This window comes from Nocardioides sp. P4_G10 (genome assembly GCF_056401175.1).
The window spans coordinates 56,264-113,934 of sequence record NZ_JBFUJV010000011.1; the positions used below are offsets into that span (position 1 = coordinate 56,264).

The window sequence follows — 57,671 nt, forward strand, 5'->3', positions numbered from 1 at the left end:
GCCGAGCTCGACCGGCTTGCCACCCGGGCAGCGCAGGTGCCGCAGGCCCTGGCCGACCTCGAGCCCCGGCTCGCCTCGGCCCGCGAGGCGGTGGTCCAGGTCGCCGCCCTCGACCGCGACCTCGTGGTCATCCGGTCGCGGGTGCTCGCCGCACGCTCGGCCGACGAGCTCGCGACCGAGCTCGCCGCGGCCCAGCACGACCTCGCGGTGGCGACGCAGACCCGGCTGCTCGCCCGCGAGTCGCTCGTGGAGATCCGCGAGCAGCGCCTCGACGGCATGGCCGCCGAGATCGCGCGCAAGCTGGCAGTCGGCGCCTGTTGCCCGGTGTGCGGCTCGGCCGACCACCCCTCCCCCGCGTCTCCTGCGTCCGGCGCACCGGACGAGGCCACCGAGCGAAAGGCCGGCCGCGAGGTCGACGACCTCGAGGTCGTCGTCGAGGCACACGCCCAGCAGGTGCGTGGCCTCGAGCCCCGGCTGGCCGCTGCCGTCGCCGAGGCCGGCGAGGCGCTCGACACGCTCCTCGCCGCCGAGGCCGACACGCTGGCCCGCCTCGGTGGTGCCCGGGCCGCTGCGGCCACCGTCGACCCGCTGGCGGCGCGGCTCGACGCCCTGCTCGGTGAGCAGGACGACCTCGTCCGGCAGCGTGACGAACTCACGGCGACCGCCTCCCGGCTCGACACCGAGGCTGCTGTCCTCGACACGCGCCTCGACGCGCTGCGTGAGCAGGTCAGCGCGGTCCTGCCCGACGGGGYCGACCTCGACGACCTGACCGCGCACCACCAGCAGGTCGCCGCCGTCGCCCGCCGCTGCACCGACACCGCCGTCGACCTCGCCCGCGCTCGCGAGTCCGCGGCCAGCACCCAGCGGGCCGCCGACGGTGCGGCGTCCGCGGCGGGGTTCCCGTCGTCGGAGGCCGCGGCGGGCGCCTGGCTCCCCGAGGCCGAGCTCACCGCGCTCGTCGCGACGGTCGAGCGGCACGAGCGCGAGCTCGCCCGCACCGATGAGCTGCTCGCCGACGCCGACCTCGTCGTGGCCGCTTCAGCGGAGCCGCCCGACCTCGACCTGCTCGCCGAGGCCCACCGCCGCGCCCAGGAGGAGGCTGCGACGACGCGCCACCGCGACCTGGTCCTGCGCGAGCGCGTGGGCCGGCTCCGCGCCCTGACCGGCGACGTCCGGACCGCCCTTTCCGCGTGGGCCCCGGTGCGGGCCGACCTCGACCTGGTCGCCGACCTCGCCGCCCTCGTCGAGGGCAAGCACCCCGACAACCGACACCAGATGCGCCTGTCGGCCTACGTCCTGGCCCACCGTCTCGGCCAGGTCGTCGATGCCGCCAACCTGCGGCTGTCCACGATGAGCGACCGGCGCTACTCCCTGGTCCACACCGGGCAGCGCGGCGCCGGGGAGACCCGGGGCGGCCTCAGCCTGCTCGTCCGCGACGACTGGACCGGCGACAGCCGCGACCCGGCCACGCTCTCGGGCGGCGAGACCTTCGTCGTGTCCCTCGCGCTGGCCCTCGGCCTCGCCGACGTGATCACCCAGGAGGCGGGCGGCGCCGACCTCGACACCCTCTTCGTCGACGAGGGGTTCGGTTCGCTCGACGCCGAGACCCTCGAGGACGTGATGGACACCCTCGACACGCTCCGTGACGGAGGGCGGGTGGTCGGCGTGGTCAGCCACGTGCCCGAGCTGCAGACGCGCATCCCCACCCAGCTCCGGGTCCACCGCGGCCGCCACGGCAGCCGCACTAGCCTCGTCCTCGCGTAGGGGTGTGCCGCCGCAGCACTCGACGGCCTCACTCAGCTGACTGACCCACCGGACCGACGGGACACCGACATGACCACGCCTGAGGACTCACCCACTCCTTCGACCGGCGTGCTGGACGCCGAGGTCCCCGCGTTCGGGGTCCCGATGGCGGAGCGGGCGCTCGCTGACGTCTACGGCGTCGCCGGTCACGTGACGTCGCTGCGCAGCGAGCGCGACCGCAACTTCTTCGTCACCGCCGACGACCAGCGGTGGGTCCTGAAGGTGTCTGGCGTCGTGGAGACCGACGCGACGCTCGACATGGAGAACCAGGCCATGGCGTGGTTCGCCCGCCAGACCGAGGACCTCCGGGTGCCGGCGCTGCACCCCACCGTCGACGGTCAGCCCGTGACCGAGGTCGTCGGGACTGACGGCCGCACCCACCAGGCGCGGCTCATCACCGTGGTGGCCGGCAGCGCGTCCGACGAGGTCGAGCTGCTCGACGGGTTCGACGAGGAATTCGGCCGCGCGTGCGCGCGGGCCGCCCGGGCGATGTATGGCTTCGCGCACCCGGCCGCCATCCGCGACCTCGAGTGGGACCCCCGGCGCGTCCACACGCTCGCCGGCCGGCTCGACCGACTGGCCCCCGACCTCCGGGCCCTGGTCGCAGCGGTGCTCGACGGGCTCGGCGACCTGCCCGCGCGCGCCGCGGGGCTGCCTGCCGGCACCTTCCACGGCGACATCACCCTCAGCAACGTCATGACCGTCGACGGGCGCACCGTCGAAGGCGTCATCGACTTCGGCGACCTGCACCACACCGCCCGTGTCGCCGACCTCGCCATCGCCCTCACCTCCCTCCTCCGCGTCCGCGAGGACCCCTACGCCGCGACCATCGAGTTCCTCCGCGGCTACCAGCGCGTCCAGCCCCTCGAGGAGGGAGAGGTCGAAGTCCTGGGCGACCTGGTGCTCGCGCGGCTGGCTGCCTCCCTGCTCATCACCGCCACCCTCGTCAGCGGCGATGCCGATCACGCGGCCACCGCCGCGGCGATGGCCGACGGCAGCGTCCGCGCCCTCACCCGCCTGTGGTCCGAACGGGACCGCTACGACGTCGCCATCGCCCGGGCCACTGGCCTGGCCCGCGGCCGCTCCACCACCGAGCCGGCGCACGACCTGCACGAGCGGCGGCAACGCTCGATGGGCGGCACCCTGTCCCCGCTGTTCTACGACCGGCCACTCCACATCGTCCGTGGCGAGGGCGTGTGGCTCTACGACGCCGACGGCACCGCGTACCTCGACAGCTACAACAACGTGCCCGTGCTCGGCCACGCCCACCCGGCCGTCGCCCGCGCCATCGCCACCCAGCAGGAGCGACTCAACGTCAACTCCCGCTACCTGCACGCGAACACCGTCGAGCTGGCCGAACGCCTCGTCGCCACCATGCCGCCCGGGCTCGACACCGTCGTCTTCATGAGCTCCGGCAGCGAGGCCAACGACCTCGCCTGGCGCCTGGCCACCCACTACACCGGCCGCACCGGGGCTCTCGTCAGCGACTCCAGCTACCACGGCGTCTCCACCGTCACCGCCCGCCAGTCCTCCAACACCTGGCGCAACGGCTACCGGCCCGACGGCATCGCCACCTACCCCGCTCCGGCGCCCATCCCTGCCAGCGATGGAATGCTCCGGCGCCCGGGACGCGAGGACGCCACTGACCGGGTGCGAGCCGGCGTGGGCGACCTGGCGGAGCAGGGGCACGAGCTCGCGCTCGCGCTCGCCGACCCGCTGTTCACCAGCGGCGGCATCCTTGACCCCTCCGCCGGCTTCGTCGCCGGCCTCGCGGACACCGTCCACGCCGCCGGCGGGCTCTTCCTCGCCGACGAGGTCCAGGCCGGGTTCGGCCGCTCCGGCCGGCACCTGTGGAGCTTCGCCGGGATGGGTTTCACCCCCGACTTCGTCTCCCTCGGCAAACCGATGGGCAACGGACACCCCATCGCCGCACTCGTCACCCGCCGCGACATCGTCGACACGTTCCTCGCCTTTGACGAGTACTTCTCCACCTTCGGCGGCAACCCCGTCTCGGCCGCCGCCGCACTCACCGTCCTCGACATCATCGAGGACGAGAACCTGATCGCCCGAAGCGCCACCGTCGGCGACCACCTCCGGTCCGAGATCGCCGACATGGCCGACCACATCGGCGTCGACGTCCGCACCCGTGGATCTGGGCTCATCGCCGGCATCGAGGTCGTGCGCGACGGACCCACCCGCCCCGTCATCGACATCGTCGAAGCCATGAAGGCTCGGCGCGTCCTCATGAGCAACACCGGCCCTCGCGGCGACGTCCTCAAGGTCCGCCCCCCTCTGGTTCTCGCCGAGCGTCACGCCGACCACCTGGTGTCGGCGCTTCGCGACGTGCTGACCGGCCGGGACACCTGACCCAGCGGGTCCACGGAGGCACCTCAGTGTCGGGAAGAGCCTTCCGGGTAATCGCCGAATCTCCGCTCCACGCCGTGACGGTCGTGGATCACCCACTCGCCGCGCCCGGCTTGCGGGACCTTCACCCGGATGCGCCCTGGCGCCGGTTGTGAGGCCGAGGTCCACCCGTCGAGGTCCCGGACAAGACGTTCGTAGTCGTTCGCGGGGTCCACAGGTCAAGGATGACGGATGCGCGCTGCCATCGGCAGATCGAACGGTCAGCTCGTCTCCGTCTGGAACCCGTGGCCCCACCGCTACGTTGGAGCGGGTGCCTGCCCCACGCACTGACGTCCACCACAGCTCAGAGGAGACCCATGCGCAGCGAACTGTTCGGCACGAACCTCGAGTCTGCCGGCACCGGCCGGTTCGCCTTGCAGAACCCACGCATGCTCCGCGTAGCCCTCGATGGCGAGGTGATGGGGCGACAAGGCGCGATGGTCGCGTACCAGGGCCAGGTCGACTTCGCCTACCAAGGCGCGGGCGGCATGGGGAAGTTCCTCAAGAAGACCTTCACCGGCGAGGGCATGCCCTTGATGAAGGTCTCGGGACGCGGTGACGTGTTCTTCGCCGACGACGCGATGGAGATCCACCTCGTCAACCTCGAGAACGACGCCTTGACGGTCAACGGCAGCAATGTCCTTGCCTTCGACTCCACCCTCGCGTGGGACATCAAGCGGGTCGAGGGGGCATCGATGATGGCCGGCGGCGTCTTCAACACCACGTTCACCGGCACCGGCACCGTCGCGATCACCTCGCACGGCAGTCCTGTCGTCCTCGACGTCGACGCGCCGACGTACGCCGACATCCAGGCAGCGATCGCGTGGTCTTCGTCGCTGAGCACGGCCGTACGGCGCACCGCTGGCGCCGGTGCACTCATCGGCCGTGGCTCGGGAGAGGCCTTCCAGCTCGAGTTCAGCGGACAGGGGTTCGTCGTCGTCCAGGCCAGCGAGGGTCGGGCGGTGGCTCCTCACAGCCACTGATGGTGGGCTACGACGGTGACCGCTCGTCCGAGTGCAGCACTGATTCCCGCGTTGAGCGCAACGGCGAAGTGTGGGGCTCTCGACGAGGAACTCCAGCTGGTCGAGGTGGGTACGCCAGGTCAGGTCGACCAAGCTGACTTCTGGCTGCGTGCCGGTGGCGTTGGCGACGACCGCCGTACCCTCGCCGGATGACACGGGGGACGGTAGTGGTGATGGTCTGTGTGCTGCTCGCCGGTTGCGGCGCAGGCGACACCGAGGTCCCCGGTGATGAACCGATCACGCCCGCGGCGATTGCTGCCATCGTGCAAGAGCACGTCCACGTGGAGCCGAGGCGCATCGCGGAGTCGGAGGTCCTGGCTCGCGGGCTCGGGGACCAGTCCACGGGCGTGTGGCTCGAGTATGCCGGCGTGTCGCTCACCGTCGGCGTGGCGCCCACCAGCACGAGTCCGCTGGTATGTGCCACGGCCGCGTTCTTCGATGAGTGCGTAACCGACTCCGTTGACGGTCACGAGGTGACGATCGCGTGGCAGCAGCTCGAACCTGAGGAGGACCCCGGGGTCGTCTACGTCATCGACCGCCGTCTGGAGGAGGACGTCTTGGTGAAAGTGAGTGGAGCCTCCGTCACCGACGATCCGCGCGACCTCGACCTCGGCGTGCCGCTGGCTGACCTGGCCGCCCTCGTGGCCGATCCGCGACTGAGCCTCACGACGACCCCACCCGTCGTCGAGCTGGGCGCCGACGTGGAGATCGAGCAGGGTGGACCGAACGAGACGCCTGCCCCGCGCTGACCATGCGTCGGGTCGTGCCCGCAGCGCGGCCGACGCGGACTTTCGCCGCTTCTGCGTACGGCCACTGGCCGAGCAGCACCTGCTGGCTCCGTGGATGTTGAGAGACTGAATCGGTGACGGACGACAGAGCTGCAGAGATCGCCGCGAACCGGAGGCTCTGGGCGATCGTGAACGAGCGATACACCGATGCCGCCGCCGAGAGCATGTGGCGCCGGGCGGAGATGGCGTGGGGACTGTTCGCCGTACCGGAGGAGCAGCTGGGCGTCCTGGGCGACGTTCGCGGTCTGGACGTCCTCGACCTTGCCTGCGGCACCGGCTACGTCGCCGCCTGGCTTTCACGGGCAGGTGCCCGGCCGGTCGCACTGGACTTCTCCAGTGATCAGCTCGGCACGGCACGGCGGCTCCAGGCCCAGCTCGGCCCCGACTTCCCCCTGGTCCAGGGTGACGCGGAGCGGATCCCGTTGGTCAGCGGGCAGTTCGACCTCATCGTGAGCGAACACGGCGCGGCCGCCTGGTGCGACCCGGAGCGCTGGCTGCCCGAGGCGGCGAGGCTGTTGCGCCCCGGCGGTCGGCTGGCCTTCCTGACCAACAGCAACCTGTCGACGCTGTGCGTTCCTGCCGAGGGCGGCGTGGCGCAGGACCGGCTACTCCGCGGGCAGCGCGAGGTCCACCGGGTTCAGTGGCCGGGCGGCGGATTCGAGTTCCATCCATCGCACGGTGAGTGGATCAGGCAGCTGCGCCGTTCCGGCTTCGTCGTGGAGGCGATGCACGAGCTCTACGCGCCGGCCGACGGACACGACCACCCCTTCTACGAGATCGTGTCGCCCGAGTGGGCGACGGCGTGGCCGGCCGAGGAGCTGTGGGTGGCGGTCCTCGACCAGCCGGCGGACGGGACCCGTGCATCATCATCGGCCCGTGGGGACGGTCTGATCGAACGTCGTTGAGAACTCTCCGAGCGCTATGGTCGCCGCGTGGTCGACCACGCATCGGAGCTGTGTGAGCTTCCCTCCCTGTCCACAGGTCGTCTCGTGCTCCGACCAGTCGGAGTCGGGGACCTGGACCTGCTGGTCGACCTGAACTCCGACCCAGCAGTCATGTCCTACGTTCGAGGGCGCCCCGCAAGCCCTGACGAGTCCGCCGCTGAGTGGCGGCAGCGCCTTGCCCACCAGAGCGATGCAGGGCGCGGACTCGGATACTGGGCCGGTTTCGAGGCTGGCACCTTCGTTGGCTGGTGGTCGGCGTCGTCATTCGAAGGACAGTCCGACATCTCTGGCATCGGCTATCGACTGCGCCCCGCGAGCTGGGGCCGCGGACTTGCCACGGAGGGGGCGCAGGCGATGATCCGCCAGGCGTTCTCGTGCCCGGACATTGACCGAGCTGTCGCCTCCACGATGGCGGCGAACACCGGATCGCGTCGCGTGCTGGAGAAGCTGGGGATGACGCAGTACGCCGCGTGGGCGGCGTCTCCGGACAGGCAACAGGTTCCTGGCTGGCAGCACGGCGAGGTGGCCTACGAGCTCCCGCGTGCCAGGTGGTCGCCTTCCACATCGAACAGCAACTGAGCGTTTCCCGTCCCTGTCCATGCGCCGGCTACGGCCGAGGTCGGGTGGGCGAAGGCTCCAACCCGGTCGTCTCGTCTGCATGAGCCGCGCCCCGCTGGCCGACCATCGCCAATCGGAACAGGAAGAAACGCACCAACCCCGTGCCCAGGTTCGTCGCGATGAGGACGACCAGCTCCTGCTGGCGAGTCGGTTGGGCGACAACGGCGTCGAGAAGCCACAGGGAGCCTGCCGTCACGGCCAGGCTGAAGCCCAGAAGGGCAAGCCCGAGCGCCTGGTGCTGCACGGTTCGGTCCGTGCCACGCACGCCAAAGGTGACGTAGCGGTGCCCGAACGTTCCAGCGATCGTCGACAGGATGAGCGCGAGAGCGTTCGCCGGCTGGGCGCTGAGCTGCTCGCGGAGGACGAGGTAGAGCAGTCCGTAGAGCACGTTGAATGCAGCGCCCACACTGGCAAAGACGACAAGCTGCACGAAGACCGACCGCCGACGTGCCATCGCGCCGGTCACGACCTCTGGGCACGGCATGGCGGACATCCTGCCCGAGCGAGCACTCATCGGCAGATCCGGGCATCCGGACGTTCTGGTCGAGGCGCAGGCGAAGCCGGCAACGTCATGGTGGGCGGCTGCTGGGACGACCAGGACCCATGACGTTCCAGCCCGGTGCCGGCGACGCGTCGAGCGGAGGTGACGGGGCAGCGCGCACACCCTCCGATAGGTTCGACGCCATGAGTGCGCCCGGGCTCGACCCGACCTTCAGCGACCTGCCGCACCGCCGGCTCGGCGAGGTGGCCCTCGCCCGCGCCCAGGAGCTGGGCGCCAGCCATGCGGACTTCCGGTTCGAGCGCAACCGCTACCAGTACCTCGGTGCCCGCGACGGCGTGCTCCAGACCGCGAGCGACGCCGAGGACCTCGGTTTCGCCGTCCGCGTCGTCCACCAGGGCGCCTGGGGCTTCGCCTCCGGCGTCGTCCTGACCGACGACGAGGCCCGTCGCGTCGCCGAGACGGCCGTGGCGGTGGCGCGGGTGGCCGCGACGATGACCACGACGCCCGTCGAGCTGGCGCCCGAGCCGGTGCACGACGACGTCACCTGGGTCTCCGGCTACGACATCAACCCGCTCGACGTACCCACTCCGGAGAAGGGCGCGCTGCTGGTCGACTGGACCGAGCGCCTGCGCACCGGCACGGCCGTCGCCCACGCGACTGCCTTCCTGCAGCAGGTGCAGGAGAACAAGTACTACGCCGACCTCAGCGGCACCCGGACCACCCAGCAGCGGGTGCGGCTGCAGCCCGGCTTCGAGGCCACGGGCGAGGACGCGGAGACCGGGATCTTCGACTCGATGGCCTCCGTCGCACCGCCGGTGGGTCGTGGGTGGGAGTACCTGACCGGGGCGCACTGGGACTGGGACGCCGAGCTCGCGGAAGTGCCCGAGCTGCTCGCCGAGAAGCTGAAGGCGCCAAGCGTCGAGGCCGGCACCTACGACCTCGTGGTGCACCCGTCCAACCTGTGGCTCACCATCCACGAGTCGATCGGTCACGCCACGGAGCTCGACCGCGCGCTGGGCTACGAGGCCAACTACGCCGGCACGTCCTTCGCGACCTACGACAAGCTCGGCAACCTCCAGTACGGCTCCCCCGTGATGAACGTCCGGGGCGACCGCACGCAGGAGCACGGTCTGGCGACGGTCGGCTACGACGACGAGGGCGTCCGGACCCAGGAGTGGGACATCGTCCGCGACGGCGTGCTGGTGGGCTACCAGCTCGACCGCTCGATGGGCCACCTCAAGCCGGAGCTGAACGACGGCCGGTCCAACGGTTGTGCGTACGCCGACTCCTCCGGCCACATCCCGATCCAGCGGATGGCCAACGTGTCGCTGATGCCCGGCGCCGACGACCTCGGCACCGACGACCTGATCTCCCGCGTGGAGCGGGGCATCTACGTCGTCGGCGACAAGTCGTGGTCGATCGACATGCAGCGCTTCAACTTCCAGTTCACCGGCCAGCGGTTCTACTCGATCGAGGACGGCAAGCTCGCCGGGATGCTGCGCGACGTGGCCTACCAGGCCACCACGACCGACTTCTGGGGCTCCATGGAGGCCGTCGGCGGACCCGACACCTGGGTCCTCGGCGGCGCCTTCAACTGCGGCAAGGCCCAGCCCGGGCAGATCGCCGCCGTCAGCCACGGGTGCCCCACCGCCCTCTTCCGCGGGGTCAACATCCTCAACACCATCGACGAGGCGGGCCACTGATGACCTCACAGCGCAGCACCCCCCAGCAGCTGGTCGAGCACGCGCTCGCGTCCTCGACCGCCGACGACTGCATCACCATCGTCCGCGACGTCACCAGCGCAAACCTGCGCTGGGCCAACAACACGCTGACGACCAACGGCGTGATGACCGAGGTGTCGGTGACCGTGATCAGCTTCGCCGCCGTGCAGGGCGGCGTCGCCACGGGCTCGGTGTCCGGCAGCGCCTCCACGCCCGAGCAGGTCACCGCCCTCGTCCAGGCCGCCGACGCGGCCGCTCGCGCCGGATCCGCCGCGGAGGACGCGGCCGAGCTCGTCGCCGATTCCACCTCGCCGGACTGGGACACCGAGCCGGAGACCACCGACATCGGCGTCTACGACGCGTTCGCACCGGCCCTCGGCGAGGCGTTCGCCCAGGCCTCCGGCGAGGACCGCCTGCTCTACGGCTTCGTCAACCACGACGTCGCCACCACCTACCTCGGGTCGAGCCGCGGCCTCCGCCTGCGGCACGTGCAGCCGACCGGGCACTACGCCTGCACCGGCAAGGACACCTCACTCACCCGGAGCGCCTGGACCGGTGGCGCGACCCGCGACTTCCGCGACGTCGACGCCGCGGCGATGGCCGCTACGGTCGCCCAGCGCCTCGCCTGGGCCGAGCGCCGCATCGACCTGCCCGCCGGGCGCTACGACACCATCCTGCCGCCGTCGTCGGTCGCCGACCTGATGATCGACGCCTACTGGGGCGCCGGCGCCCGCGTCGCCCACGAGGGCGAGTCGGTCTACAGCCGCCGCGGTGGCGGCACACGGATCGGTGACAAGGTCGCCGCCCCCGGCGTCAGCCTCTTCTCCGACCCGGCCCACCCGGGACTCGAGTGCGCCCCGTTCGCCATCGCCGGCGCGTCCGACAACACGGACTCCGTCTTCGACAACGGCCTGGCCCTCGAGCGCACCGACTGGATTCGCGACGGCCTGCTGACCGGCCTGCTCCAGACCCGCCACTCCGCCGGGATGACCGGCCAGCCGGTGACCCCGATGATCGACAACCTCGTCCTCGAGGTGGGCGACGGTGCCGGCACGATCGAGGACATGATCGCCGGCACGCAGCGCGGTCTGTTGCTGACCTGCCTGTGGTACATCCGCGAGGTCGACCCGCAGACGATGCTGCTCACCGGACTGACCCGCGACGGCGTCTACGTCGTCGAGGACGGCGAGATCGTCGGCGCGGCCAACAACTTCCGCTGGAACGAGAGCCCGATCGACCTGCTCAACCGGTTCAGCGCCGCCACCGCGACGGTGCCGAGCTTCAGCCGCGAGTGGGGCGACGACTACTTCTCCCGCACGGCCACGCCCGCCCTGCGGATCCCCGACTTCAACATGTCGAGCGTGAGCCAGGGGGTCTAGCCTCCGCCGCCCTTCAGGCAGCAGGATGTGCGGGTCACACCGGACGAGCTCACTCGGGGGCCTGATGACGGCACTGGCGCAGGCAGAGCCTGATCAGGGTGGCGCGCTGCGGTCGAACGTTCTCTACGGCCGAAGCCGCACCATCGCGTTCGCGACCGTTGCCCTGGGGATGCTGCTCGCGGCCCTCGACAGCACGATCGTCTCGACGGCGCTGCCGACCATCGTCGGCGACCTCGGCGGGGGCAACCATGTCTCGTGGGTGGTGACGTCCTACCTGCTGGCGCAGACGATCACCTCTGCCGTCGCCGGCAAGCTCGGCGATCTCTTCGGACGCAAGCTCGTCCTCCAGGCCAGCGTCATCATCTTCATCACCGGATCCGCACTGTGCGGCCTGTCCGGCAGCATGGAGTGGCTGATCGGGTCCCGGGCCATCCAAGGGATCGGTGCGGGTGGCTTGACGGTCACCGCCACGGCGCTGATCGCCGATGTCATCCCGCTGCGCGAGCGTGGTCGTTACCAGGGAGCACTCGGCGCGGTCTTCGGCGTCACCACCGTGCTCGGGCCCTTGCTCGGAGGGTTCTTCACCGACCAGCTCTCCTGGCGCTGGGCCTTCTACATCAACGTCCCGTTCGCCCTGATCGTCATCATCGCCGCCCACCGGACCATCCCCGCCGTCGAGCGCCAGAGCCAGGTGAAGATCGACTGGCCGGGCATCGTCACGGTCGGACTGGGTGCCGGTGCCTGGATCCTGGCCACGAGCTGGGGCGGCACGACCTACGCCTGGGACTCGGCCACGATCATCGGCCTGTTCATCGGCGGCGCCGTCGCCCTGACCGCGTTCGTCCTGGTCGAGATCCGCGGCACCGATCCGATCCTCCCGATGGGTCTGTTCCGCAGCAAGGTGTTCTCCGTGTGCTCGGCGCTCGCCTTCGTCGTCGGCTTCACCATGCTCGGCGCGATGACGTTCCTTCCCACGTTCCTGCAGTACGTCGAGGGCGTCTCAGCGACTGAGTCGGGTCTGCGCATGCTGCCGATGGTCGCCGGGTTGCTGCTGACCTCGATCAGCTCCGGAATAGCGGTGAGCCGCACCGGCCGATACAAGATGTTCCCCGTCGTCGGCTCCCTGGTGATGGCGCTCGGTCTCTACCTGCTGTCGCGGATGGACACATCCACATCGACCGGCCTGTCGTCGCTCTACATGTTCATCCTGGGGTTGGGCATCGGCATGTCGATGCAGGTGCTGACGATCATCGTGCAGAACTCGGTGCCCTACGCCCAGCTCGGCGTCGCCACGTCCGGCGTCACCTTCCTGCGCACCCTGGGCAGCTCGTTCGGCGCCGCGATCTTCGGCACCCTCTACTCCAACTTCCTGGACCGTGAGCTGCCTGGTGCTCTTGCCCAGGCTCCCGGGGTGACTCCCGCTGACCTCGCGACYCCCTCCTCCCTCCACGAGCTGGACGACGCGCTCATCGCGCCGATCCTGGACACCTACGCGTCCGCCATCGGCCACGTGTTCCTGTGGGCGGTGCCGGTGGCCCTGATCGCCTTCGTCCTCGCCCTGTTCCTCCCCCAGGTCAAGCTCAGCGACGATCTCCAGCCGAGTGCCCGGGACCTCGGCGAGGGCTTCGGTCTCCCCGAGGCCCGCAACGCCGAGGACCGGATCTCCCAGCGGGTCGCGAACCTCCTCTATGCGCGTGGCCGCGAGGGAGTCCTGGAGATGCTCGAGCAGGCGGACCTGGGGATGGACGAGGGCCGGGTGTGGGCGCTCCTGCAGGTCGACGGCCTCACCGCGGGCGGTCGTACGGCATCGGTGCGGGACATCGCGATGGCGCGCGCGGTGCCTCCCATCCTCCTCCAGCCGGCCTTCGAGGACCTGCTGGACCGACGCCTGGTCCGGGGAGACCTTCAGGAACTTCGGATGACCGCGACGGGTGGGGCGGCCGTCACCCAGCTGATCGACACCTTCCGCAGCTGGGTGGTCGGCAACCTGCGGGACGTGGACGTGGCCGACACCGCGGCTGTCGACGCCGTCGTTGCTCGCATTGCACGACGCGTCGTGCGGGAGGAGGCGGACTCGCGGCCGCTCGTGTCGGTCGGCATCGAACCCACTGCGACGACTCCGCCCGAGGCGACGCCGAACTGATGAGGTTCGAGCGGCGTGACGCTCAGGGGTGACCCCCGGGAATGCCCACGTCGGGGTCGTAGGGCACGTGCGTGTAGATGAAGGTCGCGCACTCGAGGTTGCGGATCGACCCGTCCGGACGGCGTACGACGTCGAGCCGCTCGCCGCGGTGGTAGCCCAAGACGCCGACCAGCGTCCCCTGCACCAGCTCGAAGCGGTCGGTCACGACGTTGCCGCGCGCCATCGCCCGCATCTCGACACCGTCGTTGTGCCAGCGCACGTCGTAGGCGGTGTTGCCCCAGAACCACAGGCCCGGCACGTCGTGGGCCTCCGCCGGGACGGCGAGGGTCGGGCGCCACGGAGCCGGCCGGGAGTCCTCGGCATCGGGGTCGCCCTCGATGAGCGACACGGCGAGGTCGCGCGGGTCGATGCCCGTGGTCGCGTTGGCGAGCACCGCCGCCCCGATGCCGCTGTCGGGATCCACGTGGAGGGCGGCCAGGAAGCCGGGCATCGAGCCGTTGTGCCCCACCAGCCGCCCGCCGGGGTGGATGCCCAGCATCAGCCCGAGCCCGTAGTCGGCGGTCACGGGTCGCTGCATCTCCACCAACGAGGAGGTCGCCAGCACGTCGGGGCGGGCACCGCCGAGCGCCTGGCCCCACGTGACGAGGTCGGCGAGGGTGGACCACAGCTGACCGGCCGGAGCCATCGCCCCTGTGTCGGTGAGCGGCTCGTGGACCCGGACACCGGTGAAGTGGTCGACGCTCCAGCCCGGCTGGGCACCGGGACGCGGCAGGTACGACGTCGTCCGCATGCCGAGGGGCTGGAGGAGGCGCTCGGACACCAGCGCCCGCCAGGGCGTCCCGAACCGTCGGGCGACGACCTCGCCGAGGAGGCCGTAGCCGAGGTTGGAGTAGTGGAACCACGCGCCCGCCGGCGCCACCCGGCCGCTGCCGTCGTTGGCCAGGGCGAGGGCCGTGAAGTCACCTCCCCGCGTGCGCTCCCACCACGGGCCGCGGGGCTCGCTCTGCATCCCCGACGAGTGCGCGAGCGCGTCGCGGACCGTCACGTCGCCGTAGCCGACGTCGCCCAGGTGCGTGGTGAGCGGGTCATCGAGGTCGAGCAGACCCTCGTCGCGGGCCTGGACGACCAGGACGGCCGTCATCGTCTTGGTGATCGACCCGATGCGGTACTGGCCGTCGAGGCCGGGCGCCTGCCCGGCCCCGCCCGCCCACACCGCGCCGTAGCGGTCGAAGACCGCACCGACGACGGACGTCAGCCGCCCCTCGGCCTGGGCGACGTCGAGCAGTCGCTGACGCTGCAGACTCATGCACGTACTCGCTTCGCTCCGTGCGCACATGAGGCACGTGTCACGCTGCGCCGAATGGCTCGCTCGCTCCGCTCGCTCACGAGTGCGACCCTAGAGCAGCGCCGCCCGGTCAGTCCTGTGCGAACGCCTCCGGCGGGGGGCACGCGCAGACCAGGTTGCGGTCGCCGTAGGCCTGGTCGATGCGAGCCACCGGCGGCCAGTACTTGTCGGGGTCGATGCCGCGCGGGAACACGCCGAGCTCGCGCGAGTAGGAGCGGTCCCACTCGCCGACGAGCGCGCGTGCGGTGTGCGGCGCGTGGCGCAGCGGCGAGTCCTCCGGGCTCCACTCCCCCGCCTCGACGCGGGCGATCTCCTGGCGGATCGCGATCATCGCGTCGCAGAAGCGGTCGATCTCGGCGAGGTCCTCGGACTCGGTGGGCTCCACCATCAGCGTGCCGGCCACCGGGAACGACATCGTGGGCGCGTGGAAGCCGTGGTCGACGAGCCGCTTGGCGACGTCGTCGACGCTCACTCCGCTGGCCTTGGTGATGCCCCGCAGGTCGAGGATGCACTCGTGGGCCACCAAGTTGCCGTGCCCGCGGTAGAGCACCGGGAAGTGCTCCCCGAGGCGGTGGGCGACGTAGTTGGCCGAGAGGACCGCGACGGCCGTCGCGCGGGTCAACCCCTGGGCGCCCATCATGCGGATGTAGGCCCACGTGATCGGCAGGATGCCGGCGGAGCCGTAGGGCGCGGCGCTGATCGGGCCGATGCCGTCGCGCTTCTCGGTCTCAGGGTGCCAGGCGTGCGAGGGCAGGTACGGCGCCAGGTGGGCGCGTACGGCGACCGGGCCGACGCCGGGGCCCCCGCCGCCGTGGGGGATGCAGAAGGTCTTGTGCAGGTTGAGGTGGGACACGTCGCCGCCGAACTCACCGGGACGCGCCCAGCCGAGCAGCGCGTTGAGGTTGGCCCCGTCGACGTAGACCTGGCCGCCGTGGTCGTGGACGATCTTGCAGAGGTCGGTGATGGTGTCCTCGTAGGCCCCGTGGGTGGAGGGGTAGGTCACCATGATCGCGGCGAGCGTCTCGGCGTGCTGGTCGCACTTCGCGAGCAGGTCGTCGAGGTCGACGGACCCGTCGTCGGAGGCCTTCACCACGACGACCTTCATCCCGGCCATGACGGCCGACGCGGCGTTGGTGCCGTGGGCCGAGGACGGGATCAGGCACACGTCGCGCCCGGTGTCGCCGTTGGCCCGGTGGTAGCCGCGGATGGCCAGCAGGCCGGCCAGCTCACCCTGGGACCCGGCGTTGGGCTGCACCGAGACCCGGTCGTAGCCGGTGACCTCTGCCAGCCACCGCTCGACGTCGTCGACGAGCTCGCGGTAGCCGGTGGCGTCCTGGGCGGGCGCGAAGGGGTGGAGGTCCGCGAAGCCGGGCAGGCTGATCGGCTCCATCTCGGTGGTCGCGTTGAGCTTCATCGTGCAGGACCCGAGCGGGATCATGCCGCGGTCGAGCGCGTAGTCGCGGGACGAGAGCCGGTGCAGGTAGCGGAGCATCTGCGTCTCGCTGTGGTGGGAGTTGAAGACCTCGTGGGTGAGGAAGTCGGTGGTGCGGCGCAGGTCCTCGGGCATACCGGTGGACGCACCGTCGTCGCCGGGTGCCACGCCGAAGGCGCGCAGCACCGCCGAGACGGTCGACGGGCTGGTGCGCTCGGACGTCGACAGACCGACGTGGTCGGCGTCGATCACCCGCAGGTGCAGCCCGACCTGGCGGGCCGCCGCGATGACGTCGCCGGCGCGGCCGGGGACCGCCACGGTCAGCGTGTCGAACCAGGTGTCGTTGACGACCTCCACTCCCCCGGCCCGCAGCGCCTCGGCGATGCGGCTGGCGTGGTCGTGGGTGCGCTGCGCGATCCGCCGCAGGCCCTCGGGACCGTGGTAGACGGCGTACATCGACGCGACGACGGCGAGGAGCACCTGCGCGGTGCAGATGTTGGACGTGGCCTTGTCGCGGCGGATGTGCTGCTCGCGGGTCTGGAGTGCGAGGCGGTAGGCCGGGCGACCCTCGGCGTCGACGGACACGCCCACCAGACGGCCGGGCAGGTGGCGCTCGAGGCCGGCCGAGACGGACATGAAGCCGGCGTGCGGACCGCCGTAGAAGAGGGGTACGCCGAAGCGCTGCGACGAGCCGACCACGACGTCGGCGCCGAAGGTGCCGGGCGCCTCGAGCAGGGCGAGGGCCAGGAGGTCGGCCGCGACGACGGCCAGCGCGCCGCGCTCGTGGGCGGCCTCGATGACGGGACGCGGGTCACGCACCGCGCCGGAGGCACCGGGGTACTGGACCAGCACGCCGCAGAGGTCTCCCTCGGGCAGGCTCTCGTCGAGGTCGGCGACGATGACCTCGATGCCCATCCCCTCGGCACGGGTCCGGACCACCTCGATGGTCTGCGGGAGGGCGTCGGCGTCGACGACGAACGGCCCGGTCTTGTTGCGCTGCGCTCGGCGTACGAGCGTCATCGCCTCCGCGGCAGCGGTGCCCTCGTCGAGCAGCGAGGCGTTGGCGGTGGGCAGGCCCGTCAGGTCGGCCACGACGGTCTGGAAGTTGAGCAGCGCCTCGAGGCGGCCCTGGGAGATCTCCGGCTGGTACGGCGTGTAGGCGGTGTACCAGGAGGGGTCCTCGAGCACGTTGCGCCGGATCACCGCCGGCGTGATGGTCGCGTGGTAGCCCAGCCCGATCATGGCCTCTGCGGGACGGTTCTGCGAGGCGAGGGTGCGCAGCGCGCGAGCCGTGGCCTCCTCGTCGAGGGCGTCCGGGAGGTCGAGCGCCGCGGCCGAGCGGATGCCGTCGGGCACCGCCGCCGTCATCAGCGACTCGAGCGACTCGTGTCCGATGGCCTCGAGCATGTGGGCGACGGCGGCGTCGTCCGGGCCGATGTGCCGGGCGACGAACTCGCCCAGCCCTTCGACGGCGCTGGAGGCGGAGGTCGGGGTGAGGTCGGGCACGCAGGCTCCCTGAGGTCGCGTCGCTGGACCTCCCCCTCTGTCGGTCCGGTGACCTCCAGAGTGCCAACCCAGCGCGGTCCGGGTGCCTGAGAGGTTCCGGGGAGGAATTGCCCCTTCGGCGCGCGACGTCCGGTCCAGGGACCGCGCGCCGCGACTCTCCCGCATGGGATGTCGGCGCCACCGAGTCTAGCCGGGGAGGGCAGAAATGCCCGAAGCCGCCCGGTTCACGGGCGGCCTCGTGGGTGGAACGGGAGGGTCGGAGCCGGGTCAGCCGGTCTGCCGGGCAGCGCGGCGGGCGGCGAGCTCGTCACCGGCCGACGGCGCGGCCTGCTCGGCGGTGCGCTCGGACGGCAGCTCGGCGAGGGTGCCCTCGATCTCGCGCCACACACCGCCGATGGCGATGCCGAAGACGCCCTGCCCGCCCTGGAGCAGGTCGATGACCTCGTCGTTGCTGGTGCACTCGTAGACCGAGGCGCCGTCGCTCATCAGCGTCACGCGCGTCAGGTCGTCGGTGCCGCGCTCGCGCAGGTGGGCGGTGGCGGTGCGGATCTGCTGCAGCGAGATGCCGGCGTCGAGGAGCCGCTTGACGACCTTGAGGATCAGGATGTCGCGGAAGGAGTAGAGCCGCTGCGACCCGGAGCCGGCGGCGCCGCGGACGCTCGGCTCGACCAAGCCGGTGCGGGCCCAGTAGTCGAGCTGGCGGTAGGTGATGCCGGCGGCGTTGCACGCCGTCGGGCCGCGGTAGCCGGTGTCGCTCGGGAGCGGCGAGACGTCGTCGGCGAAGAGCAGACCCTGCTCCTCGGCGAAGTCGGTGGCCTCGGCCTCGGCCTTCATGCGCGCGGCGTCGGCGCCCTTCTCGTTCTCGTTGCTAGCCACAGTGACCCTCCAGGTCAGTTCCTCCGCTGAGCGGTAACTCCTGGGGGAAGGGCCCGCCCGGTGCCGGGAGGACCCGACAACCACAACGGTGGAGTTACAACAGAGACAGTTCAAACTAAGCCCGATCCTCCGGGTTGTCCATCCACGCAGCGGCGTGTCGCAACCCTCAACCTCAACTTGAGGGTGAGGGTCTCGCCGTGGTCAGTGGGACTCGAAGTCGTCGGGTGAGACGTGGTCGAGGAACTCGCGGAACCGCTCGACCTCGTCCTCCTGCTCGGCGGGCACCGCCAGGCCGGCCTCGTCGAGCACCGCCTCGGCGCACACGATCCGTGAGCCGGTGCGCAGTGCCAGCGCGATGGAGTCCGAGGGGCGGGCACCGACCTCGGCCCCGCCGTCGAAGACCAGCTGCGCGAAGAACACGCCGTCCTTCATGTCGACGATGCGGACCTCGTCGAGGCGCTGGCCGGTGGCCTCGAGCACGTCGCGAAGCAGGTCGTGCGTGAGCGGGCGGGGCGGGGTGACGCCCTGCTGGGCGAAGGCGATCGCGGTCGCCTCGACCGCTCCGATCCAGATCGGGAGGTAGCGCTCCCCCGTCACCTCTCGCAACAGCACGATGGGCTGGTTGGAGGGCATCTCGACGCGGACTCCGACGACGTCCATTTCGCGCATGCGTCCACCCTACTCATGTGCCCTGATGCCACCACGGCGGCGGGTCGGGCGGGTCAGCCGCGGTCGAGACCGACCTTCACGAGGGTCGCGTGCAGGCGCACCGACAGCGCCGCGATCTCGGACGTGGCGTCCTCGGCTCGCCCCCGGGCGGCAGCGTCGCGGCCCCGCGCGAGGGGTGCGACGACCTGCTGGACGAGGCCGACCTCCCGGTCGGCGGCCGTCTTGAACGCGCGCAGGTGCCGGGGCTCGAAGCCGAAGTCGGCGAGCTCACGCGCGGTCTGGGCGACGACGAGCGCATCGCTGTCGAAGTGACCGGTGCCGCTGCGCGCGCTGAGCAGGCCGTACTGCTCGAGCTCGACCAGCAGCTCCTCGGTGATCTCGGCGACCTTGAGCAGCTCGCGGCGCGAGAGGCGCAGGTCGCTGGTGCGCCGGAACGACTCGGGGCTCGGCAGCCCGTCCGCGCTCAGCGCCACCTTGGGCACCGTGGGCACGACGGAGTCGATCGCGGGCGGCTCCAGCCCACGGTCGATGGCGTCGAGGTGGTCGCCGATCACCTTCAGCGGCAGGTAGTGGTCACGCTGCATCGTCAGGATGTAGCGCAGGCGCGAGACGTCGTCGGCGGAGAACTTGCGGTAGCCGGCAGCGGTGCGCTCCGGCTTGACGAGCCCCTGGTCCTCGAGGAAGCGGATCTTGGGGATGGTGACCCCCGGGAAGTCCGCTCGCAGCTGGTCGAGCACCTGACCGATGTTGTAGCGGGCGCCGCGACTCGAGCCCGCGGCCGTCGAGGCACTCACGGATCAGCTGTCCGGGTGGGAGGAGAAGAACACCAAGCGGTACTTGCCGATCTGGACCTCGTCGCCGTCGTTGAGCTCGACGGAGTCGATCCGGTCGCGGTTGACGTAGGTGCCGTTGAGGCTGCCCACGTCGCTGACGTCGTAGCCCGTGCCGGTGCGACGGAACTCCGCGTGACGGCGGGAGACGGTGACGTCGTCGAGGAAGATCTCGCTGTCGGGGTGGCGACCGGCGCCCACGACGTCGACGTCGAGGAGGAAGCGGCTGCCCGCGCTCGGCCCGCGCTGCACGACGAGCAGGGCGTGGCCCTCGGGGAGGGCGTCCACCGCGGCGGCGTCGACCGGGCTGAGCTGGCGGTCGGAGGACTCGCGCTGGTCCGGGGCCCCGAAGGTGATGGTCGCAGTGGTCTCGACCGGGCTCGCGCCCGTGTCCTCCCCAGCGTGCAGCTTGGTGCCGCACTGGGCACAGAAGCGCGCATCGTCAGGGTTCTGCTGGCCACAGGCGGTGCAGAACGGCATTGGAAGCTCCTCGACGGATCGACGCCCAACCCTCAGCCGAGGGTTGAGGTTGACGGTTTCCCCGAACCTACCAGCCCGCTCGAGGCGACGACGGGCGGTCAGGGAACACCGAACGACAGGTGGTGCGGCTCAGCCCTCGAGGCCGGCCTGGTACGCCGCGGCGTCCATCAGGCCGTCGAGCTGCGAGCTGTCGGCGACCGACACCTCGAAGAGCCACCCGGCCTCGTAGGGGTCGCTGTTCACCAGCTCGGGAGTGGCGTCGAGGGAGCCGTTGGTGGCGACGATCTCACCGGTCACGGGGGCGTAGATGTCGCTGACCGACTTGGTGGACTCCAGCTCGCCGCAGGTGTCCCCCGCGGTCACCTGGTCGCCGACCTGGGGCAGGGAGACGTACACGATGTCGCCGAGCGCATCCTGCGCGAAGTCGGTGATCCCGACCCGGACCGAGCCCTCGGTGTCTCCGGGGGTGCGGACCCACTCGTGCTCGCTGGTGTACGTGAGGTTCTCCGGATACACGAGGACTCCTAGGTGCCGTGGGGCGTCGGGTGGGTGGGGTGCGGGGGGTGTCCGGCAGGCTACTGGCCGGTGCCGGGCTCCGCATACTCAGGTCGCGAGGGGTCGCGGACGCTCGTGATGTCGACCGCCTCGAGCTCCTCGATCTCGACCGATGCTCCGTCGTAGGTCTCCAGGGTCTCGACGGGCCCGGTCGAGAAGGTGAGCGCGGTCTTCAGCACGTGCGGGTCGCCGATCACCTCGAGGACGTAGGGCGGCTCGAGGAGCTGGCCGTCGAGCTCGATGCCGCCCACGGCGTTGTCGAACGAGCTGTCCGCGCCGACCCGGATCGAGTCGTTGAACTCCATCGCCTCGGCGCCGGCCGTGCGGAGCTCCTGCACGGTGTCGAGCAGCGACCCGACGTTGACCCGGCTGGACGACTCGTTGATGGTCATCCGCAGGCCGGGGCCGGTGACGGGCACCAGGCCGGCGATGATGTTGAGGGTCCGGACCCGTTGCTCGGCCTCGTCGAGGGCGGCGGACCGCGCCCGGCTCTCGTTGGTCAGCTCGTCGCGCCGCGACTCCAGCCGGCCGACCTCGCGCCGGGCTCGCTCGGCCGTCCCGGTCAGCCCGTCGAGCACCTCGATCAGCTCGCTCTCGCGCAGCCCGGAGTAGGTGTCGTTGGCCTTGGTGTCGCGCACCTGCACGACGAAGGCGAAGCCGAGGATCGCGAGCAGCACCGCGACGACCACCTGTCGCCGCGACGGCCGGATGAGGGCGTGGCGCAGGCGCTCGCGGCCGGGCTCGGGCTCGGGGTCGGTGCGATGCGCGGGGGCGTGGTGCGCCTCATGACCGGCCTCGTGCTCGCCCTCGTGACCGGGCTGGGGATCGGATTCGTGGTCAGGCATGGGAATCAGGCGTGGAAGACGTGCCTGCGGATCGCGGCGACGTTGGAGAAGATGCGGATGCCGAGCACGACGACGACGCCCGTGCTGAGCTGGGACCCGACGCCGAGCTGGTCGCCGAGGTAGACGATCGCCGCCGCGACGACGACGTTGCTCACGAAGGAGACGACGAACACCTTGTCGTCGAAGATGCCGTCGAGGTAGGCGCGCAGCGCACCGAAGACGGCGTCGAGGGCGGCCACCACCGCGATCGGCAGGTAGTTCTGCAGGCTGAGCGGCACGTCGGGGGCGAAGACCAGCCCGGCGATGATGCCCAGGAGCAGGCCAAGTGCGGCGATCACGGCGAGCTCCCCTCCTGTGCTGGTCCGCCGTAGGGTTCGGCGTCGAGCTCGATCACATCACGAAGGACACGTTCGGGCGCAGCCGGCAAGCGGATGTCGTCGACATTCTGGGCCTCGTACACAAACCCGAAGTTGTTGACGCGGCCGAACCACTGCTGGCCCTGGGAGGTCTCCACGAGTCGGGCCTGCAGCGTGCGCGGGTCACCGATCGCCGAGACCGTGTAGGGCGCGTTGACGGGGCGCCCGTTGACGTGGACGGCCCGGTTGGTGTTGCGGATCCCGCCCAGCGCGTTGATCCGCTGGTCGTTGATCGCCACGGCTTCGGCACCCGCCTCGAACAACCCGTCGACCAGGGTGGCGAGGTCCTCGTCCAGCACCTCCCCGTCCACCTCGTCGCCGGGACGGTTGTCGACCGTGATCCGCACGCCCGGGCCGTGCACGGCCGAGAACCCTGTGGTGAGCTCGGCACGGCGCACCCGGGTCTCGGCGTCGCCGAGCTCCGTCTGGGTCCTCGTGCTGTTGCTGGCGACCGAGGCGTTGAAGCGGGTCAGCCGCGCGACGTCGGCCTGCAGGGCACGGACGTCGTCGCTGCGGGTGTCGATCTGCTGGACGAGCGCGGCCCGGCTGAGCTCGTTGGCAGGCGCCTCCCGGTCGGTCTGCACGGCGACGACCGCCGCCATCACGCCGAGCGCCGCGATGGCCAGGAAGCTCGACCAGTTCGGCCGCACAGCACGCGGTCGTGCGTCGCCCGCGACCGCCCGCTTCTGGGCCACGTGGGCGTAGTCCTCGTCCATGGACCGGGCGGTGATCAGCGTCAGCAGCGGGGTGGTGACGTGCTCGGGGAGCCGGCGGCCGGCATCGGGCTCGCTCGACGCCGTCGGGGTGCCCGTCCGGGTGTCAGCCATGGTCGGTTGCCGGCGACGTACGACGTGGGGTGTCGCGCACCAGGGTGCGCACCTGCCAGGCGTAGAGGACCCCCGCCCACCAGTAGAGCCCGATCCCCCACCACGCGAAGGCCCACCCGAAGTTGCGGGCGAGCGTGGCGACGATGCCGTCGCCCTCGCCGAGGAGCAGCAGCGGGAAGGCGTAGAGCAGGTTGAAGGTCGCGGCCTTGCCGAGGAAGTGCACCGGGAGGGCCGAGTAGCCGCGGGTGCGCAGGATCGGGACGAGACCCCACAGCAGCAGGTCGCGCAGCGGCAGGGCGATGGCGACCCACCACGGGATGATGTCGCGCAGGTAGAGGCCGAGGACCACGGCCAGGATGTAGAGCCGGTCGGCCACCGGGTCGAGGATCTCCCCCAGCTTGGAGTACTGGTCGAGCCGTCGCGCGAGCCACCCGTCGAGGAAGTCGGTGAAACCGGCGACCATCAGCACCACGAGTGCGATCGCGTCGGCCTCCGGTCCGAGCACCAACCACAGGAAGAGGGGCACGCCGGCAAGCCGCACCACACTGATGATGTTGGGCACGGTCCAGATGCGAGAGGCTTCCTCGGACACGGTCAGACCCTATCCAGCACTCAGTACGCCTCGACGCCGGACACGTCGTGGTGCGCAGCGTCGCGGATCTCGCCGACGAGCTCCTCGAGCACGTCCTCGAGCGTGACCAGCCCGATCACGCTCCCGTCGCGCTCGACGACCCGCGCCATGTGGGCCCCCTTGACCTGGAGGCTCTCCAGCGCGTCGTGGAGGAGGTCGCCGGGGTGGACCGAGGCGAAGGGCCGGATCCACTTGTCCTCGATCACGCGCGAGCGCTTGTCGTCGTCGGACTCGAGGGCGTCCTTGATGTGGAGGTAGCCCAGCAGGGTGCCGTCGTCGCCGGCGACCGGGAAGCGGCTGAAGCCGGTGGCCGCGCACACCGCCTCGACGTCGGCGACCGTGGAGCCGGGCGCCACGGTGGCCAGGGTGGCCGGAGCCATGACGATCGAGGCGACCGACTTCTCGGTGAAGCCGAGCGCGCCGGCGAGCCGGTCGTACTCGTCGGCCTCGATGAGGCCCTCGCCGCGCGACTCCTCGACGAGGGCGGCGACCTCCTCCCGGGTGAAGCTCGAGTGCACCTCGTCCTTGGGCTCGATGCGCAGGAGACGGAGCACCCCGTTGGCGGCCATGTTCATGGCGCCGATCAGCGGGCGCAGCACCGTGACGATCACCATCATGGGCGGGCTGAGGACCATGGCCGCCCGGTCGGCACCGGCGAGCGCGATGTTCTTCGGCACCATCTCGCCGAGGACGACGTGCAGGTAGACCACGACCGACATCGCGACCACGAACGACACCGGGTGCAGCAGGTTGTCGGGCATCCGGGCGGCGTGGAACACCGGCTCCAGGAGGTGGGCGACCGCGGGCTCGCCGATGGCACCGAGCCCCAGCGAGCAGACGGTGATGCCGAGCTGGGCGCCCGCCATCACGAGCGAGACGTTCTCCATGGCCCGCAGGGTGGTGCGAGCGGAGCGGGAGCCCTCCTGCGCCTTCGGCTCGATCTGACTGCGGCGCGCGGCGAGCAGGGCGAACTCGGCGCCCACGAAGAAGGCGTTGAAGGCGAGCAGGACGACAGCCAGGCCGACGCCGAAGAGGTCACTGTTCACGGTCGACCTCTCCCACCAGGACGAGGTCGAGACGGTCGATGCGCAGGCCGTCCATCCGCTGCACGGTCAGGGTCACGAGGCGCTCGCGCACCTCGTTGGGGTCGCTGCGGTCGGGCACCGGCAGCTCGACGCGGTCGCCCGGCTCCGGGATCTTGCCCAGCTCGCGCATGACGAGGCCGGCGACGGTGTCGTAGTCGTCGTGGTCGGGCAGCTCGATGTCGGTGACGTCCTCCACCTCGTCGGGCCGCAGGAGGCCCGAGAGGGTCCACGTCCCGTCGCGGCGCTGGCGGATGCGCGCGCCGAGTCGGTCGTGCTCGTCGGAGATGTCGCCGACGATCTCCTCGACGACGTCCTCGAGCGTCACGATGCCCGCGTGGCCGCCGTACTCGTCGAGCACGATGGCCATCTGGAAGCCGTCCTGGCGCAGCAGCGCCATCAGCGGGTCGAGCCGGAGGCTGTCGGGCACGACGACGGGCCTGACCATGACGTGCTTGATGCGGGTCGTGGACCGCTCGTGAACCGGCACGGCGACGGCGTGCTTGACGTGCACCGTGCCGACCACGGTGTCCTCGGAATCCAGGACCGGGAAACGGGAGTGGCCGGTCTGGCGCGCCAGGTCGATGACCGCGGAGACGCGGTCGCCGTCCTCGACCGTCGTGGTCCGCACGCGGGGGGTCATGATCTCGCCGGCCGTGCGCGTGCCGAACTCGACCGAGCGCTCGACGAGCTCGGCCGTGTCGGCGTCGAGGGTGCCCTGGACGGCGGACCGCTGCACGAGCGAGGCGAGCTCCTGCGAGCTCCGCGCGGAGCGGAGCTCCTCCTGCGGCTCGATGCCGAGGCGGCGGACGATCGCGTTGGCCGACCCGTTGAGCGCCCGGATGGGTCCGCGCGTGAGGGCGGTGAAGCCGCGCATGAAGCCCTGGGTGCTGCGGGCGGTCTGGAGCGGCCGGGCGATGGCGATGTTCTTGGGCACCATCTCGCCGAAGATCATCGTCACCACGGTGCCGAGGACCAGGCCGAGTGCGAGCGCCAGCGGCGTGACCACGCTCTCGGGCACGCCGGCTGACGCCAGCGGGTCGTCGATGAGGTCGGCGATCGCCGGCTCGGCGAGGAACCCGATCGCCAGGTTGGTCACGGTGATGCCGACCTGGGCGCCCGAGAGCTGCGTCGACAGCGAGCGGAGCGCCAGCTGGACGCCGCGGGCTCCCTCGTCACCGGAGGCCGCGGCGCGCTCGACGCTGGGCCGGTCGACGGTGACCAGGGAGAACTCGGCGGCCACGAACAGGCCACAGGCGGCCACGAGGGCCAACGACACGAGCAGGAGCAGGAGGGGGGTCACGACGCGCACCAGGCGATCAGTGCGGTCGTGCGGGGACTTTGACTCTCGTCCATGGCGCTGCTGCGGGTTCCTTCGTCTCGTGCTGTCGAGGTCGTTGCCGGGCAGTGGATGCCTCGCCCGGGCGCCCACAGGGTAGCGGTCGGGACCATTGTCGCCCCAGTCGTCGTGTCGCTTTGGGGAGGCGGGTGGGAGCGCCCTAGTGTTGCGCCGGTACAGGGGCGAGCGACAAGGACCCTCAGGGTCTCGGCGAGGGGCATGATGCGAGCGTGGGCACAGTCGATCACGGCTGCCCTGCTCGTCGTACTCGTCGCCACCCTCGCCACGGTCACTGCGACCAGCGACACCGGTGACGCCGGCGGCCCCGGCTCGGTGCGGATGGTGCAGGGCACCCAGTCCCCCACTGCCGAGGCCGACGGGCCGACCCGTCCCAACCTGGTCTTCGTGCTCACCGACGACATGCGCGACGACGACCTCGACCACATGCCGATCACCCGGCGCCTGCTGGCCGACCAGGGCATGGAGTTCACCGACGCGATCTCCCCGCACCCGCTCTGCTGCCCGGCGCGCGCACAGCTCGCCACCGGCCAGTACGCCCAGAACAACGGCGTCCAGCACAACCGGGGCGTGCACGGCGGGTTCCAGGCGCTCGACCCGACCCAGGAGGCCAGCACCTGGTTCCGGACCAACGGTTACCGCACCGGCTTCGTCGGCAAGTTCCTCAACGGTTACGGTCCCCGCGACGTCCGCCCCGACGGCTGGACGCGCTGGGACGCGCTCACCCGGGGGGTCTACGACTACGTCGACTTCTCGATGACCGGAGACGGGGACCCCCGCCGCTACACCGACAGCTACATCACCTCGGTGATCGAGGACCACACCAACGAGGCCGTGCGCGACTTCGCCCGCAGCGGCGACCCGTTCGTCGTCTACGCGTGGCACCTCGCTCCGCACTACCGGATCAGCCCCGAGGGCGGTCGCGGCCTGCCCCCCGCGGAGCCGCAGGACGAGCACCTGTTCCTCGACGAGCGCCCGTCGGCCTTCGACGACCCGGCCTTCAACGAGGAGGACGTGTCCGACCAGCCCGCCTACCTGCGACGGCGCACCCCGGTCCAGCGCGACGAGGTCTCCGCCGAGAACACCGCCCGGCTGCAGACGCTGCAGTCCGTGGACCGTGCGGTCGGGTCCCTGGTCGAGACGTTGGACGACGAGGGCGTGCTCGACGACACCTACATCGTCTTCACCTCCGACAACGGCTACTCCCTCGGCGAGCACCGCTTCGTCGGCAAGGACGTGCTCACCGACGAGGCGCTGCAGGTCCCGCTCCTGGTGCGGGGCCCGGACGTGGTCGCCGGCGCCACGTCGCAGCTGCCGGTGACGCTGGTCGACCTGCCCGTCACCTTCGCGGCGCTGACGGGGGTCACCCCGCAGTGGCAGGTGGACGGCACGTCCCTGGCCCCGACGTTGCGCGGCGAGGACCAGCCGTTCCGCGACACGACCCTCATCCAGACCGGCCGCACCCTCGGCGACGGCTGGTCGCACCGCGGGGTGCGCACCGAGCGCTACCTCTACGGCACCGACGGCGTCGACACCTTCCTCTACGACCACCTCCTCGACCCCGACGAGATGGTCAACCTCGTCGACGACCCGGCCTACGCGGGAGTCCGGTCCACCCTGGAGCTGCGCCGTCGCGAGCTGGTCGACTGCGCGGGCTGGACCTGCAACCAGCAGTTCGGCCCCGTCCCCGAGCCAGTGACGACCGCGGCCCGCGAGCCGTCGTCGTGACGCCGTGAGCGAGGCCCTGCACCCCGTCCTGTCCCAGGTTCTGCCGGTCGCGGTCTTCCTGCTCGCGATCACGGTGACCGCCGAGGTCGCGCAGCTGGCCGGCGTCTTCGACGTGGCCGCCCACGCCCTCGCCCGCCGTGCCCGCCACCGGGTGGTGCTGCTGTGGCTGACGTTCGCCGCGCTGGCCGTGGTCTGCACGATCGTGCTGAGCCTCGACACCACCGCCGTGCTGCTCACGCCCGTCGGCCTCGCGATCGCGAGCCAGACCGGCGTCGCGCCACTCCCCTTCGCGCTCACGACGCTCTGGACCGCCAACACCGGCTCGCTGCTGCTGCCGGTGTCCAACCTGACCAACCTCCTGGCCGTGCACCGGTTCGAGGACCTCGGCGCGGGCCACGGCGACTACGTGCGTACGGCAGCTGCCCCGGCCCTCACTGCCGTGGTGGTCACGCTCGTCCTGATCGCCGTCCTGCAGCGGCGCGCGCTGCGCGGGACGTACGCCGTCGAACCGCCGGCCGAGCCGCACGACCGCGTCCTGCTCGTCGTCGCCTCCGTCGTGTGCCTCGCCATCGGACCGCTGTTCGCCGTCGGCGTCGAGCCGGCCGTCGTGGCCGTGGGATCAGCACTCGTCCTGCTGGCGGCCCTGCTGTGGCGCGCGCCCGGCCTGCTGCGCGACGTGCGCCCGCCCTGGCTGATGGCCGGCGGCTTCGTGGTCGTCGCCGGCCTGCTCCGCCTCGCCCAGGGCGAGGGTCTCCTCGACTGGCTCGCGCCCGCCGTCGGCACCGGCGTGCGGGCGATCGACCTGCTGCACCTGTCGGCGGCCTCGGCGGTCGGCGCCAACCTGGTCAACAACCTCCCCGCCTACCTGCTCGTCGAGCCGGCGGCGGCCGACGACGTACGCCGCCTCATGGCAACACTGGTCGGCGTGAACGCCGGTGCGCTGGTCACGCCCTGGGCCTCGCTCGCCACGCTCCTGTGGTTGCAGCGCTGCCGATCGGCGGGGCTGCGGATCCCGCTCCTGAAGCTCGCGGGGTGGGGGGCGATCTGCGCCGCGGCCTGTGTGACGGCTGCGACCCTCGCCATCCGCTGACGCCCGCCCGACCCGCAACGCAGCAGCGGCGCGGCCCCGGAGGGCCACGCCGCTGTTCTGCGCGTTTTCGAACCGTCCCACTGCCTCTGGGGGGATCCGTGCCTCGGCGGGAGGTCGGGGCACGGGTGAGCAGTGAGGGGCCCGGCGGAACGCAGCCGCCTACTTCAACAGCGCCGATGCCGTCCCGGGTGTTACGGGTTCGTCGGACAATTTCCCGGGCGGGTTCGGACCGCTCGAGCGGCCCTCAGTCGGCCTCCCAGTAGGGGCCCTGCCGGTAGGGGTCCCGCTCGATCGTCGTGACCGGCCGGCGGACGGTCCTCCAGACCGTGCGAGGGGTGCCGTCCTCGTCGAGGACCGTCCGGGCGACGCGGAAGTTGACGTACGTCGTGGTGTAGGCGTTGCGTGAGTTCCGCTTGTTCCGCCACTGGTAGTTGAAGTTCGCGACGTACTTCCGCGTCAGCTTCTTGCCGCGGATCGTCATCCAGAGCTCGTCGTTGCCGGGGCTCAGGCTCGCCCAGTTGGCGGAGCCCGTGACGACCATGTCCGTGTCGGGGTTGCCGTTGTAGTTGCCCTGGATCGCGACGTACTTCTGGTGGCTGTAGTAGCTCAGGATCAGGTCGGGCTTGCCGTCCTTGTTGAGGTCGTAGTCGTCGTCGGGGTTGTAGTCGAGCCCGGTCGAGCGGAGCGGGATCCGCCCGCGCGGCGTCGGAGCGCCGACGACGCGCTTGGTGTGGTAGCCGATCAGGCCGTACATCACGCGCACCTTGCACCCTTCGATCCACTTCTGCCGGATCGCCGCGGCCAGGTAGTCGCCGCGCCTGCCCCGCATGGTGTGCATCGACACCGCGATGCGGCTCCGCTTCTGCCCGCCCGCGCCGTCAGGGGTCAGGCACTGGACCTTGCCGAGCAGGTCGAGGACGAGGTCGTTCCTCGGGCCCGACGGCTTGGGCCAGGCCCACACCGTGTGCTTGTCGACCGAGTCGTCGCACGCGACGCCGTTGGCGGGCGTGCCGCAGAAGAACTGCGGTGGCTGACGAGTGTCGTGGTCCTTGCGCATGTCGTTGAACAGCCGGACGAACTGGCGGAACAGCTCGTGGTCCCCGGAGGTGAAGTAGAGGTCGTTCCACTGGTGGATGTCGGCGTTGAGCATCATGTTGGCCGACCCCACGGCGATGACGTCCTTGGACCTGCCGGCCTGCGAGAACGAGTAGAACTTCGTGTGCATGTTGTTGTACTGGTTCTGCTTGCTCCGGCACCCGGCCGTGCACCGGTAGATGAAGCTCGAGCGATAGCGCTTGGCTCCGATCTCCTTGCGGATCGCTCGCATCGCCTTGGTGTACTGGTGGTCGTTGAGGATCATCTGCACCTTCACTCCGCGACGGTGCGCAGCGATGAGCGCCTTCGCGACCGGCATCCGGTCGAACGAGTAGACCGCGATCCGGATCGTCGAACCCCGCGGCGTGTGCTTGATCGTGTCGATGACCCTCCGCTCGATGCGGAACCAGCCCTTCTTGCGGCGTGGATCGTTGAAGAACGGGCCCTGCGGTGCCTTCCACCGCTTGCGAGCGGACGGGGCCGCCTGCGCGGCCCCCATGGCCGGGGCGACCGTCGGACCCACGCCTCCGACCGGGGCCGCCGCTGCGGGAACCGCGGCCAGTGGGGCGCCCAGGACCAGGCACAGGGTGAACAGGACCAACAACCTCGGCACGAACTCGCCTTCCCGACCGCCACCGTCGGTGGCGTCGTCACGCTCGGGCCCCGACGCGCGGACCCGCTGTCACGGGCGCGGTCAGGGCATGTCGACCGGACCCGCGGCGTGCGCTGGTCCGGTCCCGTCCATGGGGTGACGGCACCCGGGCCGACAAAGTTGTCGGCTCCGGGTGTCTGGTTGGCGAGACGAGGCTCACATCCCGGCGGCGGTCGGCTCCATCGACCTGGAGTGGTCGGCCCAGACGGCGTCGAAGTGCGCGACGTAGGCGTCGTGGATGGCTGCCCGCTGGATCATCACGACGAGCTCGTCGTTGAGCAGCGACACGTCGGACCAGTTCTCCGAGCCGGTCCACACCGCCCGGGTGGCCGATCCGTCCCAGGTGCCGTCGACCGACATCCACTTCTCGTGGACGAAGTGCTCCCACCCGGAGGTCTCGAACCCCGTCGCCACGTTGTCGTCGACGTCCAGCGAGGCGCTCCGGACGCGGACGCCGCCCGCGAGCAGGATCTCGACGACGTCCGGTCCTGCGGCGCTGACCAGGGCCTGGACCCGGCACCCCTGGGCACGCAGTGCCGCGACCCGTCGGGCCAGGTCTGCGCCACGGGCGCCGCGCCAGCCGTACATGCTGATGCGGAGCACGGTCCGCCCGGCGACGCCGCTCCCCGGGAGTGCCCGGCAGTCGACCCGCGCCAAGCGCTGGGCGACGGGGTCGTGGTCCGCGTCCGCGGGCCGTCCGGACGAGATGCTCGTCGTCACGTCGCCGTGGGTGACGTCGACCGCCGGCGCCTCGACCAGGCGGTCCGCCGCCAGCTCGGCGAAGACCCCGCTGTAGTCGTCGTACAGTTGCGGGCTCCCGTTGAAGGTCACCAGGTCGTTCCAGTGCACACCCGCGGCGTAGCCGGTGAGGTTGGCCGATCCCAGCATCACGACGTCGGACGCGTCGTCCGCCCCATCGCCTCCTCCGGAGAACAGGTAGACCTTCATGTGCTGGTTGCCGCGGTCGCCGAGCCGGCAGCTGGCGTGGCACACCTTGACGAARCTGGGCTCCGCGCCCGTCCGGCCCGACGCGTCGCAGGCGCCGAGGCTCGCGTCCGGGGCCGTGCCCAGCAGCCGCTGCAGGCGCCGGACGGGTGGAGAGACGAAGTTGTCGTTCAGGACGACCTGGACGGTGACCTGGCGGCGGGTGCACGCCTGGCGGAGCGCGTCGGCGATGTCGGGACGGTCGAAGCTGTAGGCCGCCATGCGGATCGTGCCGCGGTCCGGCGTGGCGTCGATGGCCTCCAGCACGTGGTCGGCGATCCGGTCCTGGGCGGCCACGCCGCCGGTCGGGTCGTTGAACAGCACGCTTGCCGCGGGGGCCAGGACGACCTCGGCAGCCGCGGCGGCCGCCAGGCGTGCGCTGTCCGCGTGCTGCGCCGAGCCTGCCGTCGCTCCCCCGAACGCTGCGCCGAGCACCGGGGTGGCGACCGCTGCCGCGACGCCGAGGACCACCGTTCCCACCAGCAGATTGGTTCGCATCCCGACCACCCGATCCCGTTGACGGGGGCTTCCTGCCCCGTGGATCGACAGTCCCGCCGCGGACGTTCCCCGGGCACGGGCCTGTGGTCTCGCCGGCCGCGGGACGGTTCGGACGCACCCGGGTGGGCAGTCTCGGTCGACGACCACCGTCGGCCGCGCGCGGTCCCGGCGTCCTGGGGTCCCGGTGCGGACCGGGACTCCCGGCTCAGGACGTCGGGAACGACGGCGGGCCCGGGCACGCGTCCCTCGTCGTGATCACGCGGGGCAGGTCGGGCCCCGCGGGTTCAGTCGGCGTACGCGGGGTCGTGCGTCCCGACCTTGCGAGCGGCGGCCAGGTGTCCGCCGAGGTAGCCACCGACGGTGGCGACCGCCGCGCCCGTCAGCGATCGGCGTACGCCGGCAGCGTGGTCGCCGCGTCGGCGGGCGAGCCAGGACGACGCGAAGATCCCGATGGCCACGGCGTTGGTCGCCGCGTGCACGACCCCGACCCGCTTGTCGCGATCGGCCGCGCTCGCCCACTCGGCCCAGCCGGTCCAGGCCGTGGGGCCGACGGCCAGCAGGCTGACGCCGATCAGGCGCTGCGCTGCGGTCCGCGAGTCGCGACCGCCGACCAGGTCGAGGATGGTCGCCGAGGTCCAGGTCCCGAGGACGACGTCGGTCAGCACCGGGTGGACGGCGTGCCCCAGCCAGTCGCCGCGCAGGACCTCGCCCCGCCGCCCGGTCGCGAACGCGGCGCCGACGAGTGGCTCGAGCGCGCGCACGGCGCCGTCGAGCGCTGCGGTGTCCTCGAGGTTGCGGGTCCAGCGCACCAGCCGCGGCGTGTCCATGGCTCCAGCCTCGCCCGACGGGGTCCACGGGTCAATGCACGTGGTCGAGCCCGCGGGTCAGACAGCGATGCTCACGGGGAAGGTGGCGATCCAGCCCAGCGTGCCGAGGAAGACGGCGCAGCCGGCCAGTGTCAGGACCCACCGCAGCCGAGGCGCGTTGACGCGCGTGCTCATGCCCGCGAAGAAGAGGGCCACGGCGTAGAGGACCACGGTGAGGACGTAGTTGCTGGCGCGCTGGATGTTGGCTCGGACCTCGGCGGCTGACGCCTCGGCTCGCGCGTCCAGCTCGTCAGCCTGCTGCTGTGACACGAGGTGGTACTCGTCCATCGCGAAGGGAGTGGGCGGAGCGTCGGGGTTCGTCAGCGGAGCGGTGACGGTCCAGGCGTCGAACGCGCGGCGGAACTCGGCGCGAAAGCGATCCATCACGAAGTCTGCGAGCTCGCGGTCGCCGGTCACGTCGGCCTCGGCCCACGCGATGAACGTGGCCACGTCGATCTCGGTCTGCGCCTCAGCGAGGCTGTCGGCGCGCGACGCCTCGATCCTGATGGCGTTGGTGCGCCCCGCAGCGGCGGCCTGCTCGCCGTTCCACCGCGTCGCCTGGTAGCTGCTCCACGACGTCGCCACGGCGGCGACGACGAGGAGCACCGTGGCCACGCCCTCCTGCCAGTCGCGACGGCGGTCCGTCGCCGCCTCAGAGCGGGTTGCCATCGGCGTCACACGGGAGCGGGACGTCGAGGTCGAGGATCTCGAGCTCGGTGTCGATCAACCGCACGGTCCGCTCCATCGCAGTCGGCTGCAGTCGTCCGATGCCGCCGCCGTGCGGATGGTCGAAGAACGCCAGCAGGAGCAGGAGCAGTGCGATGACCGCCGTCGAGCTCCCCATGAGCATCCCCTGGGTGACGGGTCCCTCCGTCGGGTCCGCGAAGAAGAGCAGGTAGCCGAAGATGACGGCCGTGATCAGGAACAGGGCCAGCCACAGCGGGAGCGGGATGATGCCTTCGGCACCGTGCACCCGGGTGATCCTCGCCTGCTCGCGCTGGATCGTCTGGTCCATCCAGCGGTCGTACGCCGACTGCTCCGTAGCCTCCTGCGGCACCACGTCCGAGATGGTCCGGAACATCTCCACGCCCCAGGGGTTCATGCGATCGCCGAGCGTCCCGGCCTCGAGCGCCTCCCACTCCGGACCCGCGACCGATCGGGCGTAGCAAGCCAGCTCGGCAGTCAGCTCACCGGAGACCGCGGTCGGGAGGAACTGAGCGGTCTGCGTCTGCTGCAGGACCGTCGTCGCCTCCAGGTCGGCGCCGGTACGGGAGGAGTCGTACGACTGGAAGGACAGGAAGATGATGAAGCCGAGCAGCACGGAGAAGCCCGTGGCGAGCACCCCGAAGACACCGGACGCGCGGTCGCCGTCCTGGAAGTAGCTGCCCTCCGGAGCGCGACGACGGACCGCCAGCATCGCAGTCACGGTCACCGCCGTGGCAACGACGACCACGAGGATCCCGACCACCAGGTTCATCGCGCTCCCCCGGGGCGCCGCGGAGGTCGTGGGAGCTCGCGAACGGTTGGCATCTGGTGTCCTCGCTCGAGGGGGCGATCGCGTCCAGCGTCACCGCATGCACCGCCGCGCACCTCACCCTCGGTGAGTGAGGCCGCCGGGGTGCACCTGCAAGGGCCGGCAGCACCGTCGGGGCCAGGCTCACGCCGGCGTCGAGCACCTGCGCGCCGTGCTCGTGCTGGACACTCCCGAGACGTCCTTGCTGCAGCCGAGGATCAGGATGGCCAGGTCGTCCGCGAGCTGGTCGCCGTGGAACTGCTGGACGGCGTCGACGAGCAGGGCGGACAGCTCCACGGCGGGCCGGTCCGCGTGGCTGCGGAGCAGCTCGGCCACCCGCTCGGTACCGAACATCCCGCGTCCCCGCTGCCTGGCCTCCACGAGACCGTCGGTGAAGACGCACAGGAGGTCTCCGGGGGCCAGGTGGAGGGCGGTGTCGTGGAGGTCGGGCTGGTCGAACAGCGCGATGGCGGTGCCGAGGGCACCGACTTCCTCCACTTCTCCGGTGGCGCGCAGCACGATGGGCGGGTGGTGACCGGCCAGCGTGAACACCACAGCTAATCCGTCGTCCTCGGGTCGCAGGGTCCCGTACACGAGCGTGCAGTGGCGTTCCAGGTCGGTCTGGCTCAGCAAGGTCGAGTTCACCTTGCGCACCGTGTCGCTGGGCAGGGAGCGCGCGTCGGCCAAGGCCCGTAGCGAGTAGCGAGTAGCCGCACTCACCGTCGCGGCAGCTGCACCCTTCCCGCTGACGTCGCCGAGCACGAAGCCCCATGTCTGCTCACCCAGGTCGAACACGTCGAGGAAGTCGCCGCCAACTTCTCGACCATCGCCGGCCGGACGGTACTGGCTGGCGAGCTCGATGCCGCTGATCTCGGGAAGCGCTGGGGGCACCATGCTCGCCTGCAGCTCCGAGGCGACGCGGGACTGGTCGTCGAGGACCTCCTGGAGGCGCCGGCGGTCGCGGACACGTTCGGTGATCTCGTGCAGCACCACCACCGTCCCGGCCGGCCGCCCCGACCCGTCGACGAGTCGCTCGTGGGAGACGTCGAAGGTGCGGCTTCCCGCGTCGGCATTTCCTCCGGGCAGGCTGACCTCGTCCAGCGCAGTGCCAGCACCTCCCATCGGGACGATGTCCGCCAATCGTCGCCCGAGCAGCGCAGCGCGGCTTGCCCCCATCAGCCGCGCCGCGGCGGGGTTGGCGTCGACGATGCGGCCGAAGAGGTCGGTGACGTAGACCGCGTCCGACATCCTCTCGAGCACGGCGCTGCGTGCCAGAGGTGTGAGGTCCACGAGGCGCTCGTCGAAGAGCCCCCAGACCAGCACCACGCCAGTGACGGTGAATGCGAAGGGCGTCAGGTCGACGGTGGCGAACCAGCCCACGTTCGCGTTGTACAGGACGTTGGCCGCCCACGGGACCAGGGCGGCGGCCAGCATCACCGCGGCCATCCGGCGATAGCTGCGTGCGAGGCGCCCCATGCTGGCGACGAACAACACTGTCGCGACGAGGAGGACGAGGTAGTTGTACGCCAGCAACAGGTTGAAGGCGGGTCCCGCCACCACCTCCGGAGTCGGGTCGAGGGCCGCCGACGGTGGGTAGGACCGTACGAGGTCGTGGGTCGCGGGGAGTGCCAGCATCACGTTCGTCAACACCGGCACGACGGCCAGGAGGCACAGCAACCGTCCGGTGACCCACCGGTCCCGCCCGGTGTACTGCAGCACGAAGGTCAGCCACGCCGGCGGCAGCATCGCGACGCCGAGATACTTCAGGTCACCCCACCGACTCTTGAGCGCGATGTCGTCGACGGCGAGCTCCATCCCGTACGCCACACCCCACCACGCCACCGCCAGGAGCAGCACCGCCAGGCTCCACCCCATGCGCACGTTCCGACGCCAGGCGACGTACGTCGCGAGCCCGGCGTGCGCAACCCCGGCAACCGCCATGATGACGGCGAAGAACGTCAGCACCCCGAGTGCCCTCCCGTCCCTCAACGGCACAATCCAGACCGGTACCCAACGTTGCCCACGGCTGGGAAGCGACCCACGATCCACCCATGGTCACGACGCACCGCCACGCAGACGAGCGTCTGTCCAGCGTTCCACCACAATTTGGGTACGTCGAGCCCCTCGGCGTCCCGGAAGAGCGCCCCGACAAGGTCCGTTGGTCCGCCGTGACATCGGCAAGGCGGATGCTCGGAGACCAGCCCCGCCAAGCCCCGTGGCCCGGCGGGGCCTCGACCCCAACGCCCCCGCGGGGGTCGTGCCGCGACCGTACGTCGGCGCCCGCGCCCACGCGGGCCACTCCCAGAACTTCACCGCTGGGGGTGGAACAGCGCTAGACCATCCGTTCCGCACCCTCGAGACGTACGGATCGACGGTTGGCCAGCACGTCACCAGGGCAGCGGGCCGCGGTGCGGATCGTCGACCGTCCCGCGGCAAGCGGACCCAGGACGCCGTTGGTGGGCGGCAAGTGATCGGTCAGCCGACGGCAAGCAGGTGCCGACAGGCTCCGGACATCTGATCGGCACGAGTCCCTGGAGCCGACCACGAAGGGCGCGACCCGCAGCTCTGCGCGTACGCCTTCACTCCTGCTCGCGACCCGCCCACCCGAAAGGCACTGCCATGACCGACCTCGACAGCCGCTCGCCGCTCGCCGCCCTCCGACCCCTGCCCTCCCACGAGGACGCGGGCCCCGCGCTGGACGAGCTGCAGACCCTCCTGCCCGGACGCGTGATGCTGCCGGCGCACGAGGGCTGGGACCTGGCCCGGCTGGGCTGGTCGGTCAACGTCGACCAGCACCCGATCGCCGTCGTCACCGTGCAGACCCCGGACGACGTGGTCGTCGCCGTCGGGTGCGCGGCCCGCCACGGCCTGAGCGTCTCGACCCAGCCCGTCGGCCACGGGGCCACGACCGCCCTCACCGGGACCGTCCTGCTGCGCACCGGCGCGCTCCAGGACCTCACCATCGACGTCGAGCGCCGCGTCGCCCGCGTGGGCGCAGGGGTCAAGTGGGGCACCCTGCTCGCCGCTCTGGAGCCGACCGGGCTGATGGCCCTGGCCGGGAGCAGCCCGGACCCGAGTGTCGTCGGGTTCACCCTCGGTGGCGGGCTCAGCTGGTTCAGCCGTGCCCTCGGGCTCACCGCGCACAGCGTCGTCGCCTTCGAGATCGTCGACGCAACGGGGGCCCGTCGACGGATCTCGCCCTCCGCCGACCCGGAGCTCTTCTGGGCGATGTGCGGTGGGGGCGGCGACTTCGGGGTCGTCCTCGCCGTCGAGATCATGCTCGACCATGTGGGTCCGATCGTCGGCGGCAGGATGCTGTGGCCGCTGGAGATGGCCCGCCCGGTCCTGCGCGCGTTCCGGCAGATCACGGCGGATGCTCCCGACGAGCTGACCCTCTGGGCACACCTGTTCAGGTTCCCGCCGATGCCGGAGCTTCCCGAGCTCCTGCGGGGGCGCTCCTTCGTGTCGGTGGACCTGACGTTCCTCGGCTCGGAGACCGAGGCCAACCGGTTGCTCAGCCGACTGCGGCAGCTGCCCGCACAGGTCATCGACACGGTCGGCGTGGTCCCGCTCTCGCAGCTGGGCGGGATCGCCGCCGAGCCGGTCGACCCGATGCCGACCCAGGAGTACTCCGAGCTGCTGCGAGGTCTGGACGACGCGACGCTGGACCGGCTGGTCGATGCAGCCGGCACCGACGCCGACATCCCCCTCGCGGTGGTGCAGATCCGCCACCTCGGCGGCGCCCTCACCCGGGCGACCCTCGCGGACGGACCCAATGGCGCGATCGCGGAGGAGTACTCCGTGTTCTGCCTCGGCGTCCCGGTGGCTCCTGGCCTGCCGGAGGCGATCGAGGCGGCGTTCGGCGAGGTGCGTACGGCGTTGGCCGGGCAGCGGAGCGGACGGACGCTCTTCAACTTCCTGGGCGCGGAGTCCGACCTCGGGTCCACCTTCTCCGTCACCTCTCGGGCGCGCCTCCGCCAGGTCAAGGCCTCCACCGACCCGGCAGGCGTGTTCCGCAGCAACCGGCCCGTCTGACCGGCTCCTCCACCAGGTGGTCACCACACGTCGGGGGGCGTGTGGTGGCCACCTCGGCGTTCCTTCGACGTACGTGCGGTGCGAATCGGCTTCCGCCGAGGCGCGAGCGACCCTAGTGTCTCGGTCTGTGCACCCCGATCGGAGCATCGCGTGACACTGGAGCCCGGCGCGGCACCCGCGCCGCAGACGCTCGTACGCGTGCTCGGTCCGGTGTCAGCCACGGTCGACGGGCGCGCGTGTGGCATCTCCTCACCGCTGCAGCGCGGGCTGCTGGGACTGCTGGCGGCCGACGCCGGGCGGGTCGTGTCCGTCGACCGGCTGCTCACCGAGCTGTGGGGGGACTCGACGTCCGAGTCCGCGCTCTCGTCGTTGCAGGTGTGCGTGTCCCGCCTCCGCCGCGCTCTCGGCGACACCGCCAGCGGTGACAGGGTCGAGCCCCCGTCGGTCCGGGTGACGCGTCGTGCGCCCGGGTACGTCCTCGAGCTGCCCGAGGGCGCCCTCGACGCCTGGCGCCTCACCCGGTTGGCCGACGCGGCTCGCGCCCGGGTGACCACCGATCCCGGCGCCGCCCTCGAGCTGCTCGACGAGGGGTTGGCCCTGGTGACGGGAGACCCGCTCAGCGATGTGGTCGACGCGCTCGGGCCGGTGGCAGCCGCCGAGGCGCAGCGGCTCGCCGACCTGGTGCTGCGTGCCCGTGAGACCCGGGTGGAGGCCCTCCTCGGGGTCGGTCGCGCACCTGACGCGGCCACCGCGGCGGAGCACCTGCTCGTCGGCGAGCCGCTGCGCGAGAGCCTCCACGCCCTGCGGCTGCTGGCGCTCTACCGGAGCGGTCGACAGACCGACGCCCTGGCCGCCTACCAGGCACTGCGCGACCAGCTCTCCGAGGACGTAGGGGTGGATCCCGGTCCCGCGCTTCGACGACTGCACGCCCAGCTCCTGCAGCAGGACCCGACCCTGGACTGGTCCCCGCCGCGGACCGCAGCCGTCGTGGAAGGTGTGCCGGCCAGTCCACCTGGAGCATCGGGAACGACGGGACCGGCGGGCAGGCACCCCCTCCTGGGTCGCGACGCCGAGGTCGACCTCCTCGAGCGGGCCGTACGTCGCGGCGCGCAGGGCCACGGTGCGGTCTGGGTGGTGTCGGGCGAGGCCGGGATCGGGAAGACCCGGTTGGCGGAGGAGGTCGCCGCGAGGACTCGTGCCGTCGGCACGGTGGTGGCCGTCGGCCGGACCAACGAGACGAGCGACGGCACGCCCTACTGGCCGTGGGCGCAGGTCCTTCGCAACCTTCCGGGCGTCCCGGGTGACGGTCCGGCTGGTGTGGTGATGGGCACTGCTGGGATGGCCGAGGGGTCCAACCTCACCCAGGCGGCGCTGCACGACGCGGTGGCGGACCTCCTCGTCGGCGAGGCGCGCCGCTCCGGCCTCCTGCTGGTCGTGCTCGAGGACCTCCACTGGGCCGACGAGGCAAGCCTGTTGCTCCTGTCGACGCTCGCCGGGCTGGTCAGCGACGCCCCGATCGTGCTGCTGTGCACCTACCGCGTGGAGGACGCAGCGCCAGCAGGAGCGTTCGGATCGATGCTCGCTCGACTCGCGCGGACGCCGGCCACCGAACGCCTCCGCATGTCCGGACTGCCCGAGGAGGCGTCGCGGGACCTGCTCGCCGTACGTCTCGGCTGGCAGCCCGACGAGGCCCTGGCTGCCCGGGCCGCCGCGCGCACGGGCGGCAACCCGTTCTTCCTCCAGGAGCTCGCCCGGCTGGTGCGGGACTCCACCCACCCGCACCTGGCGTGGGACGACATCCCCGAGACGGTCCACGACGTCCTCACCCATCGACTGAGCCGGCTACCGGTCCAGGCCCGGCGGCTGCTCGACGTCGCAGCGGTGGTGGGGAGGGACTGCGAGCTCGGCCTGCTCGAGGTGGTCTCGGGGCTGTCCCCGGACGACGTCGACGCCGGGCTTGCCGCGGCGGTGGCGTCCGGACTCACCGTCGAGGTCGGCTCCCCCGCCCCGGTCCTCCACTTCCAGCACGCGTTGATCCGAGAGGCGCTGTACGCGCAGCTGGGCGCCCGCGCACGGATGCGCCTGCACGCGGCCGTCGGCGAGGCAATGTCGCAGCGCCCCGGGGTGGACGTCGACGACCTCGTCCACCAGCTCATGGCGGGGGGCGACCTCGTCGAACCAGGGCTCGTCATCTCCACCGCGACCCAGGCCGTCGACCGCGCGATGACGCAGCTGGCCTTCGACCACGCCGACGAGCTCATCGACCAGTCCCTCGGCCTGCTCGAGAGGGTCCCGGCAGGCGCCGCGCGCGACGGCCTCGAGCTGGCCCTGCAGGCGCGCCGCGGGACGCTCGCGATGACCCGGCTCGGTCTCGGCGCACCGGAGGCCGGCGCCGCCCTCGAACGTGCCCTCGAGCTCGCGCTCGGGCTCGAACCCGGGCCGGACGTGTTCGCAGCGATCTACCGCCGTTACCTGTGGCTGCTCATGGCGGGCGACTTCGCCGCCGTCCAGCAGCTCGCCGACGTCGTACTGGCACACGCCGCATCAGCACAGGGTCCGGAGGCCGCCGATCGCTTCACCCTCCTGGGCCGTCTCGCCCGCGGCTCGGTCCTGTGGTGCCTCGGCGACGCCGAGCCCGCCGTGCAGGAGCTCGAGCGTGCCCTCCAGCTCGCGCAAGGCGCTGGGGTCGGCGTGCTCGTCATCGCCTTCGGGGACCCGGCCGTACGCATCCGGATGTTCTTGTGCCACGCGCTCGCCGAGGCGGGACGCCGGGACGACGCGATCGCCGTCGCCGACGAGATGGTGCACCAGGCGCACCTCTCGGGACCGGCGGACGAGAGCGACGCCCTCGCCACCCGCGGGATGATGTACGCCGCGTTCGAGGAGCCCCACAAGGCCCACGACGACGGCGTCGAGGGCGCGAGGCTGGGGCGACTCGCCGGAGCCGACCTGCTCGGGCACTTCGCCGCGCTCAACGAGAGCTGGGGCGATGCGATCTCCGGCGCCACCCACGCATCCGATGCAGTGGAGCTCGCCCGTTCAGCAACGGAGGGATACCGCGCGACGGGCACCCGGATGCACGACCCGATCGTCTACACGATGCTGGCCGAGGCCGAGGCAGCCACCGGCCACCCGGACCGGGCGGCGAAGGCCGCGGCAGCCGGACTGGACGCCCTCGCACGCACCGGCAGCCGGTTGTGGCGGGGGCGGCTCGAGCGGGCCGCGGACGCCGCTCCGTTCACGACCTCCTGAGATCGCTCCCCTGGGCAGGTCCAGTCAGGTACGCAGTCGTCGCCAGGCCCGCGCTGCTGACACTGGCACCACGAGCGTGATGACCAGCGCCACCAGGAGCAGAGCCACGTTGGCGGCACCGTTGACCGGGTCGGCGTCGTCGGCGCCGTCGGTGAGCTCGGGATGGCGGGCGAGCCTGACCTCGACGAGGGTGAGGATCGCCGTGGACAGCACCATCGACCCGACGTAGAGGAGCCCGTCCAGGCGAGGGCGGACGTCGCGTCGTACCACGCGCCGGGCCGTCCCTTCGCCCGGGGCGGGCCGGTCCGACGTCCGCGGATCGGCGACAACCTTTTGGACCGCGGCCTCGTCACACGGGTTCGTCAACGTCCGCAACCGCAAGGGGAATCATGCGAGTCACCAGTCTTTCCGCCGCCGCGCTCATGGGGGCGGCGTTGCTCGTGCCGATGGGCACGGCCACTGCAGCGGCCGAGACGTGCGAGGGGCGACCGGCGACCATCGTCGGCATGCCGGGCGGCCACATCACCGGCACCGAGGGCGCGGACGTCATCGTCACGAACGGAGCGACAACGGTCGACGCACGCGGCGGGGACGACCTCGTGTGTGCGACCGGAGACGCCCCCGTCGGAGCCATCCTCGGAGAGGGGGCCGACACGTTCCTCGACCAGGGGGGCAAGCTCCACGGGGTCGCCGGTGGCACGGCCGACGGCACCGACACGGAGGCCGACGTCATCCGCCTCGCCTCCTACGGAACCGTCCGCACCGGCACGCCGGGTCACCCGAACGCCGACACGATCGACCTCGCCGCCGGGGGCGATCTCTACTGGTACGGCACCCAGACCGCCCCGGGGTCCGTGAACAGCAGCGGGGGCGGCCTGTTCCTCCGGGGCACGAGCGACGTCACGGTGGACGCCGGCGGCACTGTCACCGGGGTCGACACGTCCTTCGCATACAGCGGCCGCTTCAGCGCATTCTCGTTCCGCACGGCGGCCGAGACCGGGAAGTTCACGTTCCGCGGCACCGAGGCCGGCGAGAGCCTCGAGGTCGACGCGCCGACGACGTACGACCGCGACGTCGCGCTCGGAGGCGGGGACGACACCTACGAGACGAACGGACTCGGCGGGAAGGCGTCGTGGGCCAAGGGCAACGACGGCGAGGACAAGCTCCTGCTCGACCTCTCTGGCCACCGCGTCAAGGCCGGCCTGGGCCGCCGGGTGACCGCGGCCGACGGCCAGACGTCGACCCGCATCCGGGGCTTCGAGGACTACACGATGTCCGCGCGGCGCGTGAAGGTCCGCGGCACGAACCGCGGCGAGCGTCTGCACCTGATCGCCTGCCGGACCCGCGTCGACGCCGGGCCGGGCAAGGACGTCATCTCGCACTCCGTCGAGTACATGGACGGCGACGAGTGGACGACGCCGCGGTGCCGCAACTACCGGGCGGTCGTCTTCGGCGGCCGTGGCCGCGACACCATCCGCGGCACCCCCGGCAAGGACCGTCTGATCGGCGGCCGCGGCAGGGACACCATCGACGGTGACTTCGGACGCGACGTGTGTCAGGGCGAGAAGGTGCGGAGGTGCGAACGCCGCATCTGACCGAGGTTCGCACGCTGAGGCCCTCACGACCGATGTGTCGTGAGGGCCTCGCCATCTGTGGGCCGCTCATCGGCGGGTGCAGCTCGGCAGATCCCCACTCATGCCTATCCGTCAGGCACCTCCGGAGGTCATGATGGATTGCCGCGCCACGTCTCGTGGTGGCAGGCGCCGCTGGTCGAGAGGGAGGCTTTCGATGGTGACGTTCGCAGGGGTCGACCACGTGTCGCTCACCGTCTCCGACCTCGACACGAGCCAGGACTTCTACACCTCCGTGCTCGACTTCGTGCTGGTCCTGGACGTCGGCTACGGACGCATCTTCATGCACCCCGGCACCGGGTTCACCCTGTCGCTGATGAAGCACGACAAGGCACTCGGCGGTGCATTCACCGAGCTGACGACGGGACTCGATCACCTCGGCCTCACCGCAGCGTCGCGCGCTGACCTGGAGGAGTGGGAGCGTCGCTTCGACGAGCTGGGCGTGACCTACACGCCCATCCGCGACATGGAGTTCGGGTTCCACCTCAACTTCCGGGACCCCGACAACATCGCGTTGGAGCTGTCAGCTCCGAACGAACACCTGCTAGCGGCCAAGAAGGCCCTGGCTGACGGCCAGACGAGCCAAGCGGACATCGACGCCTTCATTGACGAGCACGAGCTGGACCTACCGCAGGCCGGCAAGGGCTGACCACTCCCCCGGCGCCCCGTGCTCGAGGCACCGGTCCCCGAATCGGGCGTCGGGTCGCTGGTGGGCGGACGGCGCGCAGGTCGCAGGCCCGAGATCGTCACACGAGCGACGGTGGCGTGACCCCGCCGTCAACGGAACGAAACGCGCCCATGAACGGCCGCTCACAAACTTTCAACCTCGACACCACGTCTCGCACTCGGCTCGCGTCGCTGCAGCCGCGAGCCGTGGCGACCGACTCCCCAGGAGTTGTACGTGCGCCTCACCCTCCGCCGAACCGCCCGGGACCTCAGCCTCAGGACCGAGCTGGCGCTGGCGATGACGACCGGAGCGCCGACAAGTTCTGCGAAACTCAGCGGATGGCGCGCACCGATGACGAGAAGTGGCTCGTCGTCGACGGCCAGCGCTGGCGGCGCACCGAACAGGCAGTCCCGGCCGACGCGCTCGACGCCTCCCGGCGCCAGGGCCAGGAGCGGTAGATGGACCTCCAGGACTACCGAGCTGCGCGCCACCGGAGACTCGTCGAGATGGCGACCGAGCTCGGCGTGCCCGCGGATCACGCCGCGGCGGTGGTCGATCGCGTGATCGAGGACCAGCGACGCCGCATCGTGCGCTCCGCCGACCCCGACCAGGTCGTCGTTCCCGCTCTGCGTGAGGAGGTGCTCGGCGGGCGGTCTCGCCGCCCCTTGCTCGCCGTCGTCGTGCTCATCGCCGTCGTTGCGGCGGCTTTCGCGGTCACGATCCTGACCGGTCCGCCCGACCCCGAGAAGGTCGAGCGAAGGGCCGCGACGGTGCCTGCCCTCGTGGGCCTCACCTCCGCCGAGGCCGTGAGCGCGCTGGGGCGCGCCGGCATCTCGTCGCGGGTCGACCCAGTGCCGCAGTGTGATCCGGCTGGGCAGGTGCTGGGGTCCGTGCCGCCTTCCGGCGGCACGGTCGGGCTCGACGAGGTCGTGGTCGTCATCGCGACGGAGACCCCGTCGTGGAGCTGCCCAGCCGACGCCGCCGGACGCGTCCAGGCGTGGGCGTTCCTGCGCTTCCTCGTCTCCGGCTCGGCCCGCCCGCACCTCGCGCCCGAGGTGCGGCTCTACGTCGACGGTGAGGCGGCCGGGACCGCCGACGGGACCCAGTCGGCCACCTCGCCAGACTGGCGTTGGCGCGTACGCGACCCCGTCGTGGCCTACGCGGTGCGCCCCGTGGCCAACGACCTCGGGCAGCCGGTCGTCTCGATCACCAGCGGACGACCACCGCCCACCACCTGCGGCCTCCCTACGTCGAGCCCGTCCGGTGTCGCTGACGCTCCCACCCGAGTCGTGCTCACGGTCAGCGGCGCCGGTCCTGGCGACGGACCGGAACTCGGGTGCCAGCTCACGATCGACCTCTTCGAGGACGACGACGGAGCCATCACGGTCGTCTCCGTGACCCTTCCCGGCGGCAGTGGTCTCGGACCGCCGCCCTGGGTGCGGACCCGCGACGACGGGGACGTACTCGACGACTGACCGCTGTCGTGCGGGGTGGGTGACCGAGCCTGGTCCGTGGTACGGACATGGGCGGTGTGGTCCATGAATCCGGCGATGGCGTCACCGGCTGGATGGTCGGTGACTGCGGTGGTGACCAGCAAGGCGATGGCGCCGATGAGGCCGACGGTCTCGGCGTTCTGGGTGGCCTCCTGCTCGGCCTGCTGCGGGCCGGAGAGGACGCCGAGCCCGACCGCCGCGCCGACGGCGCTCAGGAGCGCGGTGACGAGGATGACCGTTCCGGCGGCGGTGAGCCAACCGAAGAAGGCCGAGCCCCACTTGATGCCGCCGTACTCCTCCTTCTCACGGGCCACGACGGTGTGCCGGTCGGGCACACCGTCGTGGTCCCGATCTACCTCGTGGCGCGGTGGCGGGGATGGCCCGCCCTGGTGCTCACACGGAGCCTCGGCGATCGTCCACGTCGCCCTCGGCCTCGATGTGCTCCTTGCGGACCTCCTCGGTCACGGTCTCCTCGTCGGTGACTGTCTCGGTCCCGAGCTTGACGCGCTCGACGGGCTCAGCGGTCTTGCCGACGACCGCGCGCTCCTCTGTGAGCACGACCTCGTGCTCCTCCTCGGAGATCGCCGGACCCGAGGCGGCCTCGTCGCGGTTGGCGTCGGTGATGGGCTCGGTCTCGAGGACCGCGCGCTCCTTCTTCACCGGCACCGTCACCGTCTCCTCCTCGGTGGTGACGTACTTCCGCAGCCTGGCGCGGCCTGCCTCCTGCGACGTGGTGCCCACGTCGAGGCGCTCCTCGGAGCGAGTCATCGCCTCGTCGGTGTTCGGGCCCGACGTGTCGTTCCCTTCACCGGTGAACGTGTCGGTCCTGCCGGTCGTGCCCGGTGTGCCCGAGGTGCCGGTGGTCGTGCCCGTGCCGCTGTCGGGCAGGCCCGAGTTGCTGGCGCGCTCGGAGTAGGTCATGCCGTAGTGCTCGTAGAGGCGCCGTTCCTCGGACTGGTCGAGGTGTCCGCTGTCGACGTCGACGTTGGGGGCGTCCTTGACCTGGTCCTTGGTGAAGGGGACGTGCACGCCGTCATCGGTGACGTCGGCGTCGGCGGCGGGCACGAAGGACTCGCTCATGCCGAACAGCCCGGTGTTGACGGTCAGGAACTCGGGACGGTTGGTGTCATCGTCGAGGAAGACCTGACCGATCTTGCCGATCTTCTCGTTGTCGCTGGAGTAGAGGGTCTGGCCGATGAAGCGGCCGTGGTCGGTGGTGTCCATGTGCGTGTTCTCCTGGTGGATAGGTGGGCGCGCGGCAACGGTGGGTCGCATTGCCCGATGGGGATGGAAGGTGGTGGGCGGTCAGTACTGACGCGGGGTGGCGTCGTAGCTGCTCCCGTTGCGGTCCTGGTCGACGTGCTGGTCGTAGACCGCAGTGCTGCCATTGGTGCGGGTGTCGCTGAGGTTCTGGGCAGCGGACCTGGCCTGCTCGCCGACGGACGGGGCGCTCTGGGCCTGCGCCTTCAGGCGCGGCGCCTCGCGCTCGGCGGTGGTCAGGTAGCCCTCCCACCGCTGCTGCATGGGGCGGATGAGCCCGCCGCCGACACCGACGATGACGACGCCGGCCACGGTGGCCAGGATGGCGATGAGGACTGGGGTGGTGACCGTGGTGGCCACGCCGACCTGGTTGAGGGCGGCGATGACACCCAGGAAGAGGATGAAGGCCGAGGCGATGTTGGCCAGCGTCCGTCCGTAGGACAGTCCGCCGATCATGTTCTCGAGCAGGGCCTTCACCGCGGCAGCAATGGACGCTGCGACGACGAGGATGATGATGGCCACGACCAGGCTGGGCAGGAAGCGAATGACGTCCTCGATCAGCCTGCTGATCGGGTTGGCGCCGAAGACCCCGAAGGCGAGCTGCAGCACGAACAGCAGCAGCGTGTAGTAGATGAGCTTGGCGACGATGTCGCTGGCGTCCATCTTGGAGCTCGACAAGGCCTTCTTGATGCCGCCTCGCTCGACGGCCCGGTCAAAACCGGTGCGTTCGAGCAGCGCGTTGAGTGCTTTGGCGATGAGCTTGGCGATGATGATCCCGATGACCAGGATGAGCAGGAACAGCGCCAGCTTGGGCACGAACTCGGCGATCGTGGTCACGCCGTCACGTAGTGCGTCTCTCATGTGTCCTCCGTCCGCGGCCGCCACGAGCACGTCCTCGCACGGGGAGGGGGACGTCGACGGGCGACCACATGGATGTATGGGTTTACGGTGTAAGCCGTACCCGTCGGCGGAGGGCCGATGCGGCGGGACAGGGAAGTTCACCCTCAGGGGGGCCTCAGGAGGTCAGAGGTGGGGTCAGCCGTCGACGTGCTCGTTGCGAGTGATGGTCATGCGATCGAGCAGGGCCTCGAGTGCCTCCTCGAACTCGACGGCCGAGTGGTCCTCGGACAGCGGCCCGCGCAGCCGCGCGACCGTCGGGTACTCGGCGAGGCCGGGCGTGCCGGTCTGGTCGTCAAGGACGTCGAGGGGGCCGACGTCGGCCCCGTGGACGGCGACCTCGAGGAGGAGATGGCCGAGGAGGAAGCTGGTGTAGGCGCGATAGGCCTCGAGGGCGGCCTCGTCACCAAAGCCCTCGTCCAGGAGCCCGGACAAGAATGTCTCCACCACGTCCAGGCTGCGCAGCGGTGGGCGCAGCCAGGGCGCCTCCGCGGGACGCGACGCCACCAACGGGAACGCCTTCGGGTGGGCCAGAGCCATTCGCCTGATCCCGTGCGCCATACGCTGCAGGAAGTCCTGCCACCCGTCCTGCGGGGCGTCGAGGACGACCTCGTCGGCGCGGACGCCCGCCACGAGGTGCTCCACCACTGCGTCGAGGAGGTCCTCCTTGCTGGGGACGTAGCGGTACAGCGCCATCGCCTCGACACCCAGCTGTTCCCCGAGTCGACGCATGGTAAGGCCGGGCAGGCCGTTGGCGTCGATGAACGCCAACGCCGCCGACACGATCCGGTCGCGTGTCAGGGGCACTCGCTCCGAGGGCGCGGCCTCCTGGTCGACTGCAGCGCGATCGGCGTCCGGATAGTCCGTGCTCATGCTGACACCCCCAATTGGCAGTCACCGAACCCGACCCTAGCGCGCTCACTCCGGGCCGCGAACGGGTCTGCACGTCGCTGCGGGACGAGTGGCCACCGGGCGCATCACGGAGCAAGCCGTGGGAACGGATGCGCAGGTCGCCGCAGCTACCCGGGTTGCCGGGGCGGCAAGGCCTGGGCGGTCAAGAAGCGGCCGTCCGGGCCGTCACCCATCAGAGGGTGTCGGGAAGCCGGCGAGTCTCCGCGACCTCAGCGGCTACGACCGCGACCTTCCGGTTGCTGTTCGACGAGATCCGCCGCAGGTAGTCGAACGCTTGGTCCGCGGTCATGTCGTAGCGCTCCATCAGCACACCCTGTGCCTGCCCGATGATGTTCCGGTTGTGCAACGCCAAGCCGAGCTGGTCGATCTGCTTCTCGGCTGCCATGACCACGGACACGTGTCCCGCTAGGGCCTGCGCTACAGCGACGTCGTCAGCATCGAAGCGGCAACCGGTCCCGCAGTACAGGCTCAGCGCGCCGAACGAATGCTGATCGGTGTACACCAGCAGCGACATCATCGAGTCCACCCCCAACTCCGCGCGCACCCGCGGCGCCCACGCCGGCCACCGTTCCTCGAGGGCCAGCTCAGGGCTGACGAGGGTGTTCTGATCCCGGCGGACATCGAGACACGGCCCCTCGCCCGACTCGGTCTGCAGCTCGTTGGCTCGACACACCAAGTCGTCCGTGCTTGCGCGCGTCAGCAGTCGACCGTTCTCGTTGACCGTGAGCCCGGCGTGGTCGCAGCGCGTCACCAGGTCGACCGCGGCGTCCACGGCGGCCTTGAGGCGCGTGTCCTCGTCGGGCGCGGCAGCTAGCGCTTTCGCCAGCTCGGTGAACCCGCCCAGCAGTAACTTGGCGTCGTTCAACCCCGCCTCCCTCCCACGTCCCGTAGTGCGTGTTTACATGCTAAACCAGGGTCCGGTCGCGGGCGCCAGGTGGAGACCACTGATCGGATCAATTTCTCGTTGCCAAGGCAGGCACGCAGCGGCACCCTGCTCGAGGTCGGGAATGACCCAAGAGTTCGGCAAGCGGGCTCAACGACGGAAGACGCGTAGTTGTGAGCAACGGGGTGATGGCGCACCGAAGGCCGACCTTGGCGCCTGTGCAGCCCGCGGTCATCATCGGCCACCGTTCTCCCCAGAGCTCGGGAGCAGCTGTTGTTGTCTCAGACCATGCTGCGTCCGCTGGGGGCGCCTGGCGGGCAGGGCGCGGTACACGTCGAGGTACCCGCGGCACATTCGATCGGCAGTAAATCGCTTGGCGCCGCGTCTGCACGCCTCAGGGTCGATCTGGTCGATCAGACGGACGGCGTCCGCCATCTCGTCCACGTCCTCGCAGATGAAGCCGGTGATCCCGTCCTCGATCACCTCGGGCAGGGACCCGCGCCGCAGCGCGACCACCGGCGTGCCGGCGGCCAACGACTCGATCATCGCCAACCCGGACGGCTCGGGCCAGTCGCTCGCGAAGAGGGTGGCGCGGGCGCCTGCGTAGAAGGCTGGCTTCTCGTCCTCGGTGATCGCGCCGACGAAGTCGACGTCTGAGCCCATGTGCGGCACCACCTCCTTCTCGTAGTAGGGGACGTCGGTCGGGTCAACGTTGGCGGCCATGCGTAGGGGCACGTCTGTGCGCCGCGCGACCTCGATCGCCGACAGCGGCCCCTTCTCCGCTGCGATCCGGCCCACGAAAGCGAGGTAGCCGTGCCTCCCGTGCGGCACTGCGCGGTAGGGACTCAGGTCCAGGCCGTTGTAGACGGTCGTCGCCCACGTCAGGTCGAGGTCTGCGACCGCGCGCCGTTGAGCGTTGCTGATCGACACGAGCGGCACGGACCCGTAGCGCGGCATCAGCTCGCGCACGGAGTCCAGGTCGAGGCGCCCATGCAGGGTCAGCACGGTCGGAGTCGCGATGAGCCGCGTGAACGGCAGCGCCAGCACGTCGAGGTGGGAGTGGATGACATCGAACTCACCGGACCGCCATGCCACCTCGGCCAGCATCTCTTKGTGTAGGTGGGGAGCCACGTTGCCCATCTCGTCCGCATTGAAGCGCTCGCGCAGCGGCGTCTCGAAAGGCTCCAGCCGGGCCGCCGTCGTCGAGGTCGCCGGCCCGAACAGAGTGACGTCGTGCCCCCACGCGACGAGGCCGTCACACAGCGTGGTGATGACGCGTTCGGTCCCGCCGTACGCACCCGGAGGTACTGCCTCATACAGCGGTGCCACCTGCGCGATGCGCAATGGCGGGCCAGCGTCGATCCCGCGTTCCGTCCTGGCCCGGGGCACCACCACATCCTGCGCCCGCACGGCTTTCCGCTGCCCGTCCAGCTGGGGGGACTCCATCGTGGCCATTCCTCCTTGGTTCACGGCCGATCTACCGGATTCTCTTCTGCTCGCCTGCAACAAGGTCGCCGCGGCACGCGCGGCAGTGGTGACCGACGACGCCGCGGCGGGGGGGGCACGCGGCGCCGCCGGAGCTATCCGGTGCGGCCCTGTCGAGGATCTGGCGGACCCTCCTGCAACCGGTCGGGCGGTGGGCGCATGCGCGTGCGTCAACCGCCCCACGAGCGTCACCACCTGCTGCTCGAGCTACGTCACTCGCTTCTCCACTTGCGTCCTCCGACGTCGTGCTTTCGTCCTTCTGTCCCCATGACCGGCGGGCCGCCGCTGGATGACGCGAACCCGCCCGTGGGGACGACCGCGGTCCGCGCTGCCGGGTCACGCGTGACGGGTGCGGTGCAGGACGAGGCTCGCGTCATGCGCTCGGCCCACGCTGGTCATACACTCGTGGAGGTCTACCCGAGGGGCCGCAGCTCCTGCTTCTGGTTGGGGAGGAGGACCGTGTGGCGACCGAGCCCCTTCCGGACCGAGACCACTCGTACGACGAACGGGCCCTGGTCGACCTCCTCCCCGTGCTGCGCCGGGTGGTCGCGGCCCGGATCAAGGACCCTCACACCATCGAGGACCTGGTCCAAGAGACGCTGGCAAGGCTGATGTCGTCGTCCACCCGCGTCGACCCTGACAAGCTGCATCACTACGCGGCTGTCACGGCGCGGCACGTCGTGGCCTCGTACGCCGAGCGGAACGACCGGGTGCGCGACCGCTCGCACCTCCTCGCCGAGGCCATGGACATGGAGTCGCCCAGCGAGGACGTGCTGCGGCAGGAGGATCGCGGTTTCGTCGGCGCTGCGCTGGCGCAGCTGTCCGCCGCGGACCGCGACCTTCTGATGGCCCATGAGGTCCACGGGACGGACACCAGCACGATGGCGACCGAGCGGGGCTCCACGCCCGGTGCGGTCGCGGCGCGGCTGAGTCGCGCCCGGGCGAGCCTGCGGGTGGAGTACCTCCTGGCCGCCGAGGGCATCGAGCCACCGTCGGATCGCTGCAGGCCGGCGCTTCGTGCGCTGTCCGGCGGTGACCGGCGACGCCAGCGGGAGCTCGATGTCGACGGCCACATCCTTCAGTGCACGACGTGCGCGCGGCTCGCGGAGCTGCTGTTCGAGCGCCGCGCACGTCCCATGGAGGACGACGTCGTGCGGGTGCCGGTGTCCCGGGACGCTGACGTGGTGACGGCCAGGCAGCAGGGCCGCGAGGCCGCGGCCCGCGCCGGCTTCTCGCTTTCTGACCAGACGCTCATCGCTACGGCCATCTCCGAGATCAGCCGCAACATCGTCAAGTTCGCCGAGAGGGGAGAGGTGACGGTCTGTCTGGTGTCGGAGGACGGGCGCCGCGGGATCACTGTCGTTGCCCGCGACGTCGGCCCCGGGATAGCCAACCCCGAGGATGCGTTGCAGGACGGCTACAGCACCTACCACGGGTTGGGTCTGGGTCTGCCTGGCGCGAGGCGCCTCATGGACCGGTTCCACCTGAGATCGGTGCCCGGCGAGGGGACGACCGTGACGATGGAGAAGTGGTTGCCGTGAACCGTTCAGCACCGACCAGTGAGCAGCACGAGAGAGGCGCAGACATGACCGATCACTCCGAGGCCTTTGCCACTGACGAGCCCGCGCACAGCGCCGACAAGCTGCTACCCGAGCTGGTCGCCCACCTGCGCGAGCACCGCACCGAGCTGCGGCAGCAGTGGGCCGAGCGGATCACGCAGGCCCACCTGCTCTCCTCCATGACCGACCAGGAGGTGTTCTCCGAGGCGACATCGGTATACGACAACTATGTCGAGGTGCTCGAGACGGGCAGCGTCGAGGCGCTGAGGGACTACGCGCGCGACCTGTCGGAGCGCATCATCCCGCGCGGCGTCGAGACGCACGAGGTTGTCGGTATCGTCCTGTTGCTGCGGGACGTGCTGGCCCGTTCTCTCTTCGAGAAGTACCGGGAGGACTTCGATCTCCTGCACCGCGTCCTCGACGCCTACGAGCCGGCGGCCAACCGCATCGCGAACACGGTGGCCGTGAGCTTCGTCGAGCAGCGGGAACGGGTCATCCGCGAGCAGCAGGATGCGCTGCTTGAGCTGTCGACCCCGGTGCTGCAGGTGCGCGAGCGGTTATTGATCCTGCCCATCATCGGCGTGCTGGACCACGACCGGGCCCAGCAGCTCACTGAGCAGCTGCTGCACGGCATCCGGGCGCATCGGGCGAAGCTGGTGGTCATCGACGTCACGGGCGTGCCGCACATGGACGAGACGGTGGCCAACTCCCTCGTGGACACCGTGACGGCCTCCCGACTCATGGGAGCGGACGTGATCATCACCGGATTGTCCTCCGAGCTCGCTCAGACCCTCGTCACGATCGGTGTCGATCTCAGCAAGATGCACACGGTCGGCGACCTGCAGGGTGGAATCGAGGAGGCGGAACGGCAACTGGGGTTCCGCGTCTCGAAGGTGCCCGATGCCGACTGACGCGTCCACCTACCCGCTCCCGCCACTGCCCGCCTCGATCTTGTCGCAGGGGCCGAACCTGATCGTCTCGATCCATGCCGCTCTCAACGACGAACAACTCGTCCGGCTGCAGCGCGAGCTCCTCGAACGGGTGGGACGAGACCGGTCGCGAGGGATCGTCATCGACGTCGCGGCGCTGGACGTCCTTGACTCCTTCGCCGCGCGAACGTTGACGGACCTGGCCTACATGGCTCAGCTGCGCGGTGCCCGGACCGTGGTGGTCGGTATCGCCCCGGACGTCGCCCTCACGCTGGTACGCCTCGGAGTGCGGATCCCGATGACGCAGACCGCACTCGACCTTGAGGAGGGCCTGGAGTGGTTGAGGGCGTGACGGACTCGCTGGAGCGCTTTCGCCTCGACTATGCCCCCCTGCTCCTGCGACACCTCTCCCAGCGGGACGAGGCCGGGCTGCAGGCGGCGTACCAGCTCGGGCGCCGAGCGATGCAGGAGTCGGTCGGACTCCTCGACGTCGTCAGGGTGCACAACGAGGTGTTCCTCGAGGTCCTCACCACCGTTCGCGCCCTCGACGAGGTGACCGATGTGACGAAGGCCGCGTCCGACCTCCTGATTGACCTGGTCGCGTCCTTCGAGGTGGCCCAGCGCGGATTCATGGATGAACGGCGTGAGGCCCGACCCTGAACAATCGGGCCGGCGGATGACAGGACGGCCTCGGGGCTCAGTCGGCTCGTTCGAAGAGCGCCAGCAATGCAGCCCGGTTCCGCGGACCCCACACGAGCTCGCGAAACCGGTCGACTGGTCCCACCGGCCAACGCACCGCCACGGCTCGCACGTCGGGGTCCTCGATCAACGGGAACAGGAGATCGGGGACAGAGGACCATGCGACCTGGAACGGTCGATCCCACAGCTGGACGACCGCGCCGGAGACGGGTTCTGTCAGCTCCAACCTGTCGTGCATGGCACCGAGCCGCTCGTACGCGGTCATCAGTGCTCTTTCGCGCTGCTGCCAGTTCGTCGCCCGGCAGCCCGCGAAACCGCGCGTGGACCAACGGCCTCACCACTTCTTCGTAGTGCCGGCGGGACAGGTCGATCCCGGACACGAACGCCTCCACGAACTACCCCTTCCTCCAGCGGAGGCATTCATCTCAGCCGAACGGCAGCTCCCGGCTGCGTTCCGAAGCGCGACTGTCGGGGAGGTGCGCCTCCGTAGACCATTCCGGCCAAGCTGGTTGCGCCGGCCAGTGATGATCTACGGCGCGTCGACGAGCTCCGACGTCTGTGCCACCTGGTTGCGCCGCGTGACCGGACGTCGGAAGACGAATCGGCGGAAGAGGTAGAACCGCGCACCGAGGCCGAGCACGAGACCGATGACGTTGGCCGAGATGTTGTCCGACAACGGGTCGTCGAGACCCAGCACGTCGCGGCTGACGATGAGGCACGCGATGGGAAGCGACATCGTGACCAGGTTGATCAGCACGTACGCCGACCGGCCGCCGTCGGCTTGACGCGGCGGGCGGTCTCGGAATGCCCAGCTCCTGGCGCCGCGGTAGCTGATCACCATGCCGACGGTGTTGGCCAGCACGTAGGCAAGGATCGGCCGATCGCTGAGGAGCGGGTGGTTGCCCGTGCTGAAGCCGTGGACCAGCCCGTTGAAGAGGATGAAGGCGACGATCGTGGCGACGCCCCCCACGGTGAGGAACCGGCCCAGCTCAGCCAGCATCCGCTGGTAGCGCGTGCCGAGGATGTTCCCCGCTCGGCTCGTGTCACGCGCCGAGGGCATCGACCCTCGCGTCACAGCGGCAGCAGAAGGGTCGATGGCGCGCACACCCAGTCTGAACACACGCGAACGGGGACTATTCCCCGTACACGCGCGGACCAGAGTCGTTTGCGCCTGCCGAGCGCCTCAGTCGCAGAGCTGTTCTCGTCGCTTGAGCTGCGCGGCCAGTGTCGCGTCCAATGGTGTGGTCGAAGCAACCGCCGTCCGCCCATGTTCGCGGGCTCCCAAGTGGTCCCAGTCGCCGGGCATGCCCTCGGTGTTCGGTCTGTGCTCCGGTGGCGTCGAGTCCGGAACGGGGGTGGCCAGCTGGTGCTGATGGGTGTGCGTGCGCACGCGGATGTCCTTTGCGAGGTCGTGGGGGCGCGGGCAGATTCACGCCGCGCTGTCGCTCACGGTCCCTGAGCGGCGGCGGTGCGAGGCCTGCGTTGCCAGCGGGGTACGAGGCGTAGTGGCTGGATGACGGTCAGGCTTGGAGCGGCCTGGGGTGGGTCAGCGCAGCGGGTCGAACGCCACGAGCTCTGGCGGCGCGACTCCGGTGGCGATCTGGTGGGCGAGGAGCTTGCCGGTCAGCGGTCCGAGGGCGATGCCCCACATGCCGTGCCCGCCCGCGACGTACACGCCGGGTGCGCGGGTGCCCCCGATGAGCGGCAGGCCGTCTGCGGTGCACGGGCGGGACCCGACCCACTCGTCACGACGGTCGTCGAGGTCGACGCCGTTCAGCAAAGGGCGCGCGGCGTCGACGATCGCGTCGATACGGCGTTGGTCGAGTGCTGCGTCGGGGTCGCGGAACTCCATCATCCCGGCGACGCGCAGCCGCGTTCCGTCAGGCCCGTGGAGCGGCGTGCACGCTACTCGTTGGGCGGGGAAGTACACGGGCGTGGACGGAAGGTGCTCGCCGGCCACGCTGAAGGAGTAGCCGCGGCCAGCCTGTACGGGCTGCCGTACGCCGAACTGGCGAGCGAGGCGCCCGATCCAAGCGCCGTTGGCGAGGACGACGGCGTCGTAACGGTTGGTGCCGTCGACGTCTTCGCGGGTGGTGAGGTAGGCGCCGCCGTTCCCGGGGTGGACGCCGGAGACGGAAGCGCCTTCGACGATCCGGCCCCCGCGGTCCACGACCGCTCGAGCGAGCTCTCCGACGAAGGCCGGCGGGTTGATGTAGCGCTGGTCGTGCAGGCGGATGACGGCCCCGACTGCTGAGGACAGGGCCGGTTCGATGCCGCGGGCCTCGTGGCCGGTGAGGAGGTCGTACTTCACGGCCTGGCCTGCGTCCTGGATGTGCTCGAGCTCGTCGACAAGTGCTGCGCGCTCCTCAGGGGTGCGGAAGGCTGCGAGGAACGGTTCCGCCGGCCGGGTGGTGGCCGCGACGCCGTTGTCGGTGAGCTCGTCGAAAGCCTCGAGGGCGCGGCGGTTCATGGGGGCGTAGGCGCGCATGCCGCGTCCCCAGTGCCGCTCCGTGCTGTGGCGGGCAAACCCGGTGAGGAACCGAAGCAGCCGCGGGTCGGGCCGAAGCGGGACGTAGACGGGTGAGGAAGGGCTGACGACGGCGCGGACGCCGTAGCGCAGGACGGCAGGTTCGGGTAGGGGTGCGGTGAGGGCGGGGGTGAGCCAGCCGGCGTTGCCCCATGAGGAGCCGGCAGCGACGTGATGGCGTTCGTGGACGGTGACGTGGATGCCGTGTTCCTGGAGGTGCCAGGCGGTCGCGAGTCCGACCATTCCGGCTCCGACGATGGCAACGGACTGGGGCATGGCTGAGGGGCTTTCGTGAGGGTGGAGACGAGCGGGGTGGGTAGACGACAGCAGGCGACGAGGTGGGCGCAGCCGGCTCATGTCGTCTGCCACGGGACGGTCTCGAACGCGGCTGGCTCACGCGGGGCTACGCAGCGGGTGCAGGTCCCGGAGGTGCCGTCCTGTACGAGGGATGTGAGCGTCCTGGAGCTGGCGGACGATCCGGACGTCGAGCGCGTCGAGGAACGGGTGCCGCGACGCGGCGAACCCGGGGGACGGTCAGCTCAGCGGGCGGGAGGGGCGCGGTCGACGCTGCGACGCAGCACGTCGAGACCACGGATGCCGCGCGCTTCTTCGCTGAGCTCGAGGGCGAGCAGAGCGGCGCCGGACGGCACGTGGGAGGGCAGGTGGGCGAGGTCGGGCGCAGCCGCCACGAGCACCATGTTCGCCTCCATGGCCTCGACCATAGCAACGTTCGCGCCGAATGCCAGTTGGCGCGTGCAGCGCCGTCCCGCCCGCGAGAAGGACTGCTGCGACAGGACCGTTTGGGCGGTGAGGGCATCGCAAAGCTCGCCGCGGCCGGCAAT

At 70.9% G+C, this 57,671-nt stretch carries 50 protein-coding genes and 1 riboswitch (1 of these 51 cut by a window edge); of the genes, 20 read left to right on the forward strand and 30 right to left on the reverse strand.

The features are described from left to right. From AC1DP1_RS13025 to AC1DP1_RS13050, 6 genes are all read left to right on the forward strand, one after another. A protein-coding gene (locus tag AC1DP1_RS13025) for an AAA family ATPase (protein ID WP_477507193.1) crosses the window boundary here: on the forward strand, nt 1–1,764 show its 3' portion. It extends 1,221 nt beyond the left edge of the window; 1,764 of the gene's 2,985 nt are visible here — the last part of the coding sequence; its start codon lies off the left edge, out of view; its stop codon occupies nt 1,762–1,764. Nucleotides 1,765–1,833: 69 nt separating this feature from the next. Further along, on the forward strand, nt 1,834–4,170 hold the full coding sequence (locus tag AC1DP1_RS13030; RefSeq protein ID WP_477507194.1) for an aminotransferase class III-fold pyridoxal phosphate-dependent enzyme: 2,337 nt from the start codon (nt 1,834–1,836) through the stop codon (nt 4,168–4,170). Nucleotides 4,171–4,523: 353 nt separating this feature from the next. Continuing rightward, nucleotides 4,524–5,189 (forward strand): AIM24 family protein, encoded by a 666-nt coding sequence (locus AC1DP1_RS13035; RefSeq protein WP_477507195.1) that lies wholly within the window; start codon nt 4,524–4,526, stop codon nt 5,187–5,189. A gap of 188 nt (nt 5,190–5,377) precedes the next feature. Beyond that, nucleotides 5,378–5,977 (forward strand): hypothetical protein, encoded by a 600-nt coding sequence (locus tag AC1DP1_RS13040; RefSeq protein ID WP_477507196.1) that lies wholly within the window; start codon nt 5,378–5,380, stop codon nt 5,975–5,977. A 113-nt stretch (nt 5,978–6,090) separates the two neighbouring features. Further along, on the forward strand, nt 6,091–6,921 hold the full coding sequence (locus AC1DP1_RS13045) for a class I SAM-dependent methyltransferase (protein WP_477507197.1): 831 nt from the start codon (nt 6,091–6,093) through the stop codon (nt 6,919–6,921). Nucleotides 6,922–6,948: 27 nt separating this feature from the next. Beyond that, nucleotides 6,949–7,539 (forward strand): GNAT family N-acetyltransferase, encoded by a 591-nt coding sequence (locus AC1DP1_RS13050; RefSeq protein WP_477507198.1) that lies wholly within the window; start codon nt 6,949–6,951, stop codon nt 7,537–7,539. A gap of 28 nt (nt 7,540–7,567) precedes the next feature. Here AC1DP1_RS13050 and AC1DP1_RS13055 read toward each other — a convergent pair whose 3' ends face one another. Continuing rightward, nucleotides 7,568–8,044 (reverse strand): GtrA family protein, encoded by a 477-nt coding sequence (locus AC1DP1_RS13055; protein ID WP_477507199.1) that lies wholly within the window; start codon nt 8,042–8,044, stop codon nt 7,568–7,570. Nucleotides 8,045–8,262: 218 nt separating this feature from the next. On the opposite strand from AC1DP1_RS13055, the gene AC1DP1_RS13060 reads away from it, so the two are divergent. The 3 genes from AC1DP1_RS13060 (at nt 8,263) to AC1DP1_RS13070 (ending at nt 13,323) form a co-directional block, all read left to right on the forward strand. Beyond that, nucleotides 8,263–9,783: a TldD/PmbA family protein gene (locus AC1DP1_RS13060; protein ID WP_477507200.1), complete on the forward strand. Its 1,521-nt coding sequence runs from the start codon at nt 8,263–8,265 to the stop codon at nt 9,781–9,783. Continuing rightward, a complete protein-coding gene (locus AC1DP1_RS13065; protein WP_477507201.1) occupies nt 9,783–11,180 on the forward strand; it encodes a metallopeptidase TldD-related protein in 1,398 nt (465 codons plus the stop codon). The genes AC1DP1_RS13060 and AC1DP1_RS13065 overlap by 1 nt, the downstream gene beginning before the upstream one ends. Nucleotides 11,181–11,244: 64 nt before the next feature. After that, nucleotides 11,245–13,323, forward strand: a complete 2,079-nt coding sequence (locus AC1DP1_RS13070) for an MDR family MFS transporter (protein WP_477507202.1) — start codon at nt 11,245–11,247, stop codon at nt 13,321–13,323. Nucleotides 13,324–13,345: 22 nt separating this feature from the next. On the opposite strand, the gene AC1DP1_RS13075 is transcribed toward AC1DP1_RS13070, so the two are convergent. From AC1DP1_RS13075 to AC1DP1_RS13135, 13 genes are all read right to left on the reverse strand, one after another. Beyond that, complete coding sequence (locus AC1DP1_RS13075) at nt 13,346–14,629, reverse strand: serine hydrolase domain-containing protein (RefSeq protein WP_477507203.1); 1,284 nt, start codon at nt 14,627–14,629, stop codon at nt 13,346–13,348. 109 nt (nt 14,630–14,738) lie between these two features. Further along, on the reverse strand, nt 14,739–17,606 hold the full coding sequence (gcvP, locus tag AC1DP1_RS13080) for an aminomethyl-transferring glycine dehydrogenase (RefSeq protein ID WP_477507204.1): 2,868 nt from the start codon (nt 17,604–17,606) through the stop codon (nt 14,739–14,741). Between the two features lie 64 nt (nt 17,607–17,670). Beyond that, nucleotides 17,671–17,778, reverse strand: a riboswitch (glycine riboswitch). 95 nt (nt 17,779–17,873) lie between these two features. Further along, nucleotides 17,874–18,440, reverse strand: a complete 567-nt coding sequence (locus AC1DP1_RS13085; RefSeq protein ID WP_477507260.1) for a MerR family transcriptional regulator — start codon at nt 18,438–18,440, stop codon at nt 17,874–17,876. A gap of 243 nt (nt 18,441–18,683) precedes the next feature. After that, nucleotides 18,684–19,151, reverse strand: a complete 468-nt coding sequence (locus tag AC1DP1_RS13090; protein WP_457189853.1) for a bifunctional nuclease family protein — start codon at nt 19,149–19,151, stop codon at nt 18,684–18,686. Between the two features lie 53 nt (nt 19,152–19,204). Further along, nucleotides 19,205–19,945: a transcriptional regulator FtsR gene (gene ftsR, locus AC1DP1_RS13095; protein ID WP_457189851.1), complete on the reverse strand. Its 741-nt coding sequence runs from the start codon at nt 19,943–19,945 to the stop codon at nt 19,205–19,207. Between the two features lie 3 nt (nt 19,946–19,948). Continuing rightward, nucleotides 19,949–20,461, reverse strand: coding sequence for an FHA domain-containing protein (locus AC1DP1_RS13100; RefSeq protein WP_457189849.1), 513 nt, complete (start codon nt 20,459–20,461; stop codon nt 19,949–19,951). Nucleotides 20,462–20,590: 129 nt separating this feature from the next. Then, nucleotides 20,591–20,977, reverse strand: coding sequence for a glycine cleavage system protein GcvH (gene gcvH, locus AC1DP1_RS13105; RefSeq protein WP_457189847.1), 387 nt, complete (start codon nt 20,975–20,977; stop codon nt 20,591–20,593). A gap of 59 nt (nt 20,978–21,036) precedes the next feature. After that, the gene (locus AC1DP1_RS13110; RefSeq protein ID WP_477507205.1) at nt 21,037–21,861 is read right to left on the reverse strand and encodes a DUF881 domain-containing protein; all 825 of its coding nucleotides are present in this window, start codon (nt 21,859–21,861) and stop codon (nt 21,037–21,039) included. A gap of 5 nt (nt 21,862–21,866) precedes the next feature. Further along, nucleotides 21,867–22,199 (reverse strand): small basic family protein, encoded by a 333-nt coding sequence (locus AC1DP1_RS13115; protein ID WP_191195582.1) that lies wholly within the window; start codon nt 22,197–22,199, stop codon nt 21,867–21,869. Next, nucleotides 22,196–23,104: a DUF881 domain-containing protein gene (locus AC1DP1_RS13120; protein WP_477507206.1), complete on the reverse strand. Its 909-nt coding sequence runs from the start codon at nt 23,102–23,104 to the stop codon at nt 22,196–22,198. Before AC1DP1_RS13120 ends, AC1DP1_RS13115 begins: the two co-directional genes overlap by 4 nt. Next, the gene (gene clsA / locus AC1DP1_RS13125) at nt 23,097–23,702 is read right to left on the reverse strand and encodes a cardiolipin synthase ClsA (protein ID WP_477507261.1); all 606 of its coding nucleotides are present in this window, start codon (nt 23,700–23,702) and stop codon (nt 23,097–23,099) included. The genes AC1DP1_RS13120 and clsA overlap by 8 nt, the downstream gene beginning before the upstream one ends. A gap of 14 nt (nt 23,703–23,716) precedes the next feature. After that, nucleotides 23,717–24,781: a hemolysin family protein gene (locus tag AC1DP1_RS13130; protein ID WP_477507207.1), complete on the reverse strand. Its 1,065-nt coding sequence runs from the start codon at nt 24,779–24,781 to the stop codon at nt 23,717–23,719. Further along, nucleotides 24,771–26,120: a hemolysin family protein gene (locus AC1DP1_RS13135; RefSeq protein ID WP_477507208.1), complete on the reverse strand. Its 1,350-nt coding sequence runs from the start codon at nt 26,118–26,120 to the stop codon at nt 24,771–24,773. Before AC1DP1_RS13135 ends, AC1DP1_RS13130 begins: the two co-directional genes overlap by 11 nt. Before the next feature lie 255 nt (nt 26,121–26,375). Here AC1DP1_RS13135 and AC1DP1_RS13140 point away from each other — a divergent pair, with 255 nt between their 5' ends. Together AC1DP1_RS13140 and AC1DP1_RS13145 are read left to right on the forward strand one after the other, a co-directional pair. Beyond that, nucleotides 26,376–27,902: a sulfatase-like hydrolase/transferase gene (locus tag AC1DP1_RS13140; RefSeq protein ID WP_477507209.1), complete on the forward strand. Its 1,527-nt coding sequence runs from the start codon at nt 26,376–26,378 to the stop codon at nt 27,900–27,902. Between the two features lie 4 nt (nt 27,903–27,906). Next, entirely contained in the window at nt 27,907–28,992 is a 1,086-nt protein-coding gene (locus tag AC1DP1_RS13145; RefSeq protein ID WP_477507210.1) for an ArsB/NhaD family transporter, read from the forward strand. A 244-nt stretch (nt 28,993–29,236) separates the two neighbouring features. On the opposite strand, the gene AC1DP1_RS13150 is transcribed toward AC1DP1_RS13145, so the two are convergent. The 6 genes from AC1DP1_RS13150 to AC1DP1_RS13175 form a co-directional block, all read right to left on the reverse strand. Then, nucleotides 29,237–30,700, reverse strand: a complete 1,464-nt coding sequence (locus AC1DP1_RS13150) for a phospholipase D-like domain-containing protein (RefSeq protein WP_477507211.1) — start codon at nt 30,698–30,700, stop codon at nt 29,237–29,239. A gap of 195 nt (nt 30,701–30,895) precedes the next feature. Continuing rightward, nucleotides 30,896–32,221 (reverse strand): phospholipase D-like domain-containing protein, encoded by a 1,326-nt coding sequence (locus AC1DP1_RS13155; RefSeq protein ID WP_477507212.1) that lies wholly within the window; start codon nt 32,219–32,221, stop codon nt 30,896–30,898. A gap of 284 nt (nt 32,222–32,505) precedes the next feature. After that, complete coding sequence (locus tag AC1DP1_RS13160; RefSeq protein ID WP_477507213.1) at nt 32,506–33,048, reverse strand: DUF2231 domain-containing protein; 543 nt, start codon at nt 33,046–33,048, stop codon at nt 32,506–32,508. A gap of 57 nt (nt 33,049–33,105) precedes the next feature. Then, nucleotides 33,106–33,756 (reverse strand): hypothetical protein, encoded by a 651-nt coding sequence (locus tag AC1DP1_RS13165; protein ID WP_477507214.1) that lies wholly within the window; start codon nt 33,754–33,756, stop codon nt 33,106–33,108. Further along, complete coding sequence (locus AC1DP1_RS13170; protein WP_477507215.1) at nt 33,740–34,564, reverse strand: bestrophin-like domain; 825 nt, start codon at nt 34,562–34,564, stop codon at nt 33,740–33,742. Before AC1DP1_RS13170 ends, AC1DP1_RS13165 begins: the two co-directional genes overlap by 17 nt. A gap of 180 nt (nt 34,565–34,744) precedes the next feature. After that, entirely contained in the window at nt 34,745–36,565 is a 1,821-nt protein-coding gene (locus AC1DP1_RS13175; RefSeq protein WP_477507216.1) for a histidine kinase N-terminal 7TM domain-containing protein, read from the reverse strand. Nucleotides 36,566–37,219: 654 nt separating this feature from the next. Between AC1DP1_RS13175 and AC1DP1_RS13180 the strand changes: the two genes are divergently transcribed. Then, nucleotides 37,220–38,635: an FAD-binding oxidoreductase gene (locus AC1DP1_RS13180; RefSeq protein WP_477507217.1), complete on the forward strand. Its 1,416-nt coding sequence runs from the start codon at nt 37,220–37,222 to the stop codon at nt 38,633–38,635. 150 nt (nt 38,636–38,785) lie between these two features. Continuing rightward, on the forward strand, nt 38,786–41,887 hold the full coding sequence (locus tag AC1DP1_RS13185) for a BTAD domain-containing putative transcriptional regulator (protein WP_477507218.1): 3,102 nt from the start codon (nt 38,786–38,788) through the stop codon (nt 41,885–41,887). Nucleotides 41,888–41,911: 24 nt separating this feature from the next. Here AC1DP1_RS13185 and AC1DP1_RS13190 read toward each other — a convergent pair whose 3' ends face one another. Next, entirely contained in the window at nt 41,912–42,157 is a 246-nt protein-coding gene (locus AC1DP1_RS13190; RefSeq protein WP_477507219.1) for a hypothetical protein, read from the reverse strand. Nucleotides 42,158–42,276: 119 nt separating this feature from the next. On the opposite strand from AC1DP1_RS13190, the gene AC1DP1_RS13195 reads away from it, so the two are divergent. The 3 genes from AC1DP1_RS13195 (at nt 42,277) to AC1DP1_RS13205 (ending at nt 45,660) form a co-directional block, all read left to right on the forward strand. Next, nucleotides 42,277–43,482 (forward strand): hypothetical protein, encoded by a 1,206-nt coding sequence (locus tag AC1DP1_RS13195; RefSeq protein WP_477507220.1) that lies wholly within the window; start codon nt 42,277–42,279, stop codon nt 43,480–43,482. Between the two features lie 196 nt (nt 43,483–43,678). Continuing rightward, a complete protein-coding gene (locus AC1DP1_RS13200; RefSeq protein WP_477507221.1) occupies nt 43,679–44,167 on the forward strand; it encodes a VOC family protein in 489 nt (162 codons plus the stop codon). Between the two features lie 476 nt (nt 44,168–44,643). Continuing rightward, the gene (locus tag AC1DP1_RS13205) at nt 44,644–45,660 is read left to right on the forward strand and encodes a PASTA domain-containing protein (protein WP_477507222.1); all 1,017 of its coding nucleotides are present in this window, start codon (nt 44,644–44,646) and stop codon (nt 45,658–45,660) included. 411 nt (nt 45,661–46,071) lie between these two features. Here AC1DP1_RS13205 and AC1DP1_RS13210 read toward each other — a convergent pair whose 3' ends face one another. The 5 genes from AC1DP1_RS13210 to AC1DP1_RS13230 form a co-directional block, all read right to left on the reverse strand. Continuing rightward, on the reverse strand, nt 46,072–46,902 hold the full coding sequence (locus AC1DP1_RS13210; RefSeq protein WP_477507223.1) for a DUF2382 domain-containing protein: 831 nt from the start codon (nt 46,900–46,902) through the stop codon (nt 46,072–46,074). A gap of 81 nt (nt 46,903–46,983) precedes the next feature. After that, a complete protein-coding gene (locus tag AC1DP1_RS13215) occupies nt 46,984–47,775 on the reverse strand; it encodes a mechanosensitive ion channel family protein (RefSeq protein ID WP_477507224.1) in 792 nt (263 codons plus the stop codon). A gap of 198 nt (nt 47,776–47,973) precedes the next feature. Next, entirely contained in the window at nt 47,974–48,708 is a 735-nt protein-coding gene (locus tag AC1DP1_RS13220) for a TetR/AcrR family transcriptional regulator C-terminal domain-containing protein (RefSeq protein ID WP_477507225.1), read from the reverse strand. Nucleotides 48,709–48,919: 211 nt separating this feature from the next. Next, nucleotides 48,920–49,612 (reverse strand): GAF and ANTAR domain-containing protein, encoded by a 693-nt coding sequence (locus AC1DP1_RS13225; RefSeq protein ID WP_477507226.1) that lies wholly within the window; start codon nt 49,610–49,612, stop codon nt 48,920–48,922. A 252-nt stretch (nt 49,613–49,864) separates the two neighbouring features. Then, nucleotides 49,865–51,076, reverse strand: coding sequence for a glycosyltransferase family 4 protein (locus tag AC1DP1_RS13230; RefSeq protein WP_477507227.1), 1,212 nt, complete (start codon nt 51,074–51,076; stop codon nt 49,865–49,867). Between the two features lie 569 nt (nt 51,077–51,645). Between AC1DP1_RS13230 and AC1DP1_RS13235 the strand changes: the two genes are divergently transcribed. The 4 genes from AC1DP1_RS13235 to AC1DP1_RS13250 are packed head-to-tail and all read left to right on the forward strand — an operon-like array spanning nt 51,646 to nt 54,263. Next, entirely contained in the window at nt 51,646–52,656 is a 1,011-nt protein-coding gene (locus AC1DP1_RS13235; RefSeq protein WP_477507228.1) for a sigma-70 family RNA polymerase sigma factor, read from the forward strand. Nucleotides 52,657–52,700: 44 nt separating this feature from the next. Beyond that, entirely contained in the window at nt 52,701–53,585 is an 885-nt protein-coding gene (locus AC1DP1_RS13240; protein ID WP_477507229.1) for an STAS domain-containing protein, read from the forward strand. Beyond that, nucleotides 53,575–53,955 (forward strand): STAS domain-containing protein, encoded by a 381-nt coding sequence (locus tag AC1DP1_RS13245; RefSeq protein WP_477507230.1) that lies wholly within the window; start codon nt 53,575–53,577, stop codon nt 53,953–53,955. The genes AC1DP1_RS13240 and AC1DP1_RS13245 overlap by 11 nt, the downstream gene beginning before the upstream one ends. Then, nucleotides 53,952–54,263 (forward strand): phosphatase RsbU N-terminal domain-containing protein, encoded by a 312-nt coding sequence (locus AC1DP1_RS13250; protein WP_477507231.1) that lies wholly within the window; start codon nt 53,952–53,954, stop codon nt 54,261–54,263. Before AC1DP1_RS13245 ends, AC1DP1_RS13250 begins: the two co-directional genes overlap by 4 nt. A 37-nt stretch (nt 54,264–54,300) precedes the next feature. Here the strand turns inward: AC1DP1_RS13250 and AC1DP1_RS13255 are convergent, their stop codons facing one another. The 4 genes from AC1DP1_RS13255 to AC1DP1_RS13270 form a co-directional block, all read right to left on the reverse strand. Continuing rightward, complete coding sequence (locus tag AC1DP1_RS13255) at nt 54,301–54,567, reverse strand: hypothetical protein (RefSeq protein ID WP_477507232.1); 267 nt, start codon at nt 54,565–54,567, stop codon at nt 54,301–54,303. A 264-nt stretch (nt 54,568–54,831) separates the two neighbouring features. Further along, entirely contained in the window at nt 54,832–55,362 is a 531-nt protein-coding gene (locus AC1DP1_RS13260) for a GtrA family protein (RefSeq protein ID WP_477507233.1), read from the reverse strand. Nucleotides 55,363–55,848: 486 nt separating this feature from the next. Beyond that, nucleotides 55,849–57,105: an NAD(P)/FAD-dependent oxidoreductase gene (locus tag AC1DP1_RS13265; protein ID WP_477507234.1), complete on the reverse strand. Its 1,257-nt coding sequence runs from the start codon at nt 57,103–57,105 to the stop codon at nt 55,849–55,851. 263 nt (nt 57,106–57,368) lie between these two features. After that, nucleotides 57,369–57,539 (reverse strand): hypothetical protein, encoded by a 171-nt coding sequence (locus AC1DP1_RS13270; protein ID WP_477507235.1) that lies wholly within the window; start codon nt 57,537–57,539, stop codon nt 57,369–57,371. Nucleotides 57,540–57,671: the final 132 nt, after the last annotated feature.

Bases quoted from the DNA above. Each gene is read 5' to 3' on its own strand.
- AC1DP1_RS13085 (WP_477507260.1), bottom strand. From the start codon at position 18,440: ATGAAGGCCGAGGCCGAGGCCACCGACTTCGCCGAGGAGCAGGGTCTG.
- AC1DP1_RS13260 (WP_477507233.1), bottom strand. From the start codon at position 55,362: ATGCCCTCGGCGCGTGACACGAGCCGAGCGGGGAACATCCTCGGCACG.
- AC1DP1_RS13170 (WP_477507215.1), bottom strand. From the start codon at position 34,564: ATGAACCTGGTGGTCGGGATCCTCGTGGTCGTCGTTGCCACGGCGGTG.
- AC1DP1_RS13195 (WP_477507220.1), top strand. From the start codon at position 42,277: ATGCGAGTCACCAGTCTTTCCGCCGCCGCGCTCATGGGGGCGGCGTTG.
- AC1DP1_RS13060 (WP_477507200.1), top strand. From the start codon at position 8,263: ATGAGTGCGCCCGGGCTCGACCCGACCTTCAGCGACCTGCCGCACCGC.
- AC1DP1_RS13255 (WP_477507232.1), bottom strand. From the start codon at position 54,567: ATGACCGCGTACGAGCGGCTCGGTGCCATGCACGACAGGTTGGAGCTG.
- AC1DP1_RS13140 (WP_477507209.1), top strand. From the start codon at position 26,376: ATGATGCGAGCGTGGGCACAGTCGATCACGGCTGCCCTGCTCGTCGTA.
- AC1DP1_RS13110 (WP_477507205.1), bottom strand. From the start codon at position 21,861: ATGCCTGACCACGAATCCGATCCCCAGCCCGGTCACGAGGGCGAGCAC.
- AC1DP1_RS13205 (WP_477507222.1), top strand. From the start codon at position 44,644: ATGGACCTCCAGGACTACCGAGCTGCGCGCCACCGGAGACTCGTCGAG.
- AC1DP1_RS13065 (WP_477507201.1), top strand. From the start codon at position 9,783: ATGACCTCACAGCGCAGCACCCCCCAGCAGCTGGTCGAGCACGCGCTC.
- AC1DP1_RS13245 (WP_477507230.1), top strand. From the start codon at position 53,575: ATGCCGACTGACGCGTCCACCTACCCGCTCCCGCCACTGCCCGCCTCG.
- AC1DP1_RS13265 (WP_477507234.1), bottom strand. From the start codon at position 57,105: ATGCCCCAGTCCGTTGCCATCGTCGGAGCCGGAATGGTCGGACTCGCG.
- AC1DP1_RS13180 (WP_477507217.1), top strand. From the start codon at position 37,220: ATGACCGACCTCGACAGCCGCTCGCCGCTCGCCGCCCTCCGACCCCTG.
- AC1DP1_RS13035 (WP_477507195.1), top strand. From the start codon at position 4,524: ATGCGCAGCGAACTGTTCGGCACGAACCTCGAGTCTGCCGGCACCGGC.
- AC1DP1_RS13160 (WP_477507213.1), bottom strand. From the start codon at position 33,048: ATGGACACGCCGCGGCTGGTGCGCTGGACCCGCAACCTCGAGGACACC.
- AC1DP1_RS13220 (WP_477507225.1), bottom strand. From the start codon at position 48,708: ATGAGCACGGACTATCCGGACGCCGATCGCGCTGCAGTCGACCAGGAG.
- AC1DP1_RS13030 (WP_477507194.1), top strand. From the start codon at position 1,834: ATGACCACGCCTGAGGACTCACCCACTCCTTCGACCGGCGTGCTGGAC.
- AC1DP1_RS13210 (WP_477507223.1), bottom strand. From the start codon at position 46,902: ATGGACACCACCGACCACGGCCGCTTCATCGGCCAGACCCTCTACTCC.
- AC1DP1_RS13040 (WP_477507196.1), top strand. From the start codon at position 5,378: ATGACACGGGGGACGGTAGTGGTGATGGTCTGTGTGCTGCTCGCCGGT.
- AC1DP1_RS13165 (WP_477507214.1), bottom strand. From the start codon at position 33,756: ATGGCAACCCGCTCTGAGGCGGCGACGGACCGCCGTCGCGACTGGCAG.
- AC1DP1_RS13100 (WP_457189849.1), bottom strand. From the start codon at position 20,461: ATGCCGTTCTGCACCGCCTGTGGCCAGCAGAACCCTGACGATGCGCGC.
- AC1DP1_RS13075 (WP_477507203.1), bottom strand. From the start codon at position 14,629: ATGAGTCTGCAGCGTCAGCGACTGCTCGACGTCGCCCAGGCCGAGGGG.
- AC1DP1_RS13090 (WP_457189853.1), bottom strand. From the start codon at position 19,151: ATGCGCGAAATGGACGTCGTCGGAGTCCGCGTCGAGATGCCCTCCAAC.
- AC1DP1_RS13240 (WP_477507229.1), top strand. From the start codon at position 52,701: ATGACCGATCACTCCGAGGCCTTTGCCACTGACGAGCCCGCGCACAGC.
- AC1DP1_RS13270 (WP_477507235.1), bottom strand. From the start codon at position 57,539: ATGGAGGCGAACATGGTGCTCGTGGCGGCTGCGCCCGACCTCGCCCAC.
- AC1DP1_RS13120 (WP_477507206.1), bottom strand. From the start codon at position 23,104: ATGGCTGACACCCGGACGGGCACCCCGACGGCGTCGAGCGAGCCCGAT.